This window comes from Streptomyces sp. NPDC048002, from assembly GCF_040653275.1.
Taxonomy (GTDB): Bacteria; Actinomycetota; Actinomycetes; order Streptomycetales; family Streptomycetaceae; genus Streptomyces.
This window is the reverse complement of record NZ_JBEZNL010000020.1, coordinates 56,731-114,401: the sequence shown is the minus strand read 5'-3', so window position 1 is coordinate 114,401 and position 57,671 is coordinate 56,731. Positions and strand designations below refer to the sequence as shown.

The following is a 57,671-nucleotide window of genomic DNA, read 5'->3' as shown; positions in this document are numbered from 1 at the left end:
GGAACGCCCAGTTCGCCCCCACCACCTCGATGCACCTCGTCGCCGCCTTCTCCGCCGCGCTCGCCAGCCCGGAACCGGTGATGCGCCCCCGCGGACGCGTCCCGCACACCGCCAAGATCCGCACCACCTCCGTGTCCGTGCTGCCCTCCCAGCTCTCCGCCTGGCAGCAGGCCCGGATCACCGCCGCCCGAGCCACCACCTGGGCCCGCAACTGGAACTCCAACCGGCCACGGACCGCACCGCGGCCCCACACCCCCGCCAGCGGCACCAGAGCCCGAACCCGCCGCTGACCCTTCCCCGCCGACCACGCAGGAGGCCCGTGCGCGCCCCGACCGTGGACACCGTCCACGCCACCTCGCTCCTCCCCCGCAACGCCGGCTACCCGCCCAGGACGTCCAGGCTCACCCTGTCCCCGGACACGCCGACGAACACCTTGCGATGGGGCCAATGCCGGTAAGCCAGCAGCAGCTCGCGGCCTTCGCCGACACCCACGCCTGGCGAATCCCCTTCGACACCAGCCCCCGCCACCTCGCCGGGCCGGGCGACGCACGCCGCGTCACCCACGGCCTGGCCGCCGCCGGATGGCGGCGCACCTCCGACCCGCTCAGCCCCGAGATCGTCCTCACCAGCCCCGACCAGCGCCACCACCTCCAGTTCGACCCGCAGTCCGCCACCTCCGCCTGGTGGCGGCTGCGGGCCGAGCCCACCGGCTCCGAACCCGGCTGGTACGCGGAGTTCGGCGAACTCGTCCCCGCCGAACTCCTCGCCGCCGTGACCGACGCCCTTGTCGCCCCGCCACCGGCCGAGCCGAGCGATCCTTTCCGCAGGCTGCAGTCGGCGAACTGGCCGACCGAACCGGCGCACGCGGCGCGCTCGCCCGACGGCATGTGCTCCGTGGAGCGGCGCTTCATCGACGGTCACAGCACGAGGTTCTGGCACGTCGAGGTGAACGAGCCGGGACACGGCATCCCTCCGGGCCCGCGTCTGTGGCATGCCGTCTTCGACAGCCGCACCCCGGTCTATCTGGTCGACGCGTTCGTCGCCGCGCTCGCCGACCCGGCTCCGCTCCAGCGCGGCATGTACGAGCGCACCGCCCACCACAGCGTCGTTCAGGAGCCCAGCCCGCTCACGCCGCAGCAGATCGTCGCCGCACACACCAACCGCCTCGACGCGATCCGCGCCCAGGCACGCACCGCCCGCCGACAGCAGCAGCAACAACCCACGACGCCCCAGGCCCCCGCGACCAGCCCTGCCGCCCGGCCGACCGCCCGTCACTGATCTTGAGAGGACCCCTTCCGATCTCCTTCGACCATCTCGCCCACCGCGCCTTCATGCACCACCTCGACGTCTTCATCCAGGACAGCGAGAAGATCCTTACCGCGTGGGACACCTACTCCGACGAACACACCGACCTCGACGGCTGGCCGTACGACGACCACGCCTACGGACTGCGCCAGCGCCAGCGCGACGCCGATACCGCCGAGGCGTTCGAGACCGTACGCGCCGGCGCCCGCCACCTCCTGGCCACGTCCGACGCACAACTGCCCACCCTGCCGCCTGATTCGGTCCAGGCACACTGGGTCTACCGGCTCGGCGTCCTGCGCGGCGCTCTCGACCGGCTCGACGTCCTGCACGAACAGTGGCTGCTCACCCGTGACAGCCTCCCCGCCAACGCCCAGCCCGGCACCGCGGTCTTCGACAACGCCCTTGCCGAGCACCACGCCGAATGCTGGAGCCACCTCGACGACTGGGCCACCCACGGCAGCGTGATCGGCGACATCAACACCGCGGCCCGGCACGCCCTGTCGCCGCTGGCCCCGCCCCCCGTCGCGCTACCGGTCCTCCCCGCGCCCGGCCCCATCCTCACGGTGCGCAGGTGACCATGGCCCCAGGACCCGAGACGGTCGAGGTCGACTTCGTCGCGCCGCGTCACCTGGCCGGCGGCGGTGACCCCGCCTGGATCACCGTCCCCCTGCACCACGCCTGCGGCTGGAGCCACGGCCAGGACCCCCTGCTGCCACGCGTCTTCCTCACCAGCCCCGACCACAAGGCCCACCTGCGGCTGAAGCCCGATCCCGACGGCCAGTGGTGGACACTCCACCACACCGCCACGCCCAACAGGCCCGCCTGGTACGCGCATTTCGGAGCCCGTACCCCGGTCGAAATGATCGGCGCCTTCCTCGACGCCCTCACTGACCCGAGCCCGGCCACCGCCGTCGAGGCAGACCCGTACGAGCCGCTGCGGCAGGCGGGCTGGGCCGGCGCCCAGAACGGACGCGTCTCACCCGACGCCACCACCTACGTCCAGCGCGGCGGGCTCTGGTTCGCGACCACCACGCTCAACAGCGGCTCCCGGCCGGTGTGGCAGGCCCTGTTCGGCGAGCACACCCCTGCTCACCTGCTCGCCGCGTTCACCGCCTCGCTCGCCGACCCCAACCCGGTTGCCCGCACCCTCGACACCCAGCGGCTGCCCACGCTCAACCCCCGTCTCGTCACCCGGGAAAGGCGTGACGTCACCGCCGAACAGGCCGCCTTCGCTCTCGAAGACCGCCTCCGCGCACTCGGTGCCCGCCGCCCCGCCCCGCCCGCGCCGCCAGGCATCCAGCCCAGGCCATCCGGCACCGGCCGCACCCGCTGATCCCCTCTCCTCCTCGCCGTCTCACCGGAGCACCTAGCCCCTCTTGCCTCCCTCCTCCACCAACAGCACCGACGGCTACGACCTTCTCTTCCGGCTACTGCTGGGAGCACTCGCCGTCGTCGTCCCCCTGTCCCACCTCGCCTGGCTGTCCGGGAACATCACCGCCTACCTCACCCGCGGCGCCTGGGCCCCCTACCAGCCGGCCATCGCCCTGCTCCACCCCGAACGGCTCTGGCCCGACCTCGGAGAAACGTCCCTGCTGATCGGCACGCGCATCGCCCCGATCCTGATCCTCCTCGCGCTCGCCACCACGGCCGCCCTCCTGTGGGGGCGGCACAAGAACCGCGGCGGCACCCGGAAGAAGATCACGGGCATGGCCAAGGCCCGGGACATCGAGCCCCTGATGGCCAAGGCGATCACCGCCAAGGCCCGCTCCCTGCGCCCGAGCCTGCAGAACACCAAGCACATCGAAGCCGCCGACACCGGCGTCCTCCTCGGCAACCTCCAGGGCACCCGTCACGAAGTCCGCATGGGATACGAGGACGTCGCCGTCGCGATCATGGCCCCGAGATCCGGCAAGACCACCAGTCTCGCGATCCCCTCCATCCTGGCGGCTCCCGGCGCGGTCCTGCTGACCTCGAACAAGGCAGCCGGCGACGCCTACACCGCCACGCTCGACGCCCGCGCGGCAGTGGGACGGGTGTGGTCGATGGACCCGCAGCAGATCGCCCATGCCGCCCGCCAGATGTGGTGGAACCCGCTCGCCGACGCCAAGACCCTCGACGGCTCGGGCCGCCTGGCCGGTCACTTCCTCGCCGCGTCCGTGGACGCCTCCCAGCAGGGCGACTTCTGGTCCAAGGCCGGCAGCAACATCCTCAGCCAGCTCTTCCTGGCCGCCGCGCTCGACGAGCGCCCCATCACGGACGTCATGCAGTGGCTCGCGTTCCCCGCCGACCGCACCCCGCTGGACATCCTGCGCGACCACCAATTCACCGCGGTCGCCGCCCAGTTGAAGGGAACCGTCGAGGGACCGCCCGAGACCCGGGACGGCATCTACGAGACCGCCCGCCAGTACGCCGCGGCCCTCCTCAACTCCGAGATCGCCGCCTGGGTCACCCCGCAAAAGGACGTCCCCGAGTTCCGGCCGTCGCAGTTCGTCACGTCCGCCGACACCCTGTACCTGCTGTCCAAGGACGGCGGAGGAGGCGCCTCCGCGCTGATCGCGGCGTGCGCGGACTCCGTGATGCGGGCCGCGACCGCCCAGGCCGAACGCGCCGGCGGACGCCTCGACCCGCCCATGCTCGCGATCCTCGACGAGGCCGCCAACGTCTGCAAGATCTCCGATCTCCCCGACCTGTACTCGCACTTGGGCTCGCGCGGGATCATCCCGATCACCATCCTGCAGTCCTACCGCCAGGGCCAGAAGGTCTGGGGAGACGCGGGCATGGACGCCATGTGGTCCGCCTCCACTGTCAAGGTGATCGGCTCCGGCATCGACGACCCGGACTTCGCCGACAAGCTCTCCCGCCTCATCGGCGACCACGACGTGGAGACCACCTCCACCTCCACCTCCGAGTCCGGGAAGTCGACGTCGGTTTCGATGCGTCAGGAACGGATCCTGCCCGCCGACGCGATCCGCGCCCTGCCCAAGGGCACCGCCCTCGTCTTCGCCACCGGCCTGCGCGCCGCCATGCTCGACCTGCGCCCCTGGTACGCGGAGCCGGGTGCCGGTGACCTGGCCGCCGCCTCGGAGCGGGCCTCCAAGGGCATCACCGCACGCGCCGTCGCCAAACACACCCCCACCCAGTCCGACTTCGGCACGGCCGCATGAACGGATCCCGGCTGCACCTGGTGCCGGTCCGCTCCCGCGAAGCGAAGGAGTTCGTGCGGACCTGGCACCGCCACCATCCAACGCCCGCCGGACAGATCTTCGCCGTCGGAGCCGCCGACGGCGAAGGCACCCTCCGAGCCGTGGCCATCGTGGCCCGTCCGGTTGCCCGTCACCTCGACGACGGGGCCACCCTCGAAGTCACGCGCACCGCCAGCGACGGCGCGCGCAACGCCAACTCCCTGCTGTACGGGGCGGCGTGGCTGGCAGCGAAAGCGCTCGGATACCGGCGATTGATCACCTACACGCAGGAGGGCGAGAGCGGCGCGTCGCTGCGCGGCAGCGGCTGGCGCGTCATCGCCAGCCGCCCGCCCCGCAGGGGATGGCACACCCCCTCCCGGCCCCGCGCCGGCCACGGCAACGACGGCACCGCCCGCCTCCTGTGGGAAGCCCCCTGACCACCCGCAGCCCGCACCGGCCCGTCGTACGCCGCCCGTCCCTTCTCCTCACTCACCCGTTCCCGCACGTCGTCCCCAGCCCGGAGTTGCCTTGCAGAGCCTCGACATGAGCGAGCACACCCGTCTCCTCGGCCAGGTCGCCCCCGCACTGAAGGACTTGCGCGAGGAGGCGGAACGCATCCGGGAAGGCGCCATCACGCGGCCGGTCCGCGAGATCGCGCCCCTCAGCCTGCGCGTCCAGCAGCTCGCCATGGAATGCACCCGGCAGTTCCATGACCTGTCCACGAGCCAGTACGCGGTCATGAAGGGCGGCCAGGAGAACCTCGCTCACCTCGCCGGCGCCTGCGCCCAGGTCTCCCTGGCGGCCACGCTGTGCAACCTCGCCATCCACCACCGCACCGAGGTCCTGCTGTACGAGGACGCCGACCCCACCCCCAAGACCAGCCGTGACCAGCTCCGACGAGCCGGTGACGAAATGCAGCGGGCGGCCACCACGTACCGCGCTCTGGCACGCCTGCTCTCGCGTCGGCTGGCTTCAGCCGCCTCGCGCGCTGAAGACCAGCAGCTCATCGCCAGTGCGCTGGCGAACGGCAAGGAGAAGACGTCCAACGCCGCCTCCACGCCGGCCTACCCGGCTCCGCCACTCCCTGCACCGAAGCCGTTCACCCACACAAGGCGCTGACGGCGCACCCGCAGTTACCCCTCCTGGAGATCCATGTCCTTCGTGGACCACGCGGACGTGTTCATCGGCTCCACCGGTGACGCGCACACGTTCGTCGTCCTCAACCGCCCCATCCGCGGCGCCGACCGCCTGCTGACAGGCGCCGGGTTCACCGCCCGCACGATCAACGGCCGCAGCATCTACCTGCTGCCGCCCACCACGTCCGAGGAGGCCAATGAGCGGGCCGGCATCGCGATGTACGGGCTGCTGTCCCACACTCACGACCTCGTCGACCTGTCCTGGACCACCCGCCACAGCCCGCAAGACCCTGGTCCCGAACCCGACCTGTGCTTCACGCTCACGGACACCGCCCTCACCGCGACCGCTACCACCAGCGCGGCCCGCTCCCTCCTGGAGCAGCACGGCTTCACGCCCTCCGCCGGCTCGTCGTACCAAGCACCAGGCCCCGTGAGCGAGCGTGACCTGCTGGGCGCGGTCGTCCGCGCCGAATCCCACGCCTACGCCCACGGACTACTCGTCCACGTCGACCTGGGCATCCCCACCCCCGACGCGATCCCCGCCGCACCCCAGCGCACGTCGACTGCCGTCCCCGGCGGCCCAGCCACCAAGCCGACACGGCGCCGCACCCACTGACCTCCCCGGAGACCCCTCATCGCCATCCGCCAGATCGATCTGCCCATTCAGGTCGACCACTTCCTCCAACTCGGCGCAAACTTCAACGCCTTGAAGACCAACGTCAGCACGCTGAAGGCGCAGCCGGGCAGCGAGATGCTGGAACAGCTCACCCCGAAGATCGCCCAGGTGCACGAGCTGACGGGCCGCGTCCTGGTGCGGCTGTCCGCCCTCAACGGCAGCCAGTACACCCTCGTACCCGGCAGCCGCTCCACTCTGGACGCACTCGGCTCCGTCGTGGAGGCGGCGTCCCTGGCCGCTCTCGGACTCTCGAGCGCGGTGGCGGACAACCCGCTGGAAGGAGCCGCCTTCGCCGGCGGCCCGCCGGTCGACGACGCCAGCGTGCGCGAGGCCCGGCACGCCGAGGCCGCCCCTCGTCTGGCCAAGGCCCTGGGCGACGCCGCCCACCAGCTGGATCTGTGTGCAAACGGCTGCCAGTACACCGCATCGTTCATCATCCGCGACCTCAAGGAACACCCGGAACATCTGCCGCCGCTTCCGCAGCTGACCCGGGCCCAATACACGGCCCTGGAGAAGGTCGCCCAGGGCGGCACCAAGGTCTCCCAGTCTCTGCGGGGCGGCCGGGAGAACGTCCGGGCCGGCGACGGCAGCACCCTCCACAGCACGCCCTTCACCGTGCTCGCGAACAACAAGCTGATCCGCGTCCACCGCGGGACCTCCGCCTTCCTCGACCGGAGCGTCACGGTTACCGCCGCCGGGCGCCTGGCCCTGGACACCCAAAAACCCACCCGCACACCTGCAACCGCCATGGCCAAGGCGCCCGCTCCCGCCGCGGCCAGCAGGCGGCAATGACGGGTTTCACTCCCGACGACCCCGTGCTCACCGCTCCACGCCACCTCGCCGGCCCCGGCGACCCGTCCCTGGTCATCCAGCCGCTGCAGGCCGCCGGATGGATCAGCCGCTCCCGGCCGGACAGCGCGCACCTCCTCTACGCCAGTCGCTTCAGCGATCGGACGGTGGCTCTGCGCCCCGTCCCCTCGGCGTATACGCCGTGGTAGTACTTCACCGGCACCCACGACAGCCAGCCGTGGAGCGCGGAGTTCGGTGGGAACACCCCCTGCGAGACCCTCGCCGAGTTCACCGCCGCCTTCCTGCACCCGGTGCCCGACACGTCCGCCGCGGTCTGGCCCCTGCTGACCGCAGTCGGCCGGCGGCACTACGACTACGAGCAGGACGACGCCACCGCCCGGCACCCCTCCGGGTCCCTCGTCCTGTCCCGGCACCGCCCCGGTACCACGTCTGCGGACTCCTGGACCGCCGAGGCGACCGTCCACCTCGGCACCTACTTCTGGAACGCCGAACTGCACGCTGTGCCCCCGCCACCTCGTCGCCGCGTTCGCCACCGCCCTGACCCGCTCGGAACCCGTTCTGCGGGCCAAGGGTGCGGTCCTTGACCCGTACGTCGTCACGCAGACGCCCAGCGAGCCGCACGCGACACCCCGGCGCACCGCCCCGCTCCAGCCCCACTCCGCCTCCCCGGGGCCCGTCGCAGCATCTCCCTCCCGAGGAACGGGTCGCTGACCCCGCGGGCCCGAATTCACGCACCCCAACGATCACACCACCAGAAAGCACACCGTCATTTCCGAAACGCCCGCCCTCACCTGCCTTTCTCTGGGTGCCGGAGTTCAGTCCAGCACTCTCCTCGCCCTGTCCGCTCACGGAATTCTCCCGAAGGTTGATTACGCCATTTTCGCCGATACCGGCTGGGAACCCCAGGCGGTATACGCCCATCTCGACCGCCTCGAACGCGAAATCGCCCGACCGGCCGGAATACCTGTCCTCAGAGTCTCTTCGGGAAACATTCGCAACGACGCCCTCGACCCGGATCACCGGTTCGCGTCCATGCCTCTCTACGTCCTCAACCAGGACGGGAAACAGGGCATGACCAGGCGCCAGTGCACCGGGGAGTATAAAATTAAGCCCATCAAGAAGAAGGTCCGGGACCTTCTTGGGTACCCCTACCCGCAGCGCATCCCGAAGGATGTGTTCGTCGAGCAGTGGGTGGGCATCTCGACGGATGAATTCCATCGGGCCAAAGACGCCGACGTGAAGTACATGCGCAACCGGCACCCTCTCATCGACCTGGACTGGTCCCGCTCGGACTGCGTCCGATATCTCACCTCCATCGGTCTGGCGGATACTCCTAAATCGAGTTGTTTGGGCTGTCCATTTCATGGAAATCAGCAGTGGAGAAATATCCGGGACACCAGTCCTGAGGAATGGGCGGACGTGGTCGCATTCGATGCGGCCATCCGGCAGGGCAATGCCCGCGCGAACGCGGCCGGGAACCGGCTGCTGGGTCAGGCGTACCTGCACCGCTCCCGCGTCCCCCTCGACGAGGCACCCATCGACCACGTCACGGCCGCCGAGTGGGCGGCCCGCCAGCAGAACCTCGACGACCAGGCCGCCGTCGTGGAGGAGCTGGAGACGGGGGTGGTCGACGGCTGCTCCCCGTGGGCGTGCCGCGGCAGTGAACCCGAGCCTGTGCAGGGCGACTTCGGCCTGGCCTCGTGAGGCGGATCATCCTCGACCTGTTCGCCGGCCCCGGCGGCTGGAGCCACGCCCTGACCGTCCTCGGGGCGCGGGATGTCGGTCTGGAATGGGACGAGTGGGCCTGCAAGACCCGCGCCCAGGCAGGGCAGTTGACGATCCGCACCGACGTCGCCGCGTATCCCGTGTGGATCTTCTCCGGGCGGGTGCTCGGGGTCATCGCCTCCCCGCCGTGCCAGGCATGGTCGATGGCCGGCAAGCGACTCGGCCTCATCGACCAGGCCCTTGTCCACCAAGCTGTCGCCGACCTCGCCGCTGGACGTGACACCCGCGCACGGCTGCTCGGCGCGTGCGCGGACGAACGCTCCCTCCTCGCCGCCGAGCCCATGCGCTACCTGCACGCCCTCAACGCGGTGGGCGAGCCGGAGTGGGTGCTGATGGAGGAGGTTCCGGACGTCCTGCCGCTGTGGCGGCAGTACGCGGCCGTGCTGCGCGGCTGGGGCTTCTCGGTGTGGACCGGAATCCTGAACGCGGCCGACTACGGCGTCCCGCAGACGAGGCGACGGGCGATCCTGCTCGCCTCCCGCGTCCGCACCGCCGGGCCCCCGCCGCCCACCCACGCACCCTCCGCCGAACCGGAGTCGCTGTTCGGGCCGGGCCGCGAACGATGGGTGTCCATGGCCCAGGCCCTGGGCTGGGGCGCCACCGACCGTCCCGTGCCCACCGTGTGCGCGGGCGGCGGGCCGGGAGGCGGCCCCGAACCCTTCCCCTCCGGCTCCCGTAAAATCCTCATCGACGCCCGCGACCGCGGCTCCTGGACACCTCACCCCGACTCCGAGACCGTCCCGGCCTCCCGCCGACAGGGCCCCGGCCGGGCTGCCCAGCCGGGCGCGGACCGGCCCACGGCCTCTCCGGCCGCCGCCCTCACGGGCGAGGCGCACCGCTGGTCGTGGTCACTGCGCAGCAACAACCAGGCCAACGCCACCGTGCGGCGTGCCGACGAGCCCGCTGGCACCCTGTTCTTCGGCCACCGGGCCAACGAATGCACCTGGGTCGCCGACACCGCCTCGGGCATGCCGGACGATGAGCAGCGACCGGCCCCGATCAAGATCACCGCCCGGGAAGCGGGGGTGCTGCAGACCTTTCCCGCCGACTACCCGTGGCAGGGAAACAAGGGACAGCAGTTCTCCCAGATCGGCAACGCAGTCCCGCCGCGCCTGGCCGCGCATCTGCTCCTGCCCCACCTGCGCCCCGACCAGCCCTTCAACCCCGACGACTTCATCCTCACCGCCTGATGCCCCACACCCTCGACGCCTTCGAGGACGACGGCATCGACCTCGTGTCCGCGCCCAAGCCGGTCCACTACGCCGAGCAGGCCCTGCTCGGCGCCCTCCTCCTCGAACCCGCCCGTCTCGCCGATATCGAGCAGCTGAGCGCCGACCACTTCGAAAGCCACACCCACGCCGCCCTGTTCACCGCGATCCGTACGCTCCCGGCACCCGATCCCGCAAACCACGCCAAGGACACGGCCTGGCTCAACACCGTGCTGGACGTCGCCCGCCCGCAAGCGCCCGGCCTGAACGCCTCCTACCTCCACGCCCTCATCCAGTTCTGCCCCCGCTCGGCTCATGCCGGCGCGTACGCGAGGATGATCCGCGCCGACCACGCCCGACGGCTCCTGCGTAGCCACGCCGAGCGCCTCGGCCTCACCGCCTCCGACCCCGGGCTGCCCGATCCGGCCGCCACGGTCCTGGTGCTCGCCGACGACTTCAGCCGCCTCCTGGACGCCCTCGCGGGCGAGTTCACCCCGCACCCCGGCTCCCTGCCCCGTACCGCGGTCCCCGCCCCGGCCGCTCGGCAGGCCGGGGAGGAGGAACTCGAAGAGGAGCAGCTGGTCCTGGCCTCGGCCACCGCCAGCCCCCAGGACGTGCAGCAGATGCGGTGGCTGACGACGGACGACTTCGTCCTGCCGCTGCACGCCGGAATCTGGCAGTCCATCACCGCCCTGGTCCACCGCGGTGACATGGTCGACCCGGTCACCGTCCTCGGCGAAGCACAGCACCGTGGACTGATCACCGAGACCCTCACCCCGAAGGATCTGATGGCCCTGGTCTCCACCCCCGCAGGCTCTCCGGAGCACTGGGGCGAACAGATCCTGGGGCGTGCTCTCCTCGCCCGCGCCCAGACAGTCGCGACACGGATCACCGCCTACACCGACGACCTCTCCAACACGCCCCACCAGCTCATCACCGGCAGCCGCCGCGCCCTGGCCGACCTCAACACCCTGCGCACCCGCTACCGCCGCGCCACGGCCCCCGCCACGACGCCTGCCGCCCATCCGCCCGCTCGCGCCGCGCCGCTACCCCGGGCAGCCGGGCCCCCACCGCTCACCGCCCCGGCCGCTCCACGAGCCCACCGCTGACTTCAACCGCCGCGCCCCACACCGCTGCTGGGCCCGGACCGAATCGAGCCTGCCCCCCCATGTCCCCCGACGTCCTCGTCCGCTTCGACACCCACCCCGCCCACCCCAGTGCCGTCATCGCTCACCTCACCGGCTCCCTGCCGGACTCCGCGCACGCTCTCCTGACCGGCCGGGGCTTCGAGCCCCTCGACGAACACACCATGGTCCTGGCCCGCATCGACCATGAAGAGCCCTACTGGGCCAATCAGGCCAATCAGGAACTCACCGATCAGGGCATCAGCACCGAGATCACACCCCCGCTGCGGGAGGCCATCCACGAGGAGTGGACCTGGGCCGAGCACCCCATGTCCTGGCTCACGCGCAGCGAGATACGCGACGTCTCCAACGAGGCCCAGCAGCTCCACGACGACATCCGCCACGGCCACCTGATCATCCACGCCCACGCCGACGACCACGGGGCCACCGTGGCCGTCGGCACCTACCGCGACACCGGCCAGAGCGTCTACCTCCACGGCGAGAACCACCTGCGGTGCGTCGCCGGCACCTTCGACTCCATCGCCGACGCCCTCACCGCCTTCGAACACACCCACCGCGACACCCTGCGCCCCGGACCGGTCCGGGCAGGCCCGCCGCGTCTACGTCACCGAGGTGGCCGGCGGCAGGCGGCGGAACCTGACCCACGAGGAGGAGGCGGCGTTCTGGTCTTGGGCGACGGTCGAGGTGCTGCGGCACACCGGCACCCGGATCGAGGAGATGCTGGAGCTCACCCACCACAGCTTCATCGCCTACACCCTGCCCACCACCGGCGAGGTGGTGCCAATGCTGCAGGTGGCCCCGTCCAAGACCGATGCGGAGCGCCTGCTGCTGGTCTCCCCGGAGCTGGCAGAAGTGCTGACCGCAGTGATCTTCCGGGTCCGGGCCGGGAACGCCGCTCTGCCGCTGGTGTCGGCCTACGACGTGTTCGAGCAGACCTGGAGCCCGCCCATGCCGTTCCTGTTCCAACGCCGGTACGGCACCGAAGACCGGCCGCTGACCCGCAGCTACATCCGCGAGTGCCTGGTCGCGACCTCGCAGTCCGCCCAGATCACCGTGGCCGACGACCCACTCGAATGGCGCCCCCACGACTTCAGAAGGATCTTCGTGACCGACGCCATCCGCTCCGGACTTCCCCCGCACATCGCCGCGAGAATCTGCGGCCACGCCGCTCTCGACACGACCATGGGCTATGCCGCGATCTACCCGGAGGACGTGATCTCCCATCACCGGGCCTTCATCGCCCGCCGCAGAACCGAGCGGCCCAGCTAGGAGTACCGCGAGCTCAGCGCCACCGAGTGGGACGAATTCTTGGCCCACTTCGAACTGCGCAAGGTCGCCCTGGGGACCTGCGGCCGCGACTACGCGACCCCGTGCCAGCATGAAAACGCCTGCGTCAGATGTCCCCTATTGCTCGTGGACCCGGCCCAGATGCCACGTCTCCAGGAGATCCACGCCAACCTCGTTGACCGCCTCCAGGAGGCCCGGGACCAGGGCTGGCTCGGCGAGGTCGCCGCCATCGAGACCACCATGGCCGCCGCCACGCAGAAGCTGGAGGCCATGCGCGAGCGTGCAGCTCAGCCGTCCACCGTCCACCTCGGCATGCCCGACATCCGCCGCGACGCCGGCCGAAGCAGCGCCGACGCTGAGACGTCCTTCCCAACGGATCCTAAGCTTCGCGGATGACCTACGAAGAGCTGGGCTGGGAACCGCTAGCGGCCCTTCCAGAAGGCGAGCCCGAGACGTCCTTCGGCGGGCGTTGGGAGGACCGGCTCTGGTTGAACGTTCCTGGCCCCTTCTACACCGGCATCGCCGACAACTGTTGGACGGGCCGGCTGCACGCACCGCGTCATGTGCTCTACGGCGGCGAGTACTTCGGCGAATATGTGTATCGCCAGCCGACGACCACGGCCGAGGTTCTGAACCTGGTGACAGCGGCCCAGGAAGATCCGTACCGCGGCTATGCCTGCGACGGCGACAGCCGATGGACACCCGGGGCTGTTCGGGACTGGTGGCGCGACCGTGGACGGGTCACCGAGTACCTGGAGTCCCTCCTGCCCGGATGGTCGGCCAGCGACAGGTCTGACGAGCGGGAAGCCGCAGAGGGGTTGAGGGACTTTGCCTCTTACATCACGGAAGGGCTCGGCGCGGACCTCCGGAAGTACCTCTTCCGGCTTGAAGAGGGCCGCTACCCGAAGAACTCCGGACCGCTGCCTGAGCTCCGATAAACAATGACGGCCACGGGATGCTCGGTGCGCTCGCACCTGGGCACCCGTGGAGTGGGCTCAGGTGGAGGTGGCGCGACCTCGCGGCCCGACACAGCCCATCCATTTCGGCATGCTCGATTCCCGCATCGCCGCGGCGTGCATCGACTCCGAGCAGCCAAACGAAGGTGCGAAACAGCAGTCCCGAGGACTACAACGAGGGGATGACCGTCTTCCTCTGTTCCAAGTGCGGCACCGCGATCACGCCGGAGCTGGCCGAGCTGGCCGCCGTCCCCGACCCCTCCGACGACGAACACGAGCGGGACAAGGAGACACGCCGGGCACCCTCCACTGTTCCGCGTGGCCGCTACGCAATTGATCCCGAGCCCTGGGGACCTCCCTACGTCGTACAGGACGATCAGGAGGACCCGAAGCCGGCGCAGTCCCGAGGGCCGCTGGTCTGCCGCGAGGAGGGCTTCGTTATCTCGGCGGGCGTCCCGGGCACAGTGCTGATGCACCCTGAGGACGCCCCCGATCTTCAACCGCTGCCTAACTGGGAAAACAGCACCGGCTGCTGCGGGCCGACGGGTGACGAAGGACTCAACCGAGCCTGTCCCTGCGGCGCCCCGGTCGCGACGCTTGCGGCAGACTGCTTCGGGCCCTACGAGCTACACCTCGACCCCGTCCGAACCTACGCGTTCTCCCAGTAGGCACGCTGAAGGGCCGCCCCGGAGCGCGACACGCCCGGGACAGCCTCTTGTCCGGCGACTTCACGACTACTTTCCGTTGCGAAGGCACTTCGATGACGAGCTAAGCGTCGAGCTGGGCTGGTTCGGATAAGCCTGCATCCGCTGCCCGATGCTCTGGCCCGACCCCGCTCAGCGTGACCGGCTCGTCGAGATCCGAGACAACCTCCTCGCCCGCATTGCCGAGGCCCAACGCGAGGGGTGGCTCGGCGAAGTCGAGGGACTCAAGATCAGCCTCGCGGGCGCCGAGGCGAAAGTCTCTCAACTGGACGCACAAGTCGCTCGCAGCGGGCAAGCTGTTGACCTCGGCATGCCGACCGTTGCACACATCGTGGCACGCACCACCACTACACCGCGCCAGGGGCACATGTGATCGTTCTCGACACCAACCAGCTCGATGCAGCGGCGTTCCCTCACGGGGCAATTCTGGGAATGCTCCGCAAAATCGCAGAATTTCATAAGCTGTCTCTAGCCATACCCGAAATGGTCGCGGTTGAGCACACAGCCCATCACCGGCACGCTGTCGAGCTGGCCATCCGGGACGCACGCAAAGCGCTCTCCACGCTCGACAAAGCCTACGGCCAAGACCTGACGTCACAGGTGAGCGGCCTGTCAGCCGACGAGGCTGCAGACCGACGGCGCAGTGCTCTGGAAGAGATCTTTACCATCCTGTCAACTCCTGCCGGAGCAGCAGAAGAGGCACTCAAACGGGAAGCGAATCGGCAGGCACCCGCAAACCAGGTCTGGGACACCAACGGCAAGCCAGTCAAAGCCAGCGGGGCTCGCGATGTCACCATCTGGCTCACCCTCCTGGAAGCAGCGGCTGCAAACGACGATGACGTCTGGTTCCTCAGTATGGACGGCGACTTCGGCAAGGGCGACTTCCACCCTTTGCTCCGCCAAGAGGCCGAACAGAAGCTTGGGGAGAAGGCCACGAAGCTCCGACTACTGACCGGAGGTATCGAACAGCTTCTCAGCGAGCTGGTCGAGCCCGTCGAGGCTCCTGAGAACCTTGAAGAACTACTCAACGGCCCAGTCGTCGCCCACGCAGTCAACATTGCCTTGATGGGCGGCGCCCTGTTCTTCCGCCTCCTGCCAACTTTGTCATCTGACGTTGGCGACCCTAGTGGATACTTCAAGTCGTCCGGAATACTTCTGAAACTCAGGCGTCTCAAGAAACACCGCACCTACCGAGTCGAAGACCGCATCTGGGTCAGCGCACAGCTGGACTGGCAGGGTGCCAAGATCTTTGAACATCTCCAAGGTCAATCCGCTGAGACCGTCTGGGCCGAGGAAATCAACTTCGCCTTCGAAACGACTGTTCTCCTGGAGATCCAAGACGCTCGCGCCAGATCGGCCGAAGTCGTCTCTGCAGGAGCCCTGGCTGTCAGCGACACGCATCAGCTCGTCAACCCAGGTGACCAAGGCATTGGCTGGGCACTCGTCCGGCATGCCGAATCCGCTCCCCTGAGACTGGTCAGGATGCAAATTGACGGTGGCTGAATATCTCCCTCCAGACATCGATAAAGCGCCGTCCAACGGGTAAGGCGCAAATCCAAGTTCGGCCAGAAATGCGGGGTGTTCGGTCAGTTCAGAGAACACGCCGGCATCCGTGCCGCGCTTGTGCTCCACATTACCGACTGCAGGAGCTCGCGAACCGACTCTGAACTGCGACGACTCATAGACTACATGTCCGCGACGGGGAGTTGTGGCCGTCGTTGGGGCTCGGGTGCGTTTCGTCTTGAGGGACCCCAGTGCCGACCAGCACGGACGTGGTCGGTGCTGGGAACTCGGCGCGACCTCCTGTGCCGCGCTTGCCGCAGACGCAAGGTGCTAGCCAGGTATTTCTTGTCCCTCCAGAAGAAACGCACCCCAACCGCGACGCGTCCCGGCCCAGCGCGCGTCAGCTCCTGCGCTGACACCGGTCCCGCAGCCGCCACGACCGCCGCGGACACCTGCCGGTAGGCCCCGGGCAGGGACTGATCCTCCATCCCGGGTGCCAGACCGGCGGGTGCGGGTCATAGCCCGGGCGCAGGAAAGCCACAGATCATCGAGCTACAGCACGGTTCACCACCACGCTCTGATTCATGCGTAGGCGGCGAGGCCAAGACACTTTTCCGTGGGGGACCTTCCGGCCCACAGCTTGTGGATTCAAGCCAAACGTGATCAGCAAGCGGAATTGTCATGTCCAATTCACTGCTTGGTCACCTGCTGTCGCGAGTCTCGCCCGAGCAGGCGGATCACAGGGCGCGTAATCCAACTTCGACGAGCAGGGGGCATACATGCGAAGACGTCATCACGCGTACCGAGGGATCATAGCGACGGCGGTCGGCGGGGTTCTCATGCTGACCACACTTACCCCCGCCCATGCAACACCGGCACCGCTCACCGATCCGGCAGAGGTGGCGGCGATCGCCGATCGGCTGGGCAACAAGCGCACAGCCGGCATCTACTACCAGGACGACCAACTCGTTGTCGCCGTTACCGATCAGGCCGCGGCAGAAACCGTGCGAAGCGCCGGGGCGGCAGCGGAGGTCGTCCTACACAGCTCAGCCGAACTCAGCTCCGCCAAGGCGGAACTGGATCAACTGGCGGGGATACCCAACACTTCCTGGAGTATCGACCAGAGCAGCAATCGGGTAACCGTAAAGATCTACGACGGGGTCTCCGACGCCGACCGGACTCGAATCGAGGAGGCTGTTTCCGGATTCGGGGACGCGGTCGACATAACCAAACACTCCGGCAAGATCGAATCGACCGCGTACGCCATGCGGGGCGGCCTGGGCATAGTATCGAATTTCACGTCAGGCGGGACGAACTGGACCAGGACCTGCTCGGCCGGGTTCAACGTGCAGAATTCCAGCGGTAAGAAGTACATGCTTACCGCCGGCCATTGCATGGAGGAAGGAGCTGTCACCTGGCGCCGCAGGAGCGGCGACATTCCCCTCGGAAGGGCCATCGACTGGGCCTACGGCAACGACGTGAATCAGTCCGACTACGGAGTAGTGGAGTACACCAACAGCGACGTCGCGCCGTACGGAACGATCCAGTACAGGGACGGCTCGGAAGGGCAGATCTCGCGTTCCGCCCCCGCGTCCGAGGGGCAGCAGGTGAAGCGCGTAGGGACCATGAGCCAGGATCTCGTGGGCATGGTGCTGGCGACGGACGCAACGGTCACCTACACCGACGGCACCACGCTCCACCACATGATCGAGGCAAGCAACTGCGTTGTGCATGGTGACAGCGGAGGGCCCCTCTTCGTCGGCGAGACGGCGCTGGGCATCAATTCGGGCGGCAGTTATGCCGACAAGCCATGTGGGGATTCCGACAGCCAAGCGGACCGTTCCAGCTTCTACGAGCCGGTGTACAAGGTGCTCTCCTGGGAGGGCCTGAAGGTCTACTAGGCCACGGACGACCTCTCGCTGCCTGCGGTCTGCGGCCCTGCGACACCAACGCAGATGCAGCAGGCGGCGAGAGGCCGTGAGTGAACCCGGATGCGCCCCTTCGCGTCGAAGTTGTGAGAGTGGGGCGCGCTGGGCGCTGAAGAGTCCCCACGCCCTTGTGTTCCGTAGCTAACCCCTCTTCGACCGCCACAGAGGACTTCATGAATACGCAACCGAAGCGCTCCGTCTGCATGTTGTTGGTATCACTCCTGAGTACGAGCCTCCTTGCTGGTTGCGGCAATGATCAGCGCACGGACGATGGCCGTGCGAACGATCAGTCGGTGCGCATGCAGGAGGAACGCGCCCGTCAAGTAGCCGATGCCTGGCTGGCATCTGCAGCCGCTGCTGCCTGGGCTCAGGGCTACTACCCGATGGCCGACGCGGTACAGAAGCCGGTATCCGGCTGGCGCAGTAAGGCAGACGAGCGAGCCTACGAAACGAAGAACTTCGTCCTGGGTGGCGATCTGCCCAGCACGGCCTCCACCCTCGGGAAGGTGGACTGGGGAAACGGGCAAGATCTCACCCGCCCACTGATGGGGGCAAAGAAGGCATACCAGTCGTTTGCCCTTAACCGCAGCGCCGGACCCCACCTGACCGTGACTGGGGCCCGGCTCGGTACGACAACGATCGTGACAAGCCGCGGCAACGCAACCGTTCCCGCATGGTTGTTCACGCTGAAGAGCTACGACACCCCGCTCAAGCGTGTCGCCGTAACCCCGTCAAAGCTTCCCAAGCCGCCGATCGAACAAGCCCGACAAGGGGCTGCTGGCGGCCTGCGGAGCATCGCCCGGCTGGCCGGAACGGCGGCAGATGATCGCTCCATAACTGTGAAGGCCACTCACGGATCCTGCGACGACGGCCCCATCGTCAAAGCGCTGGAGACAGATGAGAGCGTAGTGCTGTACGCCTCCATCAAGGGGGCCGAAAGCGGCACATGCCCCGCCGACATGATCGAACAAAACATGAGGGTCGATCTGTCGCAGCCGCTCGGTGACCGCCTCCTCCTAGACGCCCTCACCGGTCGACCAGTGCCGTTCGGAGACCCTAGAGGGACCGCACCGAGCTGGACGTAAGCGCAACGTCGGATGGCGCCCTCGGCGACGTCGAGGCACCGGACGCTGGCGTGGTCGTCGGCGAGACCTATCTATCTGGACGATGCCGTTGCCTACAGACGGCAAACTGGCTGTCGCCCTTCCAGGGGCGATCGGCGGCCAGACGGTGTTCCCGCTGTGCAGAGCGTGGGCCGTGGGACTTCTCTGTGCCAGGGCGATGGCCTGGTCTGAGGCAAGTGCGACGGCGTCGACGAATCGGCCATAGTCGTACCTACACGGCTCGTTGCTGAAGTGAAAGGCAACGGACCATTCCGCCCAGACCCAGTTTCAGAGAGCCCCAACACCATTGCTGTAACTAGCCGTGGACGTCTTATGGGAGGGCCCGTCCACCGGGAGGGAGGACGGGCCGTGAAGTGGCTGGGCGGGAGGATCAGGACTTCGGTGCCGGTTCGGCGATGCGGGCTTCGAGGTCGGCGACGCGCCGGTCCTGGAAGCGGAGGTTGGAGAGGGCGGCCTTGAGTCGTTCGTCGAGGGTGCGGTTGTCGGTGAAGTGACCCCTCAGGTCCCGACACTTCCGTTTTATGCCGCGAGGTCCAGCCGTTGATGGCAGCGGACCCTCGCCTGGTACGGCGTGATGTAGCCGATGGTCGAGTGGAGCCGCTCCCGGTTGTAATGTTCCGCGATCCACCGGAACACGTCCTGCCGAGCCTGCGTCCGGGTTTCCCAGACGGTCGTACCGATCTCTGCTTTCAGGACGGCGAAGAAGCTCTCCGCGGCGGCGTTGTCGAAACATGAACCAGTGCGTCCGACGCTCTGGCGAATGTCCAACTCGCCCAGTAGGCCGCGGAATTGATGGGATGTGTATTGCGACCCGCGATCGGAGTGAAAGATCGCGTTTCCTGCCGTGTGTCCACCCGCATGGGCCATCCGGATGGCGTCTGCGACCAGTTCGGTGCGCATGTGGTCGGCCATCGACCAGCCCACGACCTCCCGCGTGCACAGATCGATCACCGTCGCCAGATACAGCCATCCCTCGGCCGTCGGCAGGCAGGTGATGTCCCCGACGAATTTCAGACCTGGTAGCGGCGCGGTGAAGTCCCGCAGAATCAGATCCGGCGCCGGCGGTGCCGTGCGGTCCTGTCTCGTCAGCGACCGCGACTTCCGTCGCGTTATCCCGACGATCTCACGCTCCCGCATGATCCGGGCGACTCGCTTGCGGTTCACCACGTGCCCTTGGTCCCGGAGTTTCCGGGTGATCCGCAGAGCCCCGTAGGATCCCCGGGAATCGGTGTGGATCTCCCGGATACGGCGGGCCATGCACTCCTCCTCATCGGCCTTCTCCTGCCGTGCCTCCTTGTTCTGGTGCCAGGTGTAGTAGCCGGAGCGGTCCCATCCGAGAACGTCGCAGATCCGCTTCACCCTGTGGGCGTTCCGGTACTCGTCGACGAAACGGAAGCGGATCACCGTGTCGTCTCCCGCGCGAAATAGGCGGCGGCCTTCCGGAGGATCTCGTTGTCCTCCTTCAGCCGGGCGTTCTCCCGCCGCAGGCGCTTGAGCTCTTCCTTCTCATCAGGAGTCACGCCGGCGTCACCCCCGCCGTCCGCCGTCCGGGTGCGGGCCCGGTCGTCGCGGACCCACTTGCGCAGGGTCTCCAGATGGACGCCCAGGCCGTGAGCGATGTCGGTGAGGGAACGGTCCGGCGAGGAACGTACGAGGTCGACCGCGTCCCGCTTGAACTCTTCGGGGTAGTTCTTCCGCTTTGCCACCTTGGATCACTTCCCCTGGATGACCAAACATCCAGCGTCCAGGTGTCGGAATTTCGGGGGTCACTCCATGGACATACTGACCCTCGCGGCCGCCCGCGTCCTGTGTACGGTCATGGCCGCTTCGTCGGTGCATCGCCATCTCCTGCCCTGCCCTTCGACCACGGCCGTCGATCACGCTGCATCATCGGCGCGTCCCGTCCAACGAGCAGCCAGGGCCACGTCAACGCCTGCCACCTGACGGCTCCCCTGGGGAGAATCTGGGGAGTACGAGACGCTCCGGGGAGCGCGTGGGGAGAATCGGTTGCGTAACACAGCACGATCCCGAAAGGCCCTGAAAGGACCATCCGCGCAGGTCGGAGACGTGAATGACCGCATCGCGGCAGGTCACAGCAGAGCGGTAGACAACTTCAGGGGAGCTCGTCGAGCAGTCGTGCTCCGTACGGCAGGACGATGGTGTCCCTGGTTGTCAACTCCGGCGACCAGGCCACGAGAAGATAGGCGGCCTAGCCAGGCTCGCTGCGGTGGAGGTCGGCGAGTAACTCGGTCGTCTTGGTGGCGCTTCCTGAATCTGCCTACTTGCCGGCGCTCTCCCGTGGCACGAGGATCTCCGGCGCTTCTGAGGGATGGACGCTCTCGATGGCGCACATGGAGCGCGCGAGGGAGCCCTTTCGTCCCTCTCCCGTGAGCCACAGTTCGACGAAGGCGGTATTCCGGCCACCAGTTCCCCGGTGTCGCGCAGTAGTGGAGTCAGGCTCCCGGCCAGACGCGCGCCCACAGCTCTGAACTGCGGCAGAAAACAAGAACGGTCCTCATCGTGATCACGATGAGGACCGTTCGGTCACTGTTCAGAAGCACCTTGACGTCGGTGCCCCACCGTCGGTGCGATGGTGGGCCTGGGCGTCAGGAGTCGGACCCACTCTGCGCGTCATCACGCGCCTCGAGCTGCCGACGATGGGCCCCTACCAGCGGGATGCCAGCCGTCACAACGGCCGCCCCTGCGTACATCAAGTACCGCCCGAAATCGGCATGCTCCTCCCAGGCCATCAGCTTCCAGGTCAGCCCGCAGATACCAATGGTCACCCCGGCAGCCACGCAGGCGAGAGAGAGCCGCCCCGGCCGCGAGGAAACGAGGGTCCTCATACCGTGTTTGCGTTGCACTGGTGTCTCCTACTGGTGCCAGAAGTAAACGTGACCGAGGTGATTGCGCACGATCTTGATTCCTCTCCTGGGCCACCACTTCAGCAGTTAGTTGAAGGCGTTTCTCTAGGTGGCGGTATTCCTGCTGGTCAGCGGGGTGTGGGCTGAAGGTCGAGGACCTGCTTGGGGTGGGGGATGCCGAGCTTGGCCAGCAGGTCGGTCTGCCGCTTGGTGCGGCGAGCCTGGGGCCAGGTCGTGCTGGCCTGGGTCTCGATGATGCGGATGAGCAGGAGGGCGAGCCAGCATAGGACCTCGGACGTACGCCCACCGAGCGAACCGGGGCTTGAGCGAGTTCCGGGGGCGGACGGTTGGTCGGTCCGTGACCGGTTGGGGTGCGTAGCAGAGCAACGGGCTTCGTGATCATTGGGGTGTCGAAGCTCAACGATCATGAAGTGGCCCGTGCCTGCCGCTGTATCCTCTCTCATCCCGTCGGCCTTGGTGAGGCTGGATCCGCTGGACATCGGTCAAGTCGCCGACTTGCCGTCCGTCCGGACGGCTGCTCCATTCATTGTCCCCGAAGCCATGTTTACCGGGGCAGGAACATGTTCCTGCCCCTCGTTCAGTGAAATGGGGCCGCCAGCAAACTGACGGCCCCTTCTACCAGGTCAGGCTAGCCGACCGCGGGCGGCGGGCAAGGACCTGAAGTGCTAACTGTCGTCACTCAGCTGTCCTGCGGGTCGTCGGCCTCCCGACGCTCGCATCGCCAGTAGTGCTTGTGGGCCAACGCGACGGACAGAAAGAGGAGGAAGGTGCCCGCGTCGAGTTCCCTTCCGCCGCTCTCGTGGAACTCATACAGCATCGGAAATGCCTGATACAGGCCCCAGAAGAGGAGCGCCGCGCCTACCAGCAGGCAGACGAGCGCCAGTCTGCCCGACCTCGATGCAAGGATGGGTCGTCTCTGCATGTTCACTCCGTGGGTTTGAGGGCGCGAATCCTATTGGTGCCAGGCATACCAGGGCCCGACGTGCGGTCTGACGATCTTCGTGCCTCGCCTGGGGTAGTGCTTCAGCAGGTAGCCGAGGTACCAGGTAATGAAGTCCGACGAAGCGTAGGCAATCACTGCGATGAGGGCGGCGGTGCCCCAGCCGACACCGGGGAAGAGCCCCGCGATTGCGCCGGTCACGGTCGCGAGCTTGCCCGCGCCGGTCACGATGTCCATGAACCAGTCGGTCTTCTTCCGGCTCAGCTTCATCGTGCAATTCCACCAGCCGCACGAAAAGCTGGTCTTGTTGTACTTCTTGATGACCTTCCGGCCGTCCAGGTCGTACCGGTTGACCGGGTCTGCGGGATAGCCGTAGGCGTTGGCGTTGCCTCCACGCACCGGGTCGACGCTGAGGAAACGCCCCGTCGCGGGGTCGTACAGCCGGGCGCCCATGAGCGTCACTCCGCTGAGCGTGCGCGTCGACCTCTGGTAGCCACCGAGGGAGCCGTAGGTGGCCGCGGCGGTGCCGTCGAGGGCGACGCCGTACTCGTCGTAGTGCTGGACGGTGCTGGCCTCGGTGGTGTCCAGCGGCTGCTGGACGGTGATATCACCGTGGATGTTGGCGAGTTGTAGGACGGTGGAGCCACTGGCCGACGTGGTGGCGGTCAGCCTGCCCGTCAAGTCTTTGACGTTGCGGCTGACTGTGTCACCGGTCTTGGTCCATGTCGGGCTGTCGGAGGTTTCGCCGTAGTGGTTGGTGGTGGTACCGGAAGCGGTCCAGGTGCCGTCGGTCGTCTGGGTCTGGGCGGTCTGGACGGCGAGGCGTCCGGCGGCGTCCAGGGTCCAGGTGTTGCGGCTGGTGCCCACTGTCTCCGAGGCGACCATGTCGTTGGTCCAGTACGCCAGGGTCGTGTCACCACTGGTGGTGGTGCGGCCGAACGCATCATAGGCGTAGCCGGAGTTCACCAGGCGGTCGACCGAGTCGTAGGTGTACGACGTGGTGGCCGTGGTGGCGTCGGAGGTGCTGCTGTCGCAGTCATCCGAACTGGTGGTCAGCGCCTCGCGGTTGCTGTTCGCGTCGAAGGTGTAGGCGCGGGTGGTGCAGCCGGTGGCGGTGGTGTCGGCGGCCTGGGTGAGTCGTCCCCTGCTGTCGTAGGTGTAGTCGGTCTGGGTGGTGGAGCCGTCGGTCTGGGTGTGGCCCGCCTGGCGGCCAGTGACGGTGTAACCGGCGGTGTCGGAGGCGACGACCGTGCCGTCCGACCTCGTGTACGCGCGGCCGGTCAGCTGTCCGGCCGGGTCGGTGGAGACAGTGAGGGTGAAGTCGCCCGGCAGGGTCTCCGACACCAGGGTGCCGTCGGCGTCGTAGGTGCCGGTGAAGGTGCCCGCGACCGAGTCGGTCAGGGACTTCACGGTGCCCGTGGTGCCGTAGGAGTAGGTCACCGTGGACGGTGCCGAGTCGGTGTTCTTCACCGGCCGGTTGAGCGCATCGTACGCGGTGATACTGGTGTTGCCCGCGCCGTCGTCGTACGACGTCTGACGGCCGAGGTCGTCATAGCCGTACGCGATGGTCTGGCCGTTTGAGGTCTGCGTGGCGAGCTGCCCGTTGGCCTCGTCGTAGGTGTAGGTGGTGGCCGGAGTGGACTGGCCCGAGCCGCCCGTGACCTCCGTCTGGGTGAGACGCCCCGCGGCGTCCACCGTGCTGGTGGTCGTGCGGGTCACGCTCTCGGTGGTCTCCGCCTGAGTGGCGATCTGACCCCAGCGGTCATAGGCGTAAACGGTGGTGACCGTCTCGTCGGGGTTGGTCCCGCCGCCGGTGATCGCCGCCGCGGGCGCGGTCTTGCAGAGCAGGCCATCCCATGCGGCCGAGGCGCAGGTGCCGCTCGCTGACGCGCTGTAGTACGTGTACGTCAGCGTGCCGGCGTCCGCGCCGGACGAGCCCGCGGTGCGCGTGGTGGCCACCCGGCCGGCGTTGTCGTAGGTGGTGACGACGGTGCCGTTCTCACTGCCGCTCGCGGACTTCTGCTGACCGGTCGTCCAGTCGTAAGTGACTTCGGACTCCTCGGTGTCGGCGTCCGTGTCGTACCCGGCGATGGCGGCTCCCGTCACGACGGACGTCACCATCCCGGAGACCGCCGCGTCGGAGGAGCGGTTCTCGTCGTAGGTGTACGCCGTGTGGGCGCGGGCGGGTATCGGCGTGCCCGCCGCGAGGGAGGACTCGACGGTGGAGCCGGTCAGCTCCTTGGCGAGGGTGACGATGTGCATCGGGCCGTACTCGTCGGTGAGGCGCTGGCCGTCCGCCGAGTACTCCGAGATGGTGGCCAGCCGCTGGGCGCGGTCGGCCGTGGACAGGTCGGTCAGGCCGAGTTCGGCCAGTTTGTCGGCGGAGCCGTTGAGCGCCAGCTCACGGTTGGCGGCGGTGAGGTCGGCGACGATGTTGCCGTACTCGTCGTACTCGGTCGCGGTGATCGAGCCGCCGGGGTTGGCGGTGTTGGTCTCCTCGCCGCTCGCGTTGATGTAGGTGACCGTCGCGCGGTCGTACGCCGACGACGTCAGCTCGCTGCCCGTGCTGGACGCTGGGATGCTGTCCGCCGGAAAGACGGCGGTGGCGTCGGTCGGTGCTTCGTCCTGGGCCCAGCCGGTGACCGTGGTGGTGTCCATCTGGTAGGGAGCGGTGCTTCCGGACAGTGGGACGTCGTAGACGACGGTGGTGGCAGCAGTGCCGGACGTGGTGCTGTCCGAGCCCTCGGCGAGTGCCGGGCGGGTGGCCTTGAGCAGCATGCCCGCGCCCGCGGTCAGGGCGGATCCGGCCTCGCCGTAGGTGAAGGTCCAGGGCAGCTGGCCGGGGCCGGTGAGGGTGGCGACGCGGCCGTCGGAGTCGTAGGTGTACTCCGTCTTCAGCGCGGGGCTGATGCGCGGATCCCAGACCTGGCGGAGCTTGCCGGACGCGTTGTATGCGTACGACGTGACGGTCTCGGCGGTGGCGGCGGAGGCACCCGGAGTGGTGGCCCACAGTTTGATCGCCTTGACCTGGCCTGCGTAGTCACCCGGTGAGGAGGACGTGGCGGTGGTGGTGGACGCGTAGACGTATTCCAGAACCCGGCAGCCCTTGGTGGTGGGCTCGGTCTGGCAGGTTGCCGCAGTGGCCGCGCCGGTCGGGGAGATCACGTACTTCGGACGGGCCTGCGTCTCGCTGCCGGAGGTGACGGTCTCGGAGACGGTGGTGATCGTGGTGTCGTCGGCCGCTGTGGCGGAGGAGGACAGGGTCCAGGTCGTCGCTGCGGACGCAGCCTTCTCGAACACCGTGGTGCTGCCGTCGGTGTCGGTCAGCGTGAACTTCGTGCCGGAGAGCGAGCCCGTCAGGGTCAGGGACTCGGCGCCGGTCTCCGGCTGCCAGCCACCGCTCGACGTGGCGGCAAACGCGACCGCGCTGCCATCTGCGCTCAGCAGCTCCACTGAGGTGTCGGAGGTCTTGCGGATCTGCGTGTAGTCGCTCGCTGCGCTGATGACCGAGGAGGTCCAGCCGGAACCGAAGATCTCGGCCTGGCCCTGGTCGTCGGTGTCGTTGGCGCGCGAGGAGTAGGTGCGCTCCACGCTCGCCTGGAATGCGGAGGCGTCCGTGGCGGAGATCGTGTAGTCGCCGGTGAGCTGGTTGACCTCACCAGGGCCGACGGCCGCGCCCGGCGCGGTGCCCGCGTCCCGGTCGAGAGTGACGTCGACGGTCTGCGAGTGGCCGGTGGTGGTGCCGTCGGTGAAGGCGGCGCGCAGCTCGATCACACCGTCCTCGGCGAGGGTGCCCACGGTGTTCCAGACGAGCTTGGTGGCGGTGCCGCTGGTGACGGTGACCGGCCAGGCGGATACCGCGTTGCCGGAGGCGGTGACGTCCGCGACCGGGACAGTGTGCCAGGAGTCGGTCTCGCCGCGCCGGTACTGCCAGGTCACACCGGTGTACGTGGTCAAGCCCTTGGCGGACAGGGTGAGTCGGCGGGCGGTGTCATCACCGTCCTGCGGGGACAGGACGGCTGCGCCGTCGGCGCCCACGCCGAAGGAGTGCTTCGTGGTCGCCGTCGACAGGTTGCCTCCGGAGTCAACCGTGCGGGCGTACAGCGTGTGCCAGCCGTCCGCCGGGTCGATGGAGACGGTGGCCGAGTCGCCGCCGGTGCCGTTGGTGGTGTCCAGCTTCGTGTTCGGGAGCGAGGAGTCGTCCAGGCCCCAGTAGTAGCCGGCACCATCGGAGGAGGAGGAGTCGATGGTGCAGGACACCGCTTCGTCCGCCCGGGCTGTCCAGCCGTTCTCCTCGTATGTGTCACACGTGATGGTTGGAGCATCTGGGAGGCCCGTGTTCATCACGAACGTCGTGTAGCCCGACCAGGAGCCGTAGTCCGTGCCGTCGTACGCCCGCACCCGGTAGCGCAGATGCGTGCCCGCCGGGAGGGCGGAGGCGGACGGGATCGTCAACTTCGCCGTCGCACCCGAGGACACGGAGGAGCTGGTATCGGTGTAGGAGTACGTGGTGTCCGCGTACGTCGGGTCGGCGGTGATCTCGAACTGGCCCTTGGTGCTTGATCCGTCCGGGTCGGTTACCTTCGCCGACAGCGTCGGCGTCAGAGAGGTCACGTACCGCTTGCCGTTGTACGCGTTGACCTGGGACGGCGAGATCGCCAGCGAACTGGGCGTCGAAGGATAGGAGTTGTACGTCACCGTCAGGTGGGGCTCGGTCGAACCGTCCCCGGAGACGTAGTTCGCGGAGCGGAACCGGCGCCAGGTGTAGGAGTCCGTCTCGGTGACACCGCGGATCAGCAGACCGTAGTTAGCGGTCCCGTCCGCCCATGCCTGGGTGATGGTGTCGATGTCGAAGTTCATCGTGCCCGCCGGGCAGGAGGTGCTGTAGCCCAGGGCCGCGGTGTTGATGACCTGGCCGGTCGTGGTGCCCGCCGGCTTGGTCGACCAGGTGATCGACGAGGAGTCCCAGTCCTCGGTGATCCGGCGCACCACCGTGCCCGAGCCCTCTGTGCAGGAGGAGGAGTAGTACGAGTACAGCGCCAGGTTGGTGTCGGTGATGTGCTTGCCCTTGAACGCCGACACGTCGAACTTCAGGAACGAGCGGGCCACCGTGGACCCGGCGTCGTACGTACCCGACTTCAGCTCGGTCGAGGAGACCTGCGAGTCGGTGTAGTTCGTGGCCACCCAGGTGTCCGTCGTGACAGCCAGGGTGGAGGTGGGGTCGACGGTGACCGGGTAGGTCAGGTCCTGGTCGAAGTAGGACGCGTCCGGGGACAGGACCAGGGTCTGCGAACCGTCGTCGGCCGTCTCGACCTTCGTCGTCACGCTCGCCTGGTACTTGGACTCGCCAGAGGAGTCGTCCTTGGAGGAGTCCCACATCATCGGCGCGGGCGCCTCGGCGACCAGCTTGCCGTCCGCGTCCTGCAGCAGCAGATGCCCGGAATCGGCCAATGACAGCGTAAGGCCGTCCAGATTCAGCGGGATCCGGTACTCCGGAGTGCTGTCGGGCTTGGCGGCCAGGACCACGTTCTGGCTGAAGCCCTGCGCCAGCGCGGTGACTGTCAGAGTCTGGCCGTCGCCCAGGTCGTACGAAGCCGTGTCGCCCTTCACCGACGGGGTCGGCAGCTTCGACTCCCACCCCAGACCGAAGGACTTCTCCCCCTTGGCCACCGACACCAGCGAGCTGTCACCACCGTCCGACACCGCGATGTCCGCCGCCGCCACGTCCGGCTCCAGCGACGCACCCGTGTCGGACAGCGAGGTGTCGATGTCCTTCCAACTGCCGTCGACCTTCTGCCGGATCGGCCCGGCATACGTCGACGTCTGCAGCTCCCCGGACGGCAGCGCGTACGTGGTCGACGTCTCCGACCGCTCCGACAACACCTCGATCTTCCGGTCCTGAAGCCGCGCCATCAACAGCGCCGCCGCCGCCGAATCCGCCGACGAGGCAGCTGACTTCGTCTCATCGGACGCAGCCGTCACCGCGGTGCTGCTGGAGTCGGCCGCGAACGCCGCGCCCGTCTCCAACGACACCAGCGCGGCCTCAGCCGCCAGCACGGCGGCAACCGTCAGCGTCGTACGCCTCAGGGAAGAGCGAGAAGCTCTCGTCCCCCCTGAGACCGGGAAAAACCATCTCCCCTTGGGTCTCATCACAACTCCTGCAATCACACCGTGGCGCCGAACGCGCCACGAGCACGGTGATCAAAAGTCAGGAACCTGTGAGGAGTCCGCCTTCGAATCGACGTCGGAACTGTAAGGAATCTTTATGATCCTTGAACACCTCTTGACTTGATGGAGGTTGCCACTCCGGCCGACTTCGCCGCTGTCGATTCGCTGTGGCTAAAGCATGGAAGCAAGGGCGGCGAATCTGAACAAAACCGCCCCTTACTCACGGCCGCCTCACCTCCGCAACCCCTCCGCCTACCATCCGGGATTGTGACGCATCCGTGATTTCCCGGGACGGTGCCTGTCTGACTGGGAGAGCAACCCCTATACGGAGGACTGTGCTTGATGCCGTTGAGGAAAGAGCTGCCAGGCCGTGCCGGGCAGGAGGAGGACGGGGCCGGTGGTCTGCTTGCGGTCTCGGACGGGGATCATGCCGGGCTTCAGTTCCCCGACGCCCGAGCCCGCTCCCACACCCACGTCAAAGCTGGCATCCGACGCGGCAAGGCCCACTCCCTCGACCTGATGCCCTCCCTCTACTTCAAGGTCAACCAAGCCTGGTGCACCCTCCTCGCACTGGCCACCGGCGGGCCCCTGCGACGGCTAGACATCGCAGGTCACGCCGCCGGCTGGTCCCTTCCGGGACAACTGACCCGCGCGGCCGCCTGCGCCCCGTGTACGGTCATGGTCGCTTCGTCGGTGCATCGTCATCTCCCGCCCTGCCCTTCGACCACGGCCGTCGATCACGCTGCGTGATCGGTGCGTCCCGTCCAACGAGCAGCCAAGGCCACGTCAACGCCTGCCACCTGACTGCTCCCCTGGGGAGAATCTGGGGAGTACGGGACGCTCCGGGGAGCGCGTGGGGAGAATCGGTTGCGTAACACGGCACGATCCCGAAAGGCCCTGAAAGAATCATCCGCGCAGGTCGGAGACGTGAATGACCGCATCGCGGCAGGTCACAGCAGTGCGGTAGACAACTTCAAGCGCATCTCGTCGTGGGCGGCGATCCTGTTCGCACCCACCCTCGTCGGGACGATCTACGGCATGAACTTCGAGAACATGCCCGAGCTGACCTGGACCTTCGGCTATCCCTTCGCCATCGGGCTGATGGGGGTCATCTGCACCGGTCTGTATGTGATCTTCAAGCGGCGGGGCTGGCTGTAGGACCCCGTCCGGCTAGATGAGGGACGCCACGTCGAGGTCGTCGAGGCCGGGGAGGGGCACCTGGCCGTCCTCGCTGAGTTCCGCCCAGACCGTCTTGCCGTGCCGGGCGTGCCGGGTGCCCCAGTGCTCGGCGAGCTGGGCGACCAGCAGCAGGCCGCGTCCTCCCTCGTCGTAGTTCTGGGCGCGGCGCAGGTGGGGTGTGGTGCTGCCGGCGTCGGAGACCTCGCACATCAGGGCGCCGTCGTGGATGAGGCGCAGCCGGATGGGGGGCCGGCCGTAGCGGATGGCGTTGGTGACGAGTTCGCTGACGACCAGCTCGGTGGTGAAGTCGAGTTCCTCAAGGCCCCAGTCGGTCAGCTGCCGGGCCGCGTTGGCGCGGGCCCGGGAGACCGCCGCCGGGTCGGCCTCCAGGTCCCAGGCCGCGACCTGGCGGTCGCCGAGGGTGCGGGTGCGGGCCAGCAGCAGGGCGACGTCGCCGTGCGGCCGGTCCTCGGGCAGCAGGGTCCGCAGCACCGTGTCGCAGGCCTCCTCCAGGGAGTCCGCGGGCCGGGCGAGGGCCTCGCGCAGCAGTTCCTGGCCGGCCCCGACGTCGTGCCCGCGGGCCTCGACCAGGCCCTTGGTGTACAGGGCGAGGAGGCTTCCCTCGGGCAGGTCGACGTCGACCGCCTCGAAGGGCAGCCCGCCCACGCCGAGGGGCGGGCCGGACGGGAGGTCGAGGAGGTCGACGGTGCCGTCCGGGGCCACCACCGCGGGGGGCACATGTCCGGCGCGGGCGAGCGAGCAGCGGCCCGTGACCGGGTCGTGGACGGCGTACAGGCAGGTCGCGCCCAGGTCGCCGGTGGCGGGTGCCTCCGGGTCGGTCGCGGCCTCGGCGGCGAGCCGGATGACGACGTCGTCCAGGTGGGTGAGGAGTTCGTCGGGCGGCAGGTCGAAGTCGGCGATGGTACGGACCGCGGTCCTCAGGCGGCCCATGGTGGCGGCGGCGTGGATGCCGTGGCCGACCACGTCGCCCACGACCAGGGCGACCCTGGCGCCGGACAGCGGGATCACGTCGTACCAGTCGCCGCCCACCCCGGCCCGGTCGCCCGCCGGCAGGTAGCGGGTGGCGACGTCCACGGCGGACTGGTCCGCGGTGCCCTGCGGGAGCAGGCTGCGCTGGAGGCTGAGGGCAGTGGCGCGGGCGTGGGTGTAGCGGCGGGCGTTGTCGACGGCGACGGCGGCCCGGGCGGCGATCTCCTGGGCGAGCAGGAGGTCCTCGTCGTCGAAGACCTCCTGGGCGCGGTACCTGAGGAAGCGGGCGACGCCGAGGGTGGTGCCGCGGGCGGTGAGGGGCAGGACCAGGCCGGTGCCGTCGCGGTCCCGGGAGGGGTGGCCGGTGGCCAGGGCGTGCGCGGAGGGCGAGTCGGGGGGACAGAGGTACCGCTCCCGGGGTTCGATCATCGGTTCGACATCCCCCGCGGATGCCCGCTGTGCCATCCGGCGCAGGACGGGGGGATCCGTGGGCGGGGTGCCGTCGACCACCGAGTCCAGCAGGTCGACGGTGACACCGTCGGCGAAACGGTCGGTGGCGAGGTCGGCCAGCTCCTGGGTGGTACGGGCGATGTCGAGGGTGGTCCCGATGCGCTGTCCGGCCTCGGTCACCACCGACAGCCGCCACCGCAGCCTGCGGTCCCGCTCCTCCTGGAAGGCGGCGACGCCCTGCTCGGAGGAGCGGTCGACGTAGGCGGTGGCGGTGGCGACCATGCGCCGCGCCGTGGCGCTGATCAGCTCCGGGTCGTCGGTCAGCCGGGGCAGTTCCGCGAGCATCGCGTCGACGACCACGCTCTCGGCGAGCCGCTGGGCCCGCAGGATGGCGGTGACGGCGGTACCGTGCCGGGCCAGCCTGCGGGAGTGCTCCATGTCGGTGGGCGGCAGCCCGATGGTGGCCGGGTCGATGCCGTGCCGGAGTCCGGTGAGGACGCCGTTGATGTGCTCGGCGATGTTGGACGCCGTCTTCCCGGCGATCTCGGGGGTGCTCCACAGCTCGGGCACCTCGCGCCGCAGAAGCCGCGTCACCTCGGCGATCAGCTCGTCCGCCCGGGGAACGAGCCGTCGCGCGGCGCTGGACAACAGACCGTCCGCTGTGAGGTCCACACCCTCGACGGTACGCCGAACGGCGGCCGTGCGAATCTCAGCCGCCGGCGGCCCCGCGGGCGCGGCGCTCGGCGCCCAGGCGGGCGTAGTGCTCGATCAGCCCGGGGTCGTCCACGGCGGCGGGGCTGACGACCTGCTCGGCGGGGGCGCCCTGGAGCAGCCGTTTGACGGGCACCTCCAGCTTCTTGCCGGTGCGGGTGTGCGGGATGCCGGGGACGGCGAGGATCTCGTCGGGGACGTGCCGGGGCGAGACGCCGGTCCTGATCGCCTCGCGGATCCGCTCACGGAGGGTGTCGTCCAGCTCCGTTCCCTCGGCGGGGACCACGAACAGGGGCATCCAGTAGCCGCCGTCGGGTTCCTCGGCCCCGATGACCAGGGCCTCGGCGATCTCGGGCAGGCGTTCGACGACCTCGTGGATGTCGGCGCTGCCGAGCCGGACGCCGTTGCGGTTGAGGGTGCTGTCGGAGCGCCCGTGCACGATGACCGAGCCGTGCGGGGTGACGGTGATCCAGTCGCCGTGCCGCCAGACGCCGGGCCGGTCGGCGAAGTAGGCCTCGCGGTAGCGGCTGCCGTCGGGGTCGTTCCAGAAGTACAGCGGCATCGACGGCATGGGGCGGGTGACGACCAGTTCCCCGACCCGGTCCACGAGGGGCGCGCCGTCCTCGTCGTGGGCGGCGAGGGCCACGCCCAGGTGGGGCGCGGACAGCTCGCCCGCCCAGACGGGGGTGGTGGGCGCGCTGCCCGCGAAGCCGGACACCACGTCGGTGCCGCCGCTGATGGAGGCGAGCAGGACGTGCGCGCCGACGTGGTCGCGGACCCACGGGTAGGCGGAGGCGGGCAGGGCGGAGCCGGTGCAGCCGACCACCCGGACGGCGGACAGGTCGTGCACCGAGGGGTCGATGCCGAACTTGGCCATGCCGAGCAGGTACTGGGGGCTGGTGCCGAAGACGGTCACCCGGTGCCGGGCGGCCAGCTCCCACAGCACGTCGGGGCGGGCGAGAGGCGCCGGGCTGCCGTCGTAGGCGCAGGCGGTGGCCCCGGTGAGCAGGGTGGAGGCGACCAGGTTCCACATCATCCAGTGGGTGGTGGTGTACCAGAGCAGGCGGTCGCCGGGGCCGAGGTCGCAGTGCAGGCCGAGGGTCTTGAGGTGTTCCAGCAGCACCCCGCCGTGACCGTGCACGATGCCCTTGGGCAGGCCGGTGGTGCCGGAGGAGAAGACGATCCACAGCGGGTGGTCGAAGGGCACCGGGGTGAAGACGGGCTCCTCGGCCCGGGAGGCGGCGTCCTCCCAGGGGACGGCGAGGCAGGGGTGCCCCTCGGACGGCCACGGCAGGTCCAGCCGGCTCACCAGCAGGGTGGCCTTGAGCGTCGGCAGGGCGTGGGCGAGTTCGACGGCTGCGGCCCGGCGGTCGTGCGCGGTGCCGTTGAAGAGGTAGCCGTCGGCGGCGACCAGCACGGTCGGTTCGAGCTGCGCGAAGCGGTCGGCGGCGGCCCGCGGGGCGTAGTCCTGCCCGCACACCGACCACACCGCGCCGAGGCTGGCGGCGGCGAGGAAGGCGACGATCGCGTGCGGGGTGTGCGGGAGGTAGCCGACGACCCGGTCGCCCTCGCCGACGCCGAGCTCGCGCAGGGTGGCGGCGACGGAGGCGACCCGGGCGCGCAGTTCCCGACCGGTCACCTCGTGGCCGGCTCCGGTCTCGTCCAGGGCGAGGATCGCGGGCCGGTCGGCGGCGAGGCCGCGCAGGGCGTGGTGGGCGTAGTTGAGGGTGGCGCCGGGGAACCAGCGGGCGCCGGGCATCCGCTCCTCGGCGAGCACCCGCTCGTAGGGGGTGTCGGCGTCGATGTCGAAGTACTCCCACACCGCGCCCCAGAACGCCTCCAGTTCGGTGACGGACCAGTGGTGCAGGGCCGCGTAGTCGGTGCCGTCCAGGCCGGCGCGGCGGGCGAAGTCCGCGATGCGGCTGCCGGCCGCGCTGCGGGGGTCGGGGGTGGCGAAGGGGTGGGGGCCGGTCATGGTGCGGCGCTCCTCAGCAGGGTGTCCCGGGCGGTCGGGGTGGGGGCGGGAAGGGGGGTTCGGGCGGTGTGCAGCAGGGCCGCCCAGTCGGCGGTGGCGGTGAAGTCGCGGCCGCGGGCGGGCACGACGTCCAGGACGATCCGGTCGGGGCGCAGCAGGACGGCGTCGGCCCGGCCGGCGCGCAGCCAGGCGGTGAGGGTGCCGTCGTCGCCGAGGCCGGCGGCGCCGACCGTCCGGGCGCCGAGGCCGGCGGCGAGCGCGGTCAGCGCGGGCGGGGGTTCGCCGGCGGTGAGCACGGTGAAGGCGTCGCCGAGCGTCTCGTCCAGGCGCACCCGCCGCCCGCCGGCGGTGACCCAGGGCTGCGGGCAGTGGGTGCCGGCCAGTCCGCGCCGCCCGTGGCGCCGCACCAGCGGTCCGGCGGTGAGGGCCGGGCCGAGGTCGCGGGCGAGGGACCGGCTCAGGCCGGGGGTGCGGACGGCGGCGGAGAGCAGGCCTCGGCGCAGGGCGGCGGCACCGTCCTGGCCGCCGGTCATGGCCCAGCCCAGGGCGACCGCGAGCCGGATCATCCGCCGTGCGTGCGGGCGGCGTTCGCCCTCGTAGGTGTCCAGCAGCCCCTCCCCGCCGCCCTGGCGCAGCACCCGGGCCAGCTTCCAGGTGAGGTTGTGGGCGTCGCGCAGTCCCGCGCACAGTCCCTGTCCGATGAACGGGGGTGTGAGGTGGGCGGCGTCGCCGAGCAGGAAGACGCGCCCGGCGCGCCACCGGTCGGCGATGCGGGCCCGGAAGGTGTACTCCGCCTCACGGACGACCTCGAAGTCCCCGTCGTACGAGGGCGGCAGCCAGGGTGCGGCCAGTTCACGGACCGGGGCCCGCCGTTCGCCGTCCCGCAGCCGGAACTCCCAGCGGTAGCGGTCCTCGCCGACCCGCATGAAGGTCGCCGGGCGCCGGGGGTCGCAGACCTGGTCGACGCCCTCCCAGCAGCGGACCGCGGCCGGCGTGCGGACGTCGACGACGGTCCAGCGCTCCTCGAAGCGCAGGTCCTCCCAGACCGCCCCGACGGCTTGCCGGGTCAGGCTGTTGGCTCCGTCGCAGCCGAGGACCGCCTCGGCCCGCAGCAGGTGGTCCCCGTACTCGTCGCGGTACGTCACCCGCACCGGTCCCCCGGTGTCCGGGCCGACCGCGGTGACCTCGGCACCGGTGACGAGTGCGCACTCCGGGAACCGGGCCAGGGCGGCGCGCAACAGCCTTTCCAGTTCCGGCTGTTCGAACATGTTGGTCTGCGGGTAGCCGTGCGGTCCCTGTCCGGCGCGGCGGAACTCGGCCATCACCCGGTGCCGGGAGTCCAGCAGGCGCAGCCCGTTGCCGGGGCGGGCGAGGGCGGCGAACTCCTCGCCGATGCCCGCGGACTGGAGGATGCGGCGCACCTCGTCGTCGACGACGAGGGCCCGCGGGAGGGGGTAGACGTCCCGGTGGCGTTCCAGGACGACGCTGCGGACGCCGCGCCGGGCGAGGAGGAGGGCGGCCAGCACGCCCACCGGGCCGGCGCCGACGATCACCACGGGTACGTCCGTCGAGTCGTGCTCGACCTTCATCTGCGGCTCTTTTCGTGGTTCGGTTACGCGTCCACGACGGGCGTACGCTGCTCGCCGAGGTCGATCCGGCCGTCGGGGGTGGTGATCGTCGCCGTGATCACGTCCCCCGCGCTCAGGTAACGGGGGTTCCTGGCCTGGCTCTTGAAGAACGTCCGCCACTTCACCGCGGGCGGCAGCAGCGCGCCGATCTTCTCGATCGCCTTGGGCGGGGCCTTGAGCGCCGTGCCGCCGGGGGTTCCGGTCAGCAGCAGGTCACCGGCGTCCAGGGTCTGGAAGCGGGCCAGCAGGGTCAGGGCCCGGGCCGGGCGGACGATCATGTCGGTGAGGGTGCGGTCCTGACGCACCTCGCCGTTGACGCTCAGCCGCAGCCGGAGGTCGGGCAGGAACGCGAAGTCCTCCGGCTCCAGCAGGGCGAGGTAGGGCCCGGTGGGCGTGAAGGTGGGGTACGACTTGCTCTCGTAGAACTGGGTCCTGGTCAGCTGGATGTCGCGGGCGCTGATGTCGTTGGTGACGACGAGCCCGGCGACGTGTGAGGGCAGGTCCCGTTCCTCGACGACCGTGCCGACGGGCAGGGGCGCGCCCATGACGAGGCCGAGTTCGATCTCGTAGTCGAGGAGCGTCACATGGGCGGGGCGCACGACGGGCTCGCCGGGGCCGCTGACGGAGCCGGACGCCTTGCGGAAGAACGCGGGCGGGATGTCTCCGGTGAAGCCCGAGTCGCGGGCGTGGCTGCGGTAGTTGACCATCTGGGCGACCACCCGGCAGGGGGTGGTGACCGGGGACAGCGCGGCGAGGTCGGCGACGGGTGTGCCGGGTTCGTCCGAGCGGGCGGCCCGCCGGACGGCGGCCCGGTCGTCGATCAGTTCGGCGGTGGTGACGGCCTTGGTGTCGACGGGGACGGCGCGTTCGCCGCGTACGGCCCACCAGCCGTCGGCGGTGCGCAGGACGTTGGTGCTCATGAGTTCACTGCCTTCAGCAGGCCCAGCAGACGGGCGGGGTCGAGTTCGTTGTCGCCGCGCAGGGCGTGCAGCACCTCGCGGAGTTTGGCGGGGGACGGGGTGGCGCCGAGGAAGTCCCGGGTGGCGGGCGGGCCCCACTGGGCGAGTCCGCTGCTGGACATGGGCGCCCAGCCGGGCTCGGTGTCCTCGGAGAACAGGTCGCCGTCGGCGAAGTGCTCCACCATGAGGCGGTCGGGGTCACGCCAGTAGTCGAAGAGCTGGCTGCCCTGGATGTGCCGGCCGATGCCCCAACTGCGGCGGTGGCCGCGCTCCTTGAGGTACTCCCCGCCGGCGGCGATGGCGTCCAGGTCGGTGACCTGGTAGGCGGAGTGGACGTAGCCGGTGCCCGGGCCCAGGTGCAGGGCGAGCGTGTGGTGGTCGGCCGGGACCGGGCCCAGGTCGCAGCGGACGAAGGCCATGGTCGGGCCTCGGCCGCGCTGTCCGTCCAGGAAGAGGAAGTCGGACACGATCATCCCGAGGGTGTCCAGGTACCAGTCCAGGGTGCGGGCGAACACCCGTGTCTCCAGGACGACATGGCCCAGGCGCTGGATCCGGGACGGCTCGCGGGGCGGGCGCTGCGGGGCGTTGACCCGGGGGCTGCGGATGCCCCGGTTGAGGAGCAGCGGCCGCTGTCCGGGCAGCGCGGGCAGCGGGCCGGCGCAGTGCACGACCTTGACCGGGAGGCCGGAGGGGTCGAGCAGGGCGACGGCCCGGCCGCCGCCCGGCACGTCGGACTCGCGCACGGAGGTGCCGGTGGCGCGGGCCAGCCGGTCGAGGTCGGCGCGCTCGGCGGCGCGGAAGGCCGGCCCGACGAAGCGGGAGGCGCGGCCGCGCCGGATCACCACGCAGGGCGGTCCGGCGAAGGTGCCCCGCAGCCACAGCTCGCGTTCGGTGCGGGCGGCGGTGGCGAAGCCGAAGTCGTGGGCGAAGACCTCGGCGCGGTCCAGGTCCGGCTTCTCGAACTCCAGCCAGGCCAGGTCGGTCACCTTGATCACGGGGTTCCGGGAGCGGCCCGGGTGTTCGCCGCGCAGGGCGCCCTGCTCGCTGTGGAGGTCCTGATGGGCCGTCCTGGCGTCGGCCCCGTGGACGCGGGTTTCAGACATGGTGCCCTCCGAGCGGCATCGCTTGTTGAGGAAATCATCAAGTTCGATGAATCCCTCGTCAAGGTGTGCGCGGCGCGAAATGATGAAACCATCAGAATTGTGATCGGGGTCTCCGGCACGGCTAGACTCTGCTCCATGCCTACGTCAGCCCCGCCCAGCAACCGGTTCGAGCGGCGTCGCGCCGAGACGCGGGGGGCGCTGATCCGCGCCGCCCGGCAGATCCTCGCCGAGACCGGGGAGACCGGCGTCAGCATCCAGGCCATCGCCGAGCGCGCCGACGTCGGCTTCGGGTCCTTCTACAACCACTTCGACTCCAAGACGGAGCTGTTCGAGGCGGCGGTGGTGGACGCGCTGGAGGAGTTCGGCCGGACCTTCGACGAGCGGCTCAGGGGGATCGACGACCCGGCGGAGCTGGTCGCCGCCGGCTTCCGGTACAGCGCGCGCATGGCCGACTCGCACCCGGAGCTGATGCAGATCCTGCGGCGCCGCGGGCTGGCCCGCATCCACTCGGACAACGGCCTGGCCCGGCGGGCGCTGCGCGACGTGGCGGTCGGGGTCGACTCCGGCCGCTTCACCGCGGTCGATCCGACGGCCGCGCTCACCGCGCTGGGCGGCACCCTGCTCTCCCTGATCGAACTGCGCTTCGCCCGCCCCGACCTGGACGGCGACGAGGCCAGTTCGGCTTTGGCCGAACTGGCCCTGCGCATGCTGGGCGTGCCTCCCGCGGAGGCCCACGAGGTAGCCCGCCGCCCCTTGCCCGACCTGACCTGACCCGACGCGGCCTGGCCTGACCCGACCCGACCTGACCCGACCTGACCCGGTCCGGGAGGCGCCCGGCGTCCGACCCTCCGACCCACTATAAACCCGGTGTATACACGCGACGTATAGTCGCGGCATGCCTTCTCCGACCAAGAAGATGAAGAAAACGGGGGCCGCGTTCCTCGCCGCCATGACCCTGTCCGCCACCGCGGCGCTCACCGGCTGCACGCACCTGGACACCACCTCGCCCGCCGACGTCCGCGCGGAGGCGAGCACCGGCGTCCAGGCCCGCGCCGGGACCGTCGACTGCCGCGAGGTGAAGTGCATCGCGCTGACCTTCGACGCCGGCCCCAGCGAGAACTCGCCGCGGCTGCTGGACATCCTGAAGGAGGAGCAGGTCCCGGCGACCTTCTTCCTCCTCGGCGCACGGCATATCGAGAAGTACCCGGAGCTGGTGAAACGCATGGCCGACGAAGGGCACGAGGTGGCCAGCCACACCTGGGACCACAAGATCCTCACCGATCTCGAACCGGACGAGATACGCGAGGAGTTGCGCCGCCCGAACGAGGAGATAGAGCGCCTGACCGGGCGCCGCCCGACCCTGATGCGCCCGCCGCAGGGCCGCACCGACGACACCGTGCACGAGATCTGCCGCGAACTGGGGCTCGCCGAGGTGCTGTGGAGCGTGACGGCCAAGGACTACAAGACCAACGACTCGGCGCTCATCGAGCAGCGCGTCCTCGACCAGTCCGAACGGGACGGGATCATCCTGCTGCACGACATCTACCGGGGCACCGTGCCCGCGGTGCCCGGGATCATAGAGGAGCTGAAGAAGCGGGGGTTCGTGTTCGTGACGGTGCCTCAACTGCTCGCCCCGGGACGGGCCGAGCCCGGGGAGGTCTACCGGCCCTGAGCGTCGACGGCCCGCCTACGCCACCGTGCCGACCGGGTGCGGGGTCAAGTGACTGAGGAGTGTACGACGGGACTTTCACCACACGCCCTAAGATCGTCGGGTGGTGAACTTCCGGCTCGAACGCACGGCGCCCCTCTCCCCCGAGGAGGCCTGGCGCCGCCTCACCGAGTGGCCCCGCCACGGGGAGGTCGTCCCGCTGACCCGGGTCACCGTGCTCACCCCCGGCCCCAACCGGGAGGGCACGGTCTTCGTGGCGCGCTCGGGCCTCGGCCCGTTCGCCTTCGACGACCGGATGGAGGTCACCGTGTGGCGGCCTCCCACGGACGACACCCCCGGGCTGTGCCGGCTGGAGAAGCGGGGCCGCGTGGTGCTGGGCTGGGCCGAGATCGAGGTGCGGCCCGGCCCCGGCGGACGGGCCCGGGTGCTGTGGCGCGAGGAACTCCGGGTGCGCGGGGTGCCGGGGGCGTTCGACCGGCCCCTCGCGGCCACGTCCCGGCATGTGTTCGGACGGGCCGTCAACAGCCTGCTGCGCCGGCCTTGAGGGCGGCCTGACAGACTGACCCCATGATCTCAAGTAATGCTGTGGGGACGGCAGTTGAGGAGGTCGAGGAGCTCGCGGCGGAAGCGCTGCGCTGGCTGCTCGCACAGGCGCGGGAGGTCGGGGAGGGCGGCCTGGGCTGGCCCGTAAGGCCCTCGGACCCGGAGTGCGACCCGATGTTCTACAACGGGACGGCCGGCATCGTCCCGGCCCTGCTGGAGGCGTGGCGGACCGGCGGCGACGACACGTACGCCGACGCCGCCGTGCGCGCCGCGCGCGGCCTGGCGGTGATGGCGGAGGAGACCGAGGACAGCTCCCTGTACTTCGGCCTCACCGGGATGGCGCTCGCACTGCGCGCCGTCCGCGACGAACTGGGCGACGAGGCAGCCGGAGCCGCCGCGGACCGCGCGATGGCACGGGTGCGCTCCCGGTTCGACGGGACGCGCTGGGGCGAGCTGTTCGAGCTGATGGGCGGCAACGCGGGCATCGGCCTCGGCGCGCTGGCGCTCGGCGACACCGAGTTCGCCGTACGGGCGGTGGAGCCGTACCTCGGCGCGGCGGAGCGCACCGCCGCCGGGGTGCAGTGGCCGTACCGGCCCGGAATCGCCGGGCGGATGCACCACATCTCGCACGGCACGCTCGGGGTGGTGCCCGCGCTGGCCGTGATCGGAACCGCGGCCGACCGCGCGGACCTGGTCGAACTGGCCCTGGCGGGCGCCGCGGACGTCGTCGCGCGCGACGAGGCCGGTCCCGAGGGCTTCCTGGTCCCGCACTCCGATCCGCCGCACCGCGCCGAGCTGACCGCCCGGCACAACTACGGCTGGTGCCACGGTCCGTCCGGTGACGCGCAGGTCTTCCGGCTGCTGCGCGACGCGCTGGACGACTCGGCCTGGTCGGCGCTGGCCGACCGCTGCTGGCACACGGTCACCCTCTCCGGGCTCCCGGAGCGGACCAGTCCGGGCTTCTGGGACAACAACGGCCGCTGCTGCGGCACGGCGGGCGTGCTGGCGCTGGCCTGCGACCGGATCGCCGAGCAGGGCGACTCCCCGGACTTCGCCGGGGTGCTGGTGGCGGACCTCGCCGGGCGCGCCATCCGGGGTGCGGACGGCGCCCGCTGGTCGAACGTGGAGCACCGGGCCGTCCCCAGCGGCCTGGAGCCGGAGACCGGCTGGGCGATGGGCAACGCGGGCATCGTGCGGGAGCTGCTGCGCTTCGTACGGCTGAGCCGGGGCGGCGCCCCGGACTACGCGGCGGGCTGGCCCGACCAGCCCCCGGTGCGCCGGGGTGTCCCTCAGGCCACCGAGCCGATCCGGCCGGCCGGTGCGGCGCTGGTGTCGTGATGGATCGGCGTGTGCGCGCCGGTCAGTGAGACCCCGCTGCCACCGCGCCGGGCGGCGACGATCTCGGCCGCGATCGACAGGGCCGTCTCCTCGGGCGTACGGGCGCCGAGGTCGAGGCCGATCGGGGAGCGCAGCCGGGCCAGTTCGAGTTCGGTGACGCCCACCTCGCGCAGCCGTTCGTTGCGGTCGAGGTGGGTGCGGCGCGAGCCCATCGCGCCGACGTAGGCGACCGGCAGGCGCAGGGCGAGCCGCAGCAGGGGTACGTCGAACTTGGCGTCGTGGGTGAGGACGCACAGGACGGTGCGGGCGTCGACGCGGGTGCGCTCCAGGTAGCGGTGCGGCCAGTCGACGACGATCTCGTCGGCCTCGGGAAAGCGGGCCCTGGTCGCGAAGACGGGCCGCGCGTCGCAGACCGTCACATGGTGGCCGAGGAACTTGCCGACCCGTACCAGCGCCGACGCGAAGTCGATCGCGCCGAAGACGATCATCCGGGGCGGCGGCACGGAGGACTCCACCAGCACCGTCAGCGGGCTGCCGCAGCGCGAGCCCTGCTCGCCGATCTCCAGGGTGCCGGTGCGGCCGGCGTCCAGCAGGGCGGCGGCCTCGGCCGCGACCGTGCGGTCCAGTGCGGGATGGCCGCCGAGGCCGCCCTCGTGCCCGGCGCCGTCGGAGCGCACCAGCAGGGCGCGGCCCATGAGTTCGGCCGGACCGGAGACGATCCGGGCCAGGGCCGCCGCCTCCCCCCGTGCGGCGGCGGCCAGGGCGGCGGTGACCACCGGGCGGGCCGGGTCGTCGGCCCGTACCGGTGTGACGAGGATGTCGATGATGCCGCCGCAGGTCAGGCCCACGGCGAAGGCGTCCTCGTCGCTGTAGCCGAAGCGCTCCAGGACGGTTTCGCCGTCCTGGAGGGCCTGTCGGCACAGCTCGTAGACGGCGCCCTCCACGCAGCCGCCGGAGACCGAGCCGATCGCCGTGCCCTCGCCGTCCACGGCGAGGGCCGCGCCGGGCTGTCGGGGCGCGCTGCCGCCGACGGCGACGACGGTGGCGACGGCGAAGTCACGCCCCTGCTCGACCCACCGGTTGAGTTCCTCGGCGATGTCCAGCATCTCTCGGTCTCCTTCAGGTGTTGGTGCGGAGGGCTCGGGGCTGCGGCTAGTGCACGCCGAGCCAGCTCTCGATCGGGTTGAGGGCGAAGAACACCACGAAGATCGCGGTCAGGGCCCACATGAACGCCCCGATCTCCCGGAGCCTGCCCTGCGCGGTCTTGATGGCGACGTACGAGATGACGCCGGCGGCGACACCCGCGGTGATGGAGTACGTGAACGGCATGACCACCACGGTCAGGAAGACCGGGATCGCCGTGGCGCGGTCGGCCCAGTCCACGTGCCGGGCGTTCATCATCATCATGGCGCCGATGACGACGAGGGCCGCGGCCGCGACCTCGCCGGGCACGATCGCCGTGAGCGGGGTGAAGAACAGACAGGCGGCGAAGAACAGGCCGGTGACGACCGAGGAGAGGCCGGTGCGGGCTCCCTCGCCGACGCCGGTCGCGGACTCCACGAACACGGTCTGGCCGGAGGCGCCGGAGACGCCGCCGATCGCGCCGCCCGCGCCGTCGATGAACAGCGCCTTGGACAGGCCCGGCATCCGGCCCTTGTCGTCGGCGAGCTTCGCCTCGGTACCGACGCCGATGATGGTGGCCATCGCGTCGAAGAACCCGGCGAGGACCAGGGTGAAGACGATCATTCCGACCGTCATCGCGCCGACCTCGCCCCAGCCGCCGAACTCGACGTCGCCGAAGAGGGAGAAGTCCGGCATGGAGACCGCGCTGCCGTGCAGTTCGGGAGCGCCGCCGGCCCACTGCTTCGGGTCGACCGCGTCCACGGCGTTGAGGACGACGGCCAGCACGGTGCCGCCGACGATGCCGATCAGGATCGCGCCGGGGACGCCCCGCGCCTGCAGCATGAAGATCGCCAGCAGGGTCAGGGCGAACAACAGCACCGGCCAGCCCGCGAGTTCGCCCGCCGGGCCGAGGGTGAGCGGGGTGGACTCGCCCTGGTGGACGAAGCCCGCCTTGGAGAAGCCGATCAGGGCGACGAAGAGTCCGATGCCCATGGTGATCGCGTGCTTGAGGGCCAGCGGGATCGCGTTCATGATCAACTCGCGCAGGCCGGTGACGACCAGCAGCATGATGACCACGCCGTACATCACGCACATGCCCATGGCCTGCGGCCAGGTCATCTGCGGGGCGACCTGCGAGGCGAGGACGCCGGAGACGGACAGGCCGGCGGCGAGGGCCAGCGGCACCTTGCCGAAGAAGCCCATCAGCAGTGTGCTGAGGGCCGCCGCGAACGCGGTCGCGGTGATCAGGGCCTGCTGGCCGAGGGTGTTCCCGGCGACGTCCTTGCCGGACAGGATCAGGGGGTTGAGCAGAAGGATGTACGCCATCGCCATGAAGGTGGTGACGCCGCCGCGCACTTCGCGCGCGAGCGAGGAGTCTCTCCTGGTGATGTGAAAGTACCGGTCCAGCCAGGACCGTCCGGCCGGGACGCGTGAGCCTGTGCCCGCGTCTTCGGCGACGGTCCTCGGCTCCAGTGACTGCTGGGTCATGTGGGCCTACTCCCAAGGTTCAAAGGGGCACCCGCATCGACAACCGCCTTCGCGGCTGCGGGATTTGGGAAGGTGCTTCGGCCGCACGACCCGGGGGACGGCCCGAGACGAACGAACTGGATCCTCCGGGCGGCGCGGCGAAGTGTGACGTTCCCGGCGCCGCCCGGAGAGACTTGCGGTGTTTCCCTACGCCGTACCGGTGAGGTGTTCCGGCCGTACCGGCGTCCGGTCGAGCTCCAGCCCCGTCGCGTTCCGGATCGCCGCGAGGACGGCCGGGGTCGAGGACAGGGTGGGTGCCTCGCCGATGCCGCGCAGCCCGTACGGGGCGTGGTCGTCGGCGAGTTCGAGCACATCGACGGGGATGGTCGGTGTGTCGAGGATCGTGGGGATCAGGTAGTCCGTGAAGGAGGGGTTCTTCACCTTCGCCGTCTTGGGGTCGACGATGATCTCCTCCATCACCGCGACGCCGAGACCCTGGGTGGTGCCGCCCTGGATCTGCCCGACGACGGAGAGCGGGTTGAGCGCCTTGCCGACGTCCTGGGCGCAGGCCAGTTCGATCACCTTGACCAGGCCCAGCTCGGTGTCCACCTCCACCACGGCGCGGTGCGCGGCGAAGGAGTACTGGACGTGGCCGTTGCCCTGGCCGGTGCGCAGGTCGAAGGCCTCGGTCGGCCGGTGCCGCCACTCCTCCTCGACCTCGACGCTCTCGCCCTCCAGCACGTCCGTCAGGCCGGCCAGGACCTCGCCGCCGTCGGTGACGACCTTGCCGCCCTCCAGCAGGAGTTCGGCGGTGGCCCAGGCGGGGTGGTAGGAGCCGAACTTGCGGCGCCCGATCTCCAGGACCTTCTCCCGGACCAGTTCGCAGGCGTTCTTCACGGCGCCGCCGGTGACGTACGTCTGCCGGGAGGCGGAGGTCGAACCGGCGCTGCCCACCTGGGTGTCGGCCGGGTGGATGGTCACCTGGGTGACGCCCAGCTCGGTGCGGGCGATCTGCGCGTGGACGGTGACGCCGCCCTGGCCGACCTCGGCCATCGCGGTGTGCACGGTCGCGACGGGCTCACCGCCGATGACCTCCATGCGGACCTTGGCGGTGGAGTAGTCGTCGAAGCCCTCGGAGAAGCCGACGTTCTTGATGCCGACGGCGTAGCCGATGCCGCGCACCACGCCCTCGCCGTGGGTGGTGTTGGACAGACCGCCCGGCAGCTGCCGTACGTCGGCGCCCTCGCTGGACTCCCACTGGCGCTCCGGCGGCAGCGGCATCGCCTTGACGCGGCGCAGCAGTTCGGCGACCGGGGCCGGCGAGTCGACCCGCTGGCCGGTCGGCAGGAGCGTGCCCTGTTCCATGGCGTTGAGCTGCCGGAACTCCACCGGGTCCATGCCGAGTTCCTTGGCCAGCTTGTCCATCTGCGCCTCGTAGGCGAAGCAGGCCTGGACCGCGCCGAAGCCGCGCATGGCGCCGCAGGGCGGGTTGTTGGTGTAGAGGGCGATGGCCTCGATGTCGACGTCCTCGACGACGTACGGGCCGACGGAGAGCGAGGAGGCGTTGCCGACGACGGCCGGGGAGGCGGAGGCGTAGGCGCCGCCGTCCAGCACGATCCGGCACTTGAGGTGGGTGAGCTTGCCGTCCCTGGTGGCGCCGTGCTCGTAGTAGAGCTTGGCCGGGTGGCGGTGGACGTGCCCGAAGAAGGACTCGAAGCGGTTGTAGACGATCTTGACGGGCTTGCCGGTGCGCAGCGCCAGCAGACAGGCGTGGATCTGCATCGACAGGTCCTCGCGGCCACCGAAGGCGCCGCCGACACCGGAGAGCGTCATACGCACCTTCTCCTCGGGCAGGCCGAGGACGGGCGCGATCTGGCGCAGGTCGGAGTGGAGCCACTGGGTGGCGATGTAGAGGTGGACGCCGCCGTCCTCCTCGGGCACCGCGAGCCCGGACTCCGGGCCGAGGAAGGCCTGGTCCTGCATGCCGAAGGTGTACTCGCCGCGGACGATGACGTCGGCCCGCTGCGCGGCCTCTGCGGCGTCGCCGCGGACGATCGGCTGGCGGTGGACGATGTTGGGGTGCGGGACATGGCCGCTGTGGTGGTCGTCGCGGCCCTCGTGGACCAGGATCGCGTCGGGCGCGGTCGCGGACGCCTCGTCGGTGATGACGGGCAGTTCGCGGTACTCGACGTGGATCTTCGCGGCGGCGCGGCGGGCGGTCTCCGGGTGGTCGGCGGCGACGATCGCGACCGGCTCGCCGTGGTGGCGCACCTTGCCGTGGGCGAGGACCGGGGTGTCCTGGATCTCCAGGCCGTAGTTCTTCACCTCGGTGGGCAGGTCGTCGTAGGTGAGGACGGCGTAGACCCCCGGGGTGGCGAGGGCCTGGCTGGTGTCGATGGAGACGATCTCGGCGTGGGCGACCGTGGAGCGCAGGATCTGCCCCCACAGCATGTCCTCGTGCCACATGTCGGAGGAGTACGCGAACTCGCCGGTGACCTTGAGGGTGCCGTCCGGGCGGAGCGTGGACTCGCCGATGCCGCCCTTGGTCCGGGAACCCTGGGTGATCTTCGTGGGCGCGCCGCTGGTGGGCTTGGTGGGCATGGTCAGACCGCCTCTGCCTGCCGGGCGGCCGCGAGGCGGACCGCGTTCATGATTTTCTCGTAGCCGGTGCAGCGGCACAGGTTGCCCGAGAGCGCCTCGCGGATGTCCGCGTCGCTCGGGTTGGGGTTGCGCTCCAGCATCTCGTCGGCGGCGACCAGCAGTCCGGGGGTGCAGAAGCCGCACTGGACGGCGCCGGCGTCGATGAACGCCTGCTGGACGGGCGAGAGTTCGGTGCCCTCGCCGGTCTGCGAGTCCTGGCCCTTGGCCTGCCAGCCCTTCGCCTCGTCGAGGGAGGTGCCGCCGCACGCGCCGGTGGCGCAACCGCCGTGCTCGGCGCGCTGCTTGGCGAAGTCCGCGAGCCCCTCGACGGTCACCACCTCTCGGCCCTCGACCTGACCGGCCGCGACCAGACAGGAGCAGACCGGTACGCCGTCGAGGCGGACCGTGCAGGAGCCGCACTCGCCCTGCTCGCAGGCGTTCTTCGAACCGGGCAGGCCGAGGCGCTCGCGCAGCACGTACAGCAGGGACTCGCCCTCCCACACGTCGTCGGCCTCCTGCGGACGTCCGTTGACAGTGAAGTTGACACGCATCAGGCGACTCCCTCCGAGCGGGCGGCGGAGCCGCGGTAGGACTCCCAGGTCCAGGTCAGGGTGCGGCGGGCCATGATGCCGACCGCGTGGCGGCGGTAGCTCGCCGTGCCCCGGACGTCGTCGATCGGGTTGCAGGCGGCGGAGCACAGGTCCGCGAACTGCTTGGCGACCGACGGGGTGATGATCTTGCCGTTGTCCCAGAAGCCGCCCTCGTCGAGCGCCGCGTTCAGGAACTCCTCGGCGGCCTTGGCCCGTACCGGCGTGGGGGCGGCCGAGCCGATGCCGGTGCGCACCGTCCGGGTGTCCGGGTGCAGGGCGAGGCCGAAGGCGCACACGGCGATCACCATGGCGTTGCGGGTGCCCACTTTGGAGTACTGCTGGGGTCCGTCGGCCTTGGCGATGTGCACGGCGCGGATCAGCTCGTCGGGGGCGAGCGCGTTGCGCTTCACGCCGGTGTAGAAGGCGTCGATGGGGATACGGCGGCTGCCGCGCACCGACTCGACCTCGACCTCGGCGCCCGCCGCGAGCAGCGCGGGGTGGGCGTCGCCGGCCGGGGAGGCGGTGCCGAGGTTGCCGCCGACGCCGCCGCGGTTGCGGATCTGCGGGGAGGCGACCGTGTGCGAGGCGAGGGCGAGGCCGGGCAGTTCGGCGCGGAGGTTCTCCATGATCCTCGTGTAGGGCACGGAGGCGCCGAGCCGTACGCTCTCCTCGCCGACCTCCCACTCGTAGAGGTCTCCGACACGGTTGAGGTCGAGGAGGTACTCGGGCCGGCGGTGGTCGAAGTTGATCTCGACCATCACATCGGTGCCACCCGCAATCGGCACAGCGGTGGGGTGCGCTGCCTTCGCGGCGAGCGCCTCCTCCCAGCTGGCGGGGCGAAGGAAGTCCATGACCGGCTCTCTTCTTCGTCTCGTGAGTCGTACAGATTGAGCCAATCCGTGTGCGGCGGGCCAGGCTCGTTCATGTGCTGTTAACGCGGAGTGAGGTCAGTACACAGCTCTGTACTCCACCGGGGTCAGTCACGGAAACCATGAAGGAGTTGGCTGGCCAGGCCGGTCATCTTGTAGATTCGTATGAACGGGGGTCATCGGTAACCTCCCGGTTCTCCTGTGGAAACGTGCGACCCACACCACGTGACCTGGGACACAGCCGAAAAACGGCCCACGGGGCGGCGGGCGCCGTCCACCGGCCCTCCGGACGGGGCCGGGACCTCACCCTCACCCGGCTCCATCGTAATTTTTCGAGACAGTTTTCGAGACAAGGAACGGCGGCGACGAGATGCGGCTGCGCGCACTGCTGGACACGGACGCGCTGGGCCTCAAGCTGCTCGGCGGCGAGGAGGAACTGGACCGCACCGTCCGTGGCGTGATGACCACGGACCTGCGGGACCCCAGCCGCTACCTGTCGGGCGGCGAACTGGTGCTCACGGGCCTGGCCTGGCGCCGGGACTCCACGGACTCCGAGCCGTTCGTACGGATCCTGGCGCAGGCCGGGGTGGCGGCGCTCGCGGCCGGCGAGGCGGAGCTGGGCGATGTGCCCGAGGACCTGGTGAGCGCCTGTGTCCGCCACCGGCTGCCGCTGTTCGCCGTGCACGAGTCGGTGGCGTTCGCCTCGATCACCGAGCACGTGGTCCGGCAGGTCTCCGGCGAGCGCGCCGGCGACCTCGCGGCGGTCGTGGACCGGCACCGCCGGATGATGACCTCGGGGCCCGCCGGGGGCGGCCCGGACGTCGTGCTGGACCTGCTCGGCTCCGACCTGGACCTGCGCGCCTGGGTCCTCTCCCCCACCGGACGGCTGATCGCCGGGTCCAAGGTGGGCGGTCCGGACCTCCCCGCCGACCTGTGTTCGGCGCTCGCCGCCGAGCACCTGGCGGCCGCCCGCACCGGCCGCCGCGGCCCGTACCGGGTCACGCTCGGTTCGACGGCGTACTCCCTCTTCCCGGTGCGCGGCGGCGGCCGGTCGCCGCAGGCCGCGCGCGACGTGCGGGAGACCGTGCTGTCGGACTGGCTGCTCGCCGTGGAGGCGGACGCCGGGGACTGGCCCGAGGAGCGGCTCGACCTGCTCCAGGGCGTCACCCAGCTGATCGCGGTCGAACGGGACCGCCGGGACGCGGCCCGCACGGTCCGCCGCCGGCTGGCCCAGGAGGTGCTGGAGCTGGTCCAGACGGGCGCCGCGCCCGCCGAGATCGCCGCCCGGCTCAGGGTGGCCGCCCCGGTGCTGCTGCCCGGACTCGGCGCCGCCCCGCACTGGCAGGTGGTGGTGGCCCGGGTCGAGTGGGACGGCGGCGGGATCGAGGGCGGCGCGGTGGCCCAGTCGCTGCTGGAGGAGATCCTCGTCGACCCGCTGACCACCGGCCCCGAGCCCGCGGACCGGATCGCGGTGGCGCACACCGGCGACGAGGCCGTCGCCCTGCTCCCGCTGCCCGCGGTCTCCGCGGAGCACGACGGCTCGGAGGAGGGGCTGCTCGCCGACCGGCTCCTGGAGGCGGTGCGCCGCCCGCTGTCGGCGGGGCTCGACGAGGACGGCCGGGTCACCCTGGGCGTCAGCGCCGCCGTGCACTCGGCGGAGGGGCTGCGCGGGGCGCTGGAGGAGGCGCGGCACGCCCGCCGGGTCGCGGCGGCGCGCCCCGGCCGGGTGTGCGCGGCGGGCCATCAGGAACTCGCCTCGCACGTGCTGCTGCTGCCCTTCGTCCCCGACGACGTGCGGCGCGCGTTCACCGCGCGGCTGCTGGATCCCCTGCGGGACTACGACCTGCGCCACCGGGCCGAACTGATCCCGACGCTGGAGGCGTTCCTGGACTGCGACGGCTCCTGGACGCGCTGCGCGAACCGGCTCCACCTCCACGTCAACACACTGCGCTACCGGGTCGGGCGGATCGAGCAGTTGACGAGCCGTGACCTGTCCCGGCTGGAGGACAAGCTCGACTTCTTCCTGGCGTTGCGGATGAGCTGACATGATGCGGGAGGGGCCGGACTCCGGTTCCTGTCCCACGACTTTGTGAAATCCTTCACCTACCCTCTTGGCCTGCGCGGGCCGTAGATGCTGAAATGCGCCCACCACTCAAAGCTCAAAGGCGTGCTCGGGGAGGGCAACGTGGCGCATACCGCCATGTCTGGTTACGGAACGACCGCCGGTGACGATCCACTCCAGACCGCGGTATGGCGGCTGCGCTCACGGGCGTGCTGGGCCGACGCGGCGGCCCTGCTGCGGCCCGACACCCCGGCGGCCGCGCTGCAACGGGCGGCGCTGCTGGTGGAGCGGTGCCTGTACACCGAGCAGGGGTGGGAGGACGCGGAGGACGCGCTGCGCACGGCGGAGGCCGCGGCGCACAGCGACGACGAGCGGGGCGCGGCCGCCTGCGAACGCGGCCAACTCGCCTACGCGGCCACGCTGCACACGGTCCGGGACCGGGCCGACGAGGCGCGGGCGGCGCTGGGGCGGGCGGCGGCGCTGATCCCGCCGGGGGCGCCGGGCCGGGCCCTGCTGGACTTCCGGCGGGGGCTGCTGGCGGAGAACCTGGCGCACTCGCCCCAGGCGGCGCGGGCGGCGTACCGGCGGGCGCACGCGGCGGCCACCGCGCACGCGGATCCGCTGCTGCTCTCGTTCACCTGGCGCCATCTGGCGGGACTGGCCCTCAGGGAGGGCGAGTTGGCGGAGGCCCGGCACGGGTTCACCGAATCCCTGCGGATCCGCGAGGAGTTGGGCTACCTGGTCGGCACGGCCCCCGCGCTGGCCTCACTGGCCGACACCGAGCCGGAACCGGAGGCCACCCGGCTGCGGGAGGAGGCCCGTCGGCTGTTCCGTCTCCTGGGCGGCGTACCGACCTGGCTGGCCCGGCAGTTGTCCACCCCGGGGCCGCCGGCGGCGGACGCGGCATCGGCGTAGCGGCGCGGAGGTCTGCCGTGCGCGGGCTCCAGCGGGCGCCGGGGTCTACCGGGCGCCCGTGAAGTGTTCGCCGACCAGGGTGCGCACCACGTCCAGGTCACGCGCGAGCAGCGCCTCCAGCAGGGCCGTGTGTTCGGCCGCGTCGGCGATCAGGTCGGCGCGGCCCCGGCCGCCGGGGGTGCCGACCAGCGGCCACTGGGAGCGGCGGTGCAGGTCCTCGGCGATCCGGACCAGTTGGCCGTTGCCCGCGAGGGAGAGGACCGCCGTGTGGAAGGCCCGGTCGGACTCGGCGTAGGTGGCCCGGCAGCCGGAGGCGGCGGCCCGTACCGTCGCCTCGGCGAGGGGGCGCAGGGCGGCCCAGCGCTCCGCGGGGACCGTCCGGGCCAGGCGGAGCATCACCGGGACCTCGATCAGCGCCCGCACCTCGGCCAGTTCCGCCAGCTCGCGGACGCCGCGCTCCACCACCCGGAAGCCCCGGTTGGGCACGACCTCCACGGCGCCCTCCAGGGCGAGTTGCTGCATGGCCTCGCGGACCGGGGTGGCGGAGACCCCGAAGCGCTCGCCGAGCACGGGGGCCGAGTACACCTCGCCCGGCGCCAGTTCCCCGGCCACCAGCGCGGTGCGCAGCGCGTCCAGGATCTGGCCCCGCACCGACGACCGCTGCACCGCCGGCCGGGGCCGCGGGATCGGCGCCTCGCTGTGGGTGTGCTCACCGCGGACCCGGTCCAGCCGTGCGGCACCGGGCTGCGCCGGCACCCTCGCCTCGTCCCTGACCTGCTCCGTCGCCGGCGATCCGGCGGTCCGCGCGGCGGCGGAGCCCTGCACACCCTGGGTCACGGGCTCCTCCTGCGGACGTTTCGGTACTTGGGGTCATTACGGCGGGTTGTTACTCGTCCGTCAAGCACCATATGCGCACCGGCCGTCAGTTCACATCCCGACGATCATGGGTAAGGTAAGGCTTACCTCGAAATCGCACTGGATTGGGAGTTCCGGATGTCTGTGCCCCGTTCGGCCGTCACGGACGCCTACACGCGGCTCACCGAGGTCCTCCCGTCACTCGCGGTGACCGAACTCGGCCCCGAGGACCCCCTGCCCACCGGCTCCGGCTGGGTCGCCGCCGCCGGGCTCGCGGCCGGCGGAGCCCCCCTCGACTCCTTCCTGGCCTGGGACGACGCCCAGATCCTGCGCGACTACGAACAGCGGGCCCGGCCCGACGTCACCGCGAGCTTCGGCCTGCACCGCTACGCGTGGCCCGCCTGTCTGCTGATCACCGTCCCGTGGTTCACCCTGCGCCGCGTCCCCCGGCTGCCCGTGACGCACGTCTCCTTCGACCGCACCGCCCCGGACCACGCCGTCGGCGCGCTGGCGGTGCGTACGGACGCCGGATTCGCCTGCCTGCCCGACGACCCCGCGGCGGGCCTCCCCGGCGCCCGCGTGGTGCCCGACGAGGACGCCCTGCGCGCCGAGGTGCGGGCGGCCGTGGCCGAGCACCTCGAACCCGTCCTCGCCTCCTTCGGCCCCCGGATGCGCCGCCGCGGCCGCGCCCTGTGGGGCATGGCGACCGACGAGATCACCGAGAGCCTCTGGTACGTCGCCCAGCTCCTCGGCGAGGAGGAGCGCGCCATGCGCGAACTGGAGCTGTTGCTGCCCGGCTCGACCAAGCCGTACGCCGGCTCCGCCGCCTTCCGGGTGCTGACCGGGCCCTCCGGCGAGGAACTGTCCACCCGGGACCGGGTGAGCTGCTGCATGTTCTACACGCTGCGCCCCGAGGACACCTGCGCCACCTGCCCGCGCACCTGCGACACCGAGCGCGTCACCAAGCTGCTGGCGACGGCGAGTTGAGCCCCCGGCGGGCACGAGCACTCCCCGCGCTGCCGTAAGATCGACTTCACGGGGCTCCCCGCACGGTTACAGGCGTTTCACAAATTCCTCACGGGTCACGGGAACTTTCCGTGGAACCACCCGTACGGGTAGTCTTATTCGAACTCAACTCCCGCCCCTCATGCGGCAGTTCGAGCAGAACGCCGCCCTGGGCATCCCCTTGCACCTCCTTGGCGGCCTCTTGCCCCGAAACCCTCTGAGGGCCGGAGGGATTGGGCCACTATGGCGGGCGTTACGCCCTATCCCAATGCAAGGGACCCCAGATGAGACTTACCGACATATCGCTTAACTGGCTGCTTCCGGGCGCCGTACTGCTCCTGGGCACGCTGGCGGCGATGGCGGTGCTCGCGCGCGGAAAGCGCTCCTCGGGGAAGGACACGAGTGCCGACGACTCGTGGGAGCGCAGCGAAGAGCGCCGCAGGCGCAAGGAGGCCATGTACGGCACGGTCTCCTATGTGCTCCTGTTCTGCTGTGCCGCCGTGGCGGCCGCGCTCTCCTTCCACGGACTGGTCGGATTCGGCGAGCAGAACCTCGGCCTCACCGGCGGCTGGCAGTACCTGGTCCCGTTCGGCCTCGACGGAGCCGCGATGTTCTGCTCCGTGCTCGCGGTGCGTGAGGCGAGCCACGGTGACGCGGCCCTCGGCTCCCGCATACTCGTGTGGACCTTCGCATTCGCCGCGGCCTGGTTCAACTGGGTGCACGCGCCCAGGGGTCTCGGCCACGACGGTGCCCCGCACTTCTTCGCGGGCATGTCCCTGTCCGCCGCGGTGCTCTTCGACCGGGCGCTGAAGCAGACCCGCCGGGCCGCCCTGCGCGAGCAGGGTCTGGTGCCCCGGCCGCTGCCGCAGATCCGGATCGTGCGCTGGCTGCGGGCCCCTCGGGAGACGTACAAGGCCTGGTCGCTCATGCTCCTGGAGAATGTGCGCAGCCTGGACGAGGCCGTCGAGGAGGTCCGCGAGGACAAGCACAAGAAGGACGAGCAGCGGATGCGGCGCCGCGAGGCGCAGCGGGTGGAGCGTGCGCAGCTCAAGGCGATCAGCCGCGGCCACCGCGGGTTCGTCGGCCGGGGCGGCGGCCGCCAGGTCGAGGTGCAGGCAGTGGAGCGGGGCTCGTCGGACCGAGTATCCGCGGAGCCTGCCATATCGACCGCGGAGCAACTGCCCGTTCGCGCTCGGCCCTCCCTTCAGCCGGTCCGCAGCGGTTCTGAGCCGGTGACCGTCGACCTCACCGCCGAGGACGACACCATGGCTCTGCCGCGACTGGACTCGCTGGAGCGCAAGTTGAAGGACCTGGAGCAGCAGTTCGGCTGAGAACCGCTCCCCGATGGATCGACGGGAGGGGGCACGGCGCGACGCCGTGCCCCCTCCCGTCGTTCTGTCGTCCCTCGCTCACGCGGCCTCGGCGTCGAGTTCGAACCACACCGCCTTGCCCACCCCGTGCGGCCGTACGCCCCAGGAGTCGGCGAGCGAGTCCACCAGGACCAGCCCGCGACCGTGCGTACCGTCGTCGGCGTTCGGTACGCACGGCCGGGGCCTGTCGGCGACGAAGTCCCGTACCTCCACCCGCAGTCCGTCAGGGCCCACGGTGGCGGTCAGGACCGCGTCGCGGTCGGTGTGGACCAGCGCGTTGGTGACGAGTTCGCTGGTCAGCAGCTCGGCTATCTCGGACCGTCCGGGCCGGCCCCAGTGCTGTAGGAGTGCGCGCAGCTCCTTGCGGGTCTCGGGTACCGCCCTCAGGTCGGCGCGCCCGAGTCTGCGCCTGAGCCGGCCCGTCGACGCCCGCTGCCCGGCGCCGTCCGCCTGTTCCTCCGTGTCCGCCGAGAAGGCCCCGATCGCGATGGGACCGCCTCCTCGTGCCTGCCTCTTCATGACCCCCGCCCGCGTGCCGATGTCGTTCCCCTCCTGCTCGAACACGTTCACGGGAACCATGCCCGTCCGGGCGTACGCCGAGTCATGTCGAATCCTCAACGACCGGTCGTTCGGCCACGCGTGGACGGCGTCGGGGTGAACGTCAGGCACGCGGTGACCGGACAGCGGGTGCCCGGCGCGCGGCAGGCAGGGGGAAAGCCCTGGTGGGCCAGGGCCGTTCGGAATCGAGGACCGATCCGGTCAGCTCACAAGGTGAAGGCGGGACCGTCGGGGATGACCAAGGGACATGGGCCGAACGGCCCATCCGCGTCTGCCGATCCAGCCGTATACGACGGCCGGGGCGGTGACGCGGGGTCGCCCTCCCGTCCCCCGGGACGGGAGGGCGACCCTGGTGCCCCCCGGCGGTGGTGTGGTCCGTGCGGTCAGTGGAGCTTGTTGACCGCCTTGGTGGTGGTCTTCTTGAACGCGGACACCGGGGCGTCGGAGAAGTCACCCAGCTGCGACCAGTCCACGACGGTGACGGTCCGGCCGTCGCGGCCGACGGAGAGCAGCCGGATGTCGGTGGCGCCCCACGAGGTCTCGGTGTGCAGACCGTGTACGCGGGCGCCCTCCTCGACGGGCAGCGAGCCGTAGGACTTGTACGCGGCCTCCACCTCCGGGTCGGCGGCCTCGATCCGCTGGGCGCAGGACTTGATCTCCTTGTTGAGGCGGTTCTGGAGCGCCTTGGCCTTGGCGGCGGTGCCGACGACGACCGTCAGCTGACGGGCGCTGGTGTCCAGGTCGGTGTGGAAGGGCCGGTACCGGGAGTCGTAGGCGAGCAGCGCCTCGTCCAGGCAGAAGCGCATCTCGTCCGGGATGCCGTCGGTGACCTTGCCGGCGGTCCAGCCGGACGAGGGGTGCGGCGGGAGTTCGGAGGCGGACAGGAAGCGGGGCGCGCTCGCCGCCTTCCCGGTGGCCTGGGCGGGTACGGTGAGTGCCGCGCCGACGGTGGCGGCTGCCAGGGCGAGTACGGCGACCGCGCCGGCTCGGGTGCGCTTGGGCATGGGTGTCCCCCGTGGTTCGAGTGTGGGTGTGGGCCGTCGTCACCGGCCGCCGGCTGGTCGGTCCGGCGTTCGTCGGTGCGACACCAAAAGCATCAGCGGTCACAGGTCGCGGACGCAACAGGGGACACCGGTTCCCTCCGCATGGAACCGTCCCAGCCTGTCTGACGTGCAGATACATGGGATGCCTGGGATGCCGTCCCGGGCAGGCGACGGACGGGGGAAGGGTGTCCGCACAGGACGAGGTCCAGGAGTTCGCCGCGCTGCTGCGGCAGTTGAAGGAGCGGACCGACCGCAGTTACGGCTCGTTGGCCCGCCGTCTGGGCATGAACACCTCCACGCTGCACCGCTACTGCGCCGGTGACGCGGTCCCCCAGGACTTCGCGCCCGTGGAGCGTTTCGCCGCCCTGTGCGGGGCGTCCGACGCCGAGCGCGTGGAGCTGCACCGGCGCTGGCTGGCGGCAGCGGCGGCGCGGCAGCGGCCCCGGGGCGCGACGGCGGCCCCCCTCCCGCACGCGGGCCCCGCACCGGACCCCGCACCGGACCCCGACGGCTCCGGACCCACCCCGGCGGCCGGAGCCACGTCGGAGGCCGAGCCCGAACCCGCGCCTGCCTCAGGGCCCGAACCCGACCCGGAGTCCGCGTCCGGCCCCGGCCCCACCCCTGGGTCCGACCCGGCTCCCGAGTCCGGCTCCGAGGCCCACGACGCCACCCCCGAGCCCGGCCGCACGCCCGCGCGGTCCGGCTCGCGGGGCCGGAGGCGGCGGGTGACCGTCGTGGCGGCGGTGGCCTCGGTCCTGCTGGCCGCCCTCGGCACGCTCACCGCCCTGGACACCGACCGGGGAGACCGCCCCGCCGGCGACCGCGTCCGCGGCGCCGACGAGCCCCGTACGAGCGCGCCGGGCCCGGCGGGAAGCTCCTCCCCCGCCTCCCCGAGCCCCACCGGCACCGGCCCCGGCACGGGTGGCGAGCCCTCGCCGTCCCGGTCCGGTTCGCCGAAGCCCTCGCCCTCCGCATCCGCATCCGGCGGCGCCACCGGCGCGCCCGTCGGCGGGGTGCCGCTGACCTGGACCGCGGACTCGCACGTCTGGGCGCAGGGCTGCGGGCACGACTACGTCGTCGCCGGGCCGCCCGACCGGGTCCCGCCGCCACCCGCCCCGCAGGACGCCCGGACCTGGGCGGCCGCGCAGGACGCCGTGCACGGCCGGGAGACCATGGTGCGGATCTCCGTGCAGGGACGCTCCTCGACCGCGGTGGTCCTGGAGGCCCTGCGGGTCCGGGTGGTCGGCCGGAGCGCGCCCGCCGAGGGCAGTTCCTACGCCATGGACCAGGGGTGCGGCGGAGCCGTGACCCCGCGCTCCTTCGACGTCGACCTCGACAAGGACCGCCCGATCGCGCGCCCGGTCGCCGGGAACGACGCGGGCACCCCGATCCCCGCGATGCGCCTGCCCTACAAGGTCTCCGCCGCGGACCCCGAGGTCCTGCTGGTCACCGCCCGCACCGGGAGCTGCGACTGCCGCTGGTACCTCGAACTGGACTGGTCCTCCGAGGGCCGCAGGGGCACCGTCGTCATCGGCGACGACGGCCGCCCGTTCCGCACCACGGGCATCGAGGGCCTGCCCCGGTACGGGTACGACACGGCCACCCGTGCGTGGGGGCCGTACACCCCTTAGGGCCGGGGCACGTTGCGGAGGTTGGAGCGGGCCATCTGGAGCATGCGGCCCACTCCGCCGTCGAGGACCATCTTCGAGGCGGAGAGGGCGAAGCCGGTGACCATCTCGGCCTTGATCCGGGGCGGGATGGACAGGGCGTTGGGGTCGGTGACGACGTCGACGAGGGCCGGTCCGTCGTGCCGGAAGGCGTCCTTGAGGGCCCCGGCCAGCTGCTTGGGCTTCTCCACGCGCACCCCGTAGGCACCGCAGGCGCGGGC

The 57,671-nt window shown here is 70.5% G+C and carries 50 protein-coding genes (2 of these 50 only partly in view); 32 read left to right on the top strand and 18 right to left on the bottom strand.

What is annotated here, in order from left to right; genetic code table 11:
* The 14 genes from AB0E07_RS23970 to AB0E07_RS23905 all read left to right on the top strand — a co-directional run.
* Window positions 1-290, top strand: the final stretch of a protein-coding gene (locus AB0E07_RS23970; RefSeq protein WP_362255649.1) for a DUF317 domain-containing protein. It extends 517 nt beyond the left edge of the window; 290 of the gene's 807 nt are visible here — the last part of the coding sequence; the start codon falls outside the window, past its left edge; the stop codon is at window positions 288-290.
* A 157-nt stretch (window positions 291-447) separates the two neighbouring features.
* Complete coding sequence (locus AB0E07_RS23965) at window positions 448-1,278, top strand: DUF317 domain-containing protein (protein WP_362255646.1); 831 nt, start codon at window positions 448-450, stop codon at window positions 1,276-1,278.
* Between the two features lie 2 nt (window positions 1,279-1,280).
* Window positions 1,281-1,880, top strand: coding sequence for a hypothetical protein (locus AB0E07_RS23960; RefSeq protein ID WP_362255643.1), 600 nt, complete (start codon window positions 1,281-1,283; stop codon window positions 1,878-1,880).
* Window positions 1,881-1,882: 2 nt separating this feature from the next.
* Window positions 1,883-2,638 (top strand): DUF317 domain-containing protein, encoded by a 756-nt coding sequence (locus tag AB0E07_RS23955; RefSeq protein ID WP_362255760.1) that lies wholly within the window; start codon window positions 1,883-1,885, stop codon window positions 2,636-2,638.
* Window positions 2,639-2,681: 43 nt separating this feature from the next.
* Window positions 2,682-4,469 carry a TraM recognition domain-containing protein gene (locus AB0E07_RS23950; protein ID WP_362255640.1) on the top strand — a complete coding sequence of 596 codons (1,788 nt, stop codon included), beginning with the start codon at window positions 2,682-2,684 and terminating at the stop codon, window positions 4,467-4,469.
* Window positions 4,466-4,924, top strand: a complete 459-nt coding sequence (locus AB0E07_RS23945) for an XF1762 family protein (RefSeq protein WP_362255637.1) — start codon at window positions 4,466-4,468, stop codon at window positions 4,922-4,924. The genes AB0E07_RS23950 and AB0E07_RS23945 overlap by 4 nt, the downstream gene beginning before the upstream one ends.
* A 106-nt stretch (window positions 4,925-5,030) precedes the next feature.
* Complete coding sequence (locus AB0E07_RS23940; RefSeq protein WP_362255634.1) at window positions 5,031-5,606, top strand: hypothetical protein; 576 nt, start codon at window positions 5,031-5,033, stop codon at window positions 5,604-5,606.
* A gap of 33 nt (window positions 5,607-5,639) precedes the next feature.
* Window positions 5,640-6,239: a hypothetical protein gene (locus tag AB0E07_RS23935; RefSeq protein ID WP_362255631.1), complete on the top strand. Its 600-nt coding sequence runs from the start codon at window positions 5,640-5,642 to the stop codon at window positions 6,237-6,239.
* A 90-nt stretch (window positions 6,240-6,329) separates the two neighbouring features.
* Entirely contained in the window at window positions 6,330-7,091 is a 762-nt protein-coding gene (locus tag AB0E07_RS23930) for a hypothetical protein (protein WP_362255628.1), read from the top strand.
* Window positions 7,088-7,297 (top strand): hypothetical protein, encoded by a 210-nt coding sequence (locus AB0E07_RS23925; RefSeq protein WP_362255625.1) that lies wholly within the window; start codon window positions 7,088-7,090, stop codon window positions 7,295-7,297. The genes AB0E07_RS23930 and AB0E07_RS23925 overlap by 4 nt, the downstream gene beginning before the upstream one ends.
* Window positions 7,298-7,399: 102 nt before the next feature.
* Window positions 7,400-7,693, top strand: coding sequence for a hypothetical protein (locus tag AB0E07_RS23920; protein ID WP_362255622.1), 294 nt, complete (start codon window positions 7,400-7,402; stop codon window positions 7,691-7,693).
* 217 nt (window positions 7,694-7,910) lie between these two features.
* Window positions 7,911-8,813 (top strand): hypothetical protein, encoded by a 903-nt coding sequence (locus AB0E07_RS23915; protein WP_362255757.1) that lies wholly within the window; start codon window positions 7,911-7,913, stop codon window positions 8,811-8,813.
* A gap of 5 nt (window positions 8,814-8,818) precedes the next feature.
* Complete coding sequence (locus AB0E07_RS23910; protein ID WP_362255754.1) at window positions 8,819-10,084, top strand: DNA cytosine methyltransferase; 1,266 nt, start codon at window positions 8,819-8,821, stop codon at window positions 10,082-10,084.
* Window positions 10,084-11,211 carry a DnaB-like helicase N-terminal domain-containing protein gene (locus tag AB0E07_RS23905; protein WP_362255619.1) on the top strand — a complete coding sequence of 376 codons (1,128 nt, stop codon included), beginning with the start codon at window positions 10,084-10,086 and terminating at the stop codon, window positions 11,209-11,211. The genes AB0E07_RS23910 and AB0E07_RS23905 overlap by 1 nt, the downstream gene beginning before the upstream one ends.
* A gap of 2 nt (window positions 11,212-11,213) precedes the next feature.
* On the opposite strand, the gene AB0E07_RS23900 is transcribed toward AB0E07_RS23905, so the two are convergent.
* Window positions 11,214-11,801 carry a hypothetical protein gene (locus tag AB0E07_RS23900; protein ID WP_362255616.1) on the bottom strand — a complete coding sequence of 196 codons (588 nt, stop codon included), beginning with the start codon at window positions 11,799-11,801 and terminating at the stop codon, window positions 11,214-11,216.
* A gap of 58 nt (window positions 11,802-11,859) precedes the next feature.
* Between AB0E07_RS23900 and AB0E07_RS23895 the strand changes: the two genes are divergently transcribed.
* The 8 genes from AB0E07_RS23895 to AB0E07_RS23860 all read left to right on the top strand — a co-directional run bounded on the left by AB0E07_RS23895 (window position 11,860) and on the right by AB0E07_RS23860 (window position 18,710).
* Entirely contained in the window at window positions 11,860-12,516 is a 657-nt protein-coding gene (locus AB0E07_RS23895) for a site-specific integrase (protein WP_362255612.1), read from the top strand.
* Window positions 12,517-12,555: 39 nt separating this feature from the next.
* Window positions 12,556-12,930 carry a hypothetical protein gene (locus tag AB0E07_RS23890; protein ID WP_362255609.1) on the top strand — a complete coding sequence of 125 codons (375 nt, stop codon included), beginning with the start codon at window positions 12,556-12,558 and terminating at the stop codon, window positions 12,928-12,930.
* Window positions 12,927-13,472 carry a hypothetical protein gene (locus AB0E07_RS23885; RefSeq protein ID WP_362255606.1) on the top strand — a complete coding sequence of 182 codons (546 nt, stop codon included), beginning with the start codon at window positions 12,927-12,929 and terminating at the stop codon, window positions 13,470-13,472. The genes AB0E07_RS23890 and AB0E07_RS23885 overlap by 4 nt, the downstream gene beginning before the upstream one ends.
* Before the next feature lie 164 nt (window positions 13,473-13,636).
* Complete coding sequence (locus tag AB0E07_RS23880) at window positions 13,637-14,158, top strand: hypothetical protein (protein WP_362255603.1); 522 nt, start codon at window positions 13,637-13,639, stop codon at window positions 14,156-14,158.
* A gap of 148 nt (window positions 14,159-14,306) precedes the next feature.
* Window positions 14,307-14,567, top strand: a complete 261-nt coding sequence (locus AB0E07_RS23875) for a hypothetical protein (protein ID WP_362255601.1) — start codon at window positions 14,307-14,309, stop codon at window positions 14,565-14,567.
* Window positions 14,564-15,697: a PIN domain-containing protein gene (locus AB0E07_RS23870; protein WP_362255598.1), complete on the top strand. Its 1,134-nt coding sequence runs from the start codon at window positions 14,564-14,566 to the stop codon at window positions 15,695-15,697. Before AB0E07_RS23875 ends, AB0E07_RS23870 begins: the two co-directional genes overlap by 4 nt.
* Window positions 15,698-16,536: 839 nt before the next feature.
* Window positions 16,537-17,598, top strand: a complete 1,062-nt coding sequence (locus AB0E07_RS23865; RefSeq protein WP_362255595.1) for a S1 family peptidase — start codon at window positions 16,537-16,539, stop codon at window positions 17,596-17,598.
* Between the two features lie 200 nt (window positions 17,599-17,798).
* Window positions 17,799-18,710, top strand: coding sequence for a hypothetical protein (locus AB0E07_RS23860; RefSeq protein WP_362255592.1), 912 nt, complete (start codon window positions 17,799-17,801; stop codon window positions 18,708-18,710).
* A 558-nt stretch (window positions 18,711-19,268) separates the two neighbouring features.
* Here AB0E07_RS23860 and AB0E07_RS23855 read toward each other — a convergent pair.
* The 3 genes from AB0E07_RS23855 to AB0E07_RS23845 all read right to left on the bottom strand — a co-directional run bounded on the left by AB0E07_RS23855 (window position 19,269) and on the right by AB0E07_RS23845 (window position 28,631).
* A protein-coding gene (locus tag AB0E07_RS23855) for an IS3 family transposase (RefSeq protein ID WP_362255589.1) occupies window positions 19,269-20,455 on the bottom strand; the annotation gives its coding sequence in 2 pieces (ribosomal slippage) (window positions 19,269-20,170 and window positions 20,170-20,455; 1,188 coding nt in all).
* A 1,858-nt stretch (window positions 20,456-22,313) separates the two neighbouring features.
* Window positions 22,314-22,556 (bottom strand): hypothetical protein, encoded by a 243-nt coding sequence (locus AB0E07_RS23850; RefSeq protein ID WP_362255586.1) that lies wholly within the window; start codon window positions 22,554-22,556, stop codon window positions 22,314-22,316.
* A 30-nt stretch (window positions 22,557-22,586) separates the two neighbouring features.
* Window positions 22,587-28,631 carry a DNRLRE domain-containing protein gene (locus AB0E07_RS23845; RefSeq protein ID WP_362255583.1) on the bottom strand — a complete coding sequence of 2,015 codons (6,045 nt, stop codon included), beginning with the start codon at window positions 28,629-28,631 and terminating at the stop codon, window positions 22,587-22,589.
* A 978-nt stretch (window positions 28,632-29,609) separates the two neighbouring features.
* On the opposite strand from AB0E07_RS23845, the gene AB0E07_RS23840 reads away from it, so the two are divergent.
* Entirely contained in the window at window positions 29,610-29,900 is a 291-nt protein-coding gene (locus AB0E07_RS23840; protein ID WP_362255580.1) for a CorA family divalent cation transporter, read from the top strand.
* A gap of 12 nt (window positions 29,901-29,912) precedes the next feature.
* On the opposite strand, the gene AB0E07_RS23835 is transcribed toward AB0E07_RS23840, so the two are convergent.
* The 5 genes from AB0E07_RS23835 to AB0E07_RS23815 are packed head-to-tail and all read right to left on the bottom strand — an operon-like array spanning window position 29,913 to window position 37,737.
* Window positions 29,913-32,033, bottom strand: a complete 2,121-nt coding sequence (locus AB0E07_RS23835) for a SpoIIE family protein phosphatase (protein WP_362255577.1) — start codon at window positions 32,031-32,033, stop codon at window positions 29,913-29,915.
* Between the two features lie 37 nt (window positions 32,034-32,070).
* A complete protein-coding gene (locus AB0E07_RS23830; RefSeq protein ID WP_362255574.1) occupies window positions 32,071-34,047 on the bottom strand; it encodes an acetoacetate--CoA ligase in 1,977 nt (658 codons plus the stop codon).
* Window positions 34,044-35,636 (bottom strand): bifunctional 3-(3-hydroxy-phenyl)propionate/3-hydroxycinnamic acid hydroxylase, encoded by a 1,593-nt coding sequence (locus AB0E07_RS23825; RefSeq protein ID WP_362255571.1) that lies wholly within the window; start codon window positions 35,634-35,636, stop codon window positions 34,044-34,046. The genes AB0E07_RS23830 and AB0E07_RS23825 overlap by 4 nt, the downstream gene beginning before the upstream one ends.
* A 23-nt stretch (window positions 35,637-35,659) precedes the next feature.
* On the bottom strand, window positions 35,660-36,595 hold the full coding sequence (locus AB0E07_RS23820) for a fumarylacetoacetate hydrolase family protein (RefSeq protein WP_362255568.1): 936 nt from the start codon (window positions 36,593-36,595) through the stop codon (window positions 35,660-35,662).
* A complete protein-coding gene (locus AB0E07_RS23815) occupies window positions 36,592-37,737 on the bottom strand; it encodes a VOC family protein (RefSeq protein ID WP_362255566.1) in 1,146 nt (381 codons plus the stop codon). The genes AB0E07_RS23820 and AB0E07_RS23815 overlap by 4 nt, the downstream gene beginning before the upstream one ends.
* A gap of 135 nt (window positions 37,738-37,872) precedes the next feature.
* On the opposite strand from AB0E07_RS23815, the gene AB0E07_RS23810 reads away from it, so the two are divergent.
* From AB0E07_RS23810 to AB0E07_RS23795, 4 genes are all read left to right on the top strand, one after another.
* Entirely contained in the window at window positions 37,873-38,508 is a 636-nt protein-coding gene (locus AB0E07_RS23810; protein WP_362255563.1) for a TetR/AcrR family transcriptional regulator, read from the top strand.
* Between the two features lie 145 nt (window positions 38,509-38,653).
* Window positions 38,654-39,409, top strand: a complete 756-nt coding sequence (locus AB0E07_RS23805) for a polysaccharide deacetylase family protein (protein ID WP_362255750.1) — start codon at window positions 38,654-38,656, stop codon at window positions 39,407-39,409.
* A 100-nt stretch (window positions 39,410-39,509) separates the two neighbouring features.
* Entirely contained in the window at window positions 39,510-39,950 is a 441-nt protein-coding gene (locus tag AB0E07_RS23800; protein ID WP_362255560.1) for an SRPBCC family protein, read from the top strand.
* A gap of 23 nt (window positions 39,951-39,973) precedes the next feature.
* Window positions 39,974-41,287, top strand: a complete 1,314-nt coding sequence (locus tag AB0E07_RS23795; protein WP_362255558.1) for a lanthionine synthetase LanC family protein — start codon at window positions 39,974-39,976, stop codon at window positions 41,285-41,287.
* On the opposite strand, the gene AB0E07_RS23790 is transcribed toward AB0E07_RS23795, so the two are convergent.
* The 5 genes from AB0E07_RS23790 to AB0E07_RS23770 all read right to left on the bottom strand — a co-directional run bounded on the left by AB0E07_RS23790 (window position 41,239) and on the right by AB0E07_RS23770 (window position 47,957).
* Window positions 41,239-42,393: an XdhC/CoxI family protein gene (locus AB0E07_RS23790; RefSeq protein WP_362255555.1), complete on the bottom strand. Its 1,155-nt coding sequence runs from the start codon at window positions 42,391-42,393 to the stop codon at window positions 41,239-41,241. The genes AB0E07_RS23795 and AB0E07_RS23790 overlap by 49 nt on opposite strands.
* Before the next feature lie 46 nt (window positions 42,394-42,439).
* Window positions 42,440-43,897: an NCS2 family permease gene (locus AB0E07_RS23785; protein WP_362255553.1), complete on the bottom strand. Its 1,458-nt coding sequence runs from the start codon at window positions 43,895-43,897 to the stop codon at window positions 42,440-42,442.
* A gap of 186 nt (window positions 43,898-44,083) precedes the next feature.
* Complete coding sequence (locus AB0E07_RS23780; protein ID WP_362255550.1) at window positions 44,084-46,477, bottom strand: molybdopterin cofactor-binding domain-containing protein; 2,394 nt, start codon at window positions 46,475-46,477, stop codon at window positions 44,084-44,086.
* 2 nt (window positions 46,478-46,479) lie between these two features.
* Window positions 46,480-47,067, bottom strand: a complete 588-nt coding sequence (locus tag AB0E07_RS23775) for a (2Fe-2S)-binding protein (protein WP_362255548.1) — start codon at window positions 47,065-47,067, stop codon at window positions 46,480-46,482.
* Window positions 47,067-47,957, bottom strand: a complete 891-nt coding sequence (locus tag AB0E07_RS23770; protein WP_362255546.1) for a xanthine dehydrogenase family protein subunit M — start codon at window positions 47,955-47,957, stop codon at window positions 47,067-47,069. Before AB0E07_RS23770 ends, AB0E07_RS23775 begins: the two co-directional genes overlap by 1 nt.
* Window positions 47,958-48,345: 388 nt before the next feature.
* Here AB0E07_RS23770 and AB0E07_RS23765 point away from each other — a divergent pair, with 388 nt between their 5' ends.
* Together AB0E07_RS23765 and AB0E07_RS23760 are read left to right on the top strand one after the other, a co-directional pair.
* Entirely contained in the window at window positions 48,346-50,019 is a 1,674-nt protein-coding gene (locus AB0E07_RS23765; protein WP_362255543.1) for a PucR family transcriptional regulator ligand-binding domain-containing protein, read from the top strand.
* Window positions 50,020-50,160: 141 nt separating this feature from the next.
* Entirely contained in the window at window positions 50,161-50,952 is a 792-nt protein-coding gene (locus AB0E07_RS23760; protein WP_362255541.1) for a hypothetical protein, read from the top strand.
* A 45-nt stretch (window positions 50,953-50,997) separates the two neighbouring features.
* On the opposite strand, the gene AB0E07_RS23755 is transcribed toward AB0E07_RS23760, so the two are convergent.
* Window positions 50,998-51,789 (bottom strand): GntR family transcriptional regulator, encoded by a 792-nt coding sequence (locus tag AB0E07_RS23755; RefSeq protein WP_362255538.1) that lies wholly within the window; start codon window positions 51,787-51,789, stop codon window positions 50,998-51,000.
* 156 nt (window positions 51,790-51,945) lie between these two features.
* Here AB0E07_RS23755 and AB0E07_RS23750 point away from each other — a divergent pair, with 156 nt between their 5' ends.
* Both AB0E07_RS23750 and AB0E07_RS23745 read left to right on the top strand, forming a co-directional pair.
* Entirely contained in the window at window positions 51,946-52,794 is an 849-nt protein-coding gene (locus AB0E07_RS23750) for a (2Fe-2S)-binding protein (RefSeq protein WP_362255535.1), read from the top strand.
* 302 nt (window positions 52,795-53,096) lie between these two features.
* Window positions 53,097-54,143, top strand: a complete 1,047-nt coding sequence (locus AB0E07_RS23745; protein ID WP_362255533.1) for a DUF2637 domain-containing protein — start codon at window positions 53,097-53,099, stop codon at window positions 54,141-54,143.
* Window positions 54,144-54,221: 78 nt separating this feature from the next.
* Here AB0E07_RS23745 and AB0E07_RS23740 read toward each other — a convergent pair whose 3' ends face one another.
* Window positions 54,222-54,701 carry an ATP-binding protein gene (locus tag AB0E07_RS23740; RefSeq protein ID WP_362255747.1) on the bottom strand — a complete coding sequence of 160 codons (480 nt, stop codon included), beginning with the start codon at window positions 54,699-54,701 and terminating at the stop codon, window positions 54,222-54,224.
* A 422-nt stretch (window positions 54,702-55,123) separates the two neighbouring features.
* The gene (locus AB0E07_RS23735) at window positions 55,124-55,744 is read right to left on the bottom strand and encodes a hypothetical protein (protein WP_362255530.1); all 621 of its coding nucleotides are present in this window, start codon (window positions 55,742-55,744) and stop codon (window positions 55,124-55,126) included.
* A 176-nt stretch (window positions 55,745-55,920) separates the two neighbouring features.
* Here AB0E07_RS23735 and AB0E07_RS23730 point away from each other — a divergent pair, with 176 nt between their 5' ends.
* Window positions 55,921-57,414: a helix-turn-helix domain-containing protein gene (locus AB0E07_RS23730; RefSeq protein ID WP_362255527.1), complete on the top strand. Its 1,494-nt coding sequence runs from the start codon at window positions 55,921-55,923 to the stop codon at window positions 57,412-57,414.
* On the opposite strand, the gene AB0E07_RS23725 is transcribed toward AB0E07_RS23730, so the two are convergent.
* On the bottom strand, window positions 57,411-57,671 hold the 3' end of the coding sequence (locus AB0E07_RS23725) for a pyruvate dehydrogenase (protein ID WP_362255525.1). Its footprint extends 1,482 nt past the window's final position; only the last 261 of its 1,743 coding nucleotides appear in the window; the start codon falls outside the window, past its right edge; the stop codon is at window positions 57,411-57,413. The genes AB0E07_RS23730 and AB0E07_RS23725 overlap by 4 nt on opposite strands.

Excerpts from the sequence above, each read along its gene's own strand:
- AB0E07_RS23830 (WP_362255574.1), bottom strand. The coding sequence starts at position 34,047 with ATGACCGGCCCCCACCCCTTCGCCACCCCCGACCCCCGCAGCGCGGCC.
- AB0E07_RS23825 (WP_362255571.1), bottom strand. The coding sequence starts at position 35,636 with ATGAAGGTCGAGCACGACTCGACGGACGTACCCGTGGTGATCGTCGGC.
- AB0E07_RS23735 (WP_362255530.1), bottom strand. The coding sequence starts at position 55,744 with ATGCCCAAGCGCACCCGAGCCGGCGCGGTCGCCGTACTCGCCCTGGCA.
- AB0E07_RS23750 (WP_362255535.1), top strand. The coding sequence starts at position 51,946 with ATGTCTGTGCCCCGTTCGGCCGTCACGGACGCCTACACGCGGCTCACC.
- AB0E07_RS23810 (WP_362255563.1), top strand. The coding sequence starts at position 37,873 with ATGCCTACGTCAGCCCCGCCCAGCAACCGGTTCGAGCGGCGTCGCGCC.
- AB0E07_RS23965 (WP_362255646.1), top strand. The coding sequence starts at position 448 with ATGCCGGTAAGCCAGCAGCAGCTCGCGGCCTTCGCCGACACCCACGCC.
- AB0E07_RS23865 (WP_362255595.1), top strand. The coding sequence starts at position 16,537 with ATGCTGACCACACTTACCCCCGCCCATGCAACACCGGCACCGCTCACC.
- AB0E07_RS23770 (WP_362255546.1), bottom strand. The coding sequence starts at position 47,957 with ATGGACTTCCTTCGCCCCGCCAGCTGGGAGGAGGCGCTCGCCGCGAAG.
- AB0E07_RS23885 (WP_362255606.1), top strand. The coding sequence starts at position 12,927 with ATGACCTACGAAGAGCTGGGCTGGGAACCGCTAGCGGCCCTTCCAGAA.
- AB0E07_RS23745 (WP_362255533.1), top strand. The coding sequence starts at position 53,097 with ATGAGACTTACCGACATATCGCTTAACTGGCTGCTTCCGGGCGCCGTA.
- AB0E07_RS23905 (WP_362255619.1), top strand. The coding sequence starts at position 10,084 with ATGCCCCACACCCTCGACGCCTTCGAGGACGACGGCATCGACCTCGTG.
- AB0E07_RS23850 (WP_362255586.1), bottom strand. The coding sequence starts at position 22,556 with ATGCAGAGACGACCCATCCTTGCATCGAGGTCGGGCAGACTGGCGCTC.
- AB0E07_RS23790 (WP_362255555.1), bottom strand. The coding sequence starts at position 42,393 with ATGCTGGACATCGCCGAGGAACTCAACCGGTGGGTCGAGCAGGGGCGT.
- AB0E07_RS23820 (WP_362255568.1), bottom strand. The coding sequence starts at position 36,595 with ATGAGCACCAACGTCCTGCGCACCGCCGACGGCTGGTGGGCCGTACGC.
- AB0E07_RS23785 (WP_362255553.1), bottom strand. The coding sequence starts at position 43,897 with ATGACCCAGCAGTCACTGGAGCCGAGGACCGTCGCCGAAGACGCGGGC.
- AB0E07_RS23935 (WP_362255631.1), top strand. The coding sequence starts at position 5,640 with ATGTCCTTCGTGGACCACGCGGACGTGTTCATCGGCTCCACCGGTGAC.
- AB0E07_RS23740 (WP_362255747.1), bottom strand. The coding sequence starts at position 54,701 with ATGAAGAGGCAGGCACGAGGAGGCGGTCCCATCGCGATCGGGGCCTTC.
- AB0E07_RS23805 (WP_362255750.1), top strand. The coding sequence starts at position 38,654 with ATGAAGAAAACGGGGGCCGCGTTCCTCGCCGCCATGACCCTGTCCGCC.
- AB0E07_RS23945 (WP_362255637.1), top strand. The coding sequence starts at position 4,466 with ATGAACGGATCCCGGCTGCACCTGGTGCCGGTCCGCTCCCGCGAAGCG.
- AB0E07_RS23860 (WP_362255592.1), top strand. The coding sequence starts at position 17,799 with ATGAATACGCAACCGAAGCGCTCCGTCTGCATGTTGTTGGTATCACTC.
- AB0E07_RS23925 (WP_362255625.1), top strand. The coding sequence starts at position 7,088 with ATGACGGGTTTCACTCCCGACGACCCCGTGCTCACCGCTCCACGCCAC.
- AB0E07_RS23795 (WP_362255558.1), top strand. The coding sequence starts at position 39,974 with ATGATCTCAAGTAATGCTGTGGGGACGGCAGTTGAGGAGGTCGAGGAG.
- AB0E07_RS23780 (WP_362255550.1), bottom strand. The coding sequence starts at position 46,477 with ATGCCCACCAAGCCCACCAGCGGCGCGCCCACGAAGATCACCCAGGGT.
- AB0E07_RS23775 (WP_362255548.1), bottom strand. The coding sequence starts at position 47,067 with ATGCGTGTCAACTTCACTGTCAACGGACGTCCGCAGGAGGCCGACGAC.
- AB0E07_RS23815 (WP_362255566.1), bottom strand. The coding sequence starts at position 37,737 with ATGTCTGAAACCCGCGTCCACGGGGCCGACGCCAGGACGGCCCATCAG.
- AB0E07_RS23765 (WP_362255543.1), top strand. The coding sequence starts at position 48,346 with ATGCGGCTGCGCGCACTGCTGGACACGGACGCGCTGGGCCTCAAGCTG.
- AB0E07_RS23730 (WP_362255527.1), top strand. The coding sequence starts at position 55,921 with ATGGGATGCCTGGGATGCCGTCCCGGGCAGGCGACGGACGGGGGAAGG.
- AB0E07_RS23940 (WP_362255634.1), top strand. The coding sequence starts at position 5,031 with ATGAGCGAGCACACCCGTCTCCTCGGCCAGGTCGCCCCCGCACTGAAG.
- AB0E07_RS23875 (WP_362255601.1), top strand. The coding sequence starts at position 14,307 with ATGCTCTGGCCCGACCCCGCTCAGCGTGACCGGCTCGTCGAGATCCGA.
- AB0E07_RS23955 (WP_362255760.1), top strand. The coding sequence starts at position 1,883 with ATGGCCCCAGGACCCGAGACGGTCGAGGTCGACTTCGTCGCGCCGCGT.